At 53.1% G+C, this 57,671-nt stretch carries 52 protein-coding genes, 6 tRNA genes and 1 rRNA gene (1 of these 59 running past the window's edge); 15 read left to right on the top strand and 44 right to left on the bottom strand.

Features of this window, described 5'->3' with window-relative positions:
- Positions 1-572, top strand: partial view of a homoserine/homoserine lactone efflux protein gene (gene rhtB, locus KQJ19_RS03960; protein WP_003828938.1) — the 3' portion only. The gene continues 49 nt to the left of window position 1, outside the view; 572 of the gene's 621 nt are visible here — the last part of the coding sequence; its start codon lies beyond the left edge, outside the window; it ends in the stop codon at positions 570-572.
- A 44-nt stretch (positions 573-616) separates the two neighbouring features.
- Here the strand turns inward: rhtB and rhtC are convergent, their stop codons facing one another.
- From rhtC to pldA, 3 genes are all read right to left on the bottom strand, one after another.
- Positions 617-1,237, bottom strand: a complete 621-nt coding sequence (gene rhtC / locus KQJ19_RS03955; protein WP_016155134.1) for a threonine export protein RhtC — start codon at positions 1,235-1,237, stop codon at positions 617-619.
- A gap of 64 nt (positions 1,238-1,301) precedes the next feature.
- Complete coding sequence (gene recQ / locus KQJ19_RS03950) at positions 1,302-3,131, bottom strand: ATP-dependent DNA helicase RecQ (RefSeq protein ID WP_019078429.1); 1,830 nt, start codon at positions 3,129-3,131, stop codon at positions 1,302-1,304.
- A gap of 88 nt (positions 3,132-3,219) precedes the next feature.
- Positions 3,220-4,089: a phospholipase A gene (pldA, locus tag KQJ19_RS03945; protein WP_016157849.1), complete on the bottom strand. Its 870-nt coding sequence runs from the start codon at positions 4,087-4,089 to the stop codon at positions 3,220-3,222.
- A 165-nt stretch (positions 4,090-4,254) separates the two neighbouring features.
- On the opposite strand from pldA, the gene yigI reads away from it, so the two are divergent.
- Complete coding sequence (gene yigI / locus KQJ19_RS03940) at positions 4,255-4,722, top strand: acyl-CoA thioesterase YigI (RefSeq protein ID WP_003017917.1); 468 nt, start codon at positions 4,255-4,257, stop codon at positions 4,720-4,722.
- 51 nt (positions 4,723-4,773) lie between these two features.
- Positions 4,774-5,667, top strand: coding sequence for an EamA family transporter RarD (gene rarD / locus KQJ19_RS03935; protein WP_016155131.1), 894 nt, complete (start codon positions 4,774-4,776; stop codon positions 5,665-5,667).
- Between the two features lie 41 nt (positions 5,668-5,708).
- Here the strand turns inward: rarD and corA are convergent, their stop codons facing one another.
- The 8 genes from corA to KQJ19_RS03895 all read right to left on the bottom strand — a co-directional run bounded on the left by corA (position 5,709) and on the right by KQJ19_RS03895 (position 12,782).
- Positions 5,709-6,659, bottom strand: coding sequence for a magnesium/cobalt transporter CorA (gene corA, locus KQJ19_RS03930; RefSeq protein ID WP_003017920.1), 951 nt, complete (start codon positions 6,657-6,659; stop codon positions 5,709-5,711).
- A gap of 154 nt (positions 6,660-6,813) precedes the next feature.
- Positions 6,814-6,870, bottom strand: a complete 57-nt coding sequence (gene ysgD, locus KQJ19_RS03925) for a YsgD/CorL family protein (protein ID WP_212723238.1) — start codon at positions 6,868-6,870, stop codon at positions 6,814-6,816.
- A gap of 265 nt (positions 6,871-7,135) precedes the next feature.
- Positions 7,136-9,298 (bottom strand): DNA helicase II, encoded by a 2,163-nt coding sequence (gene uvrD / locus KQJ19_RS03920; protein WP_003828957.1) that lies wholly within the window; start codon positions 9,296-9,298, stop codon positions 7,136-7,138.
- Between the two features lie 88 nt (positions 9,299-9,386).
- Positions 9,387-10,103: a 5-amino-6-(5-phospho-D-ribitylamino)uracil phosphatase YigB gene (gene yigB / locus KQJ19_RS03915; protein ID WP_016155129.1), complete on the bottom strand. Its 717-nt coding sequence runs from the start codon at positions 10,101-10,103 to the stop codon at positions 9,387-9,389.
- A complete protein-coding gene (xerC, locus tag KQJ19_RS03910) occupies positions 10,103-11,005 on the bottom strand; it encodes a tyrosine recombinase XerC (RefSeq protein WP_049040600.1) in 903 nt (300 codons plus the stop codon). The genes yigB and xerC overlap by 1 nt, the downstream gene beginning before the upstream one ends.
- A complete protein-coding gene (locus tag KQJ19_RS03905; protein ID WP_103767363.1) occupies positions 11,002-11,709 on the bottom strand; it encodes a DUF484 domain-containing protein in 708 nt (235 codons plus the stop codon). The genes xerC and KQJ19_RS03905 overlap by 4 nt, the downstream gene beginning before the upstream one ends.
- Positions 11,706-12,530, bottom strand: a complete 825-nt coding sequence (dapF, locus tag KQJ19_RS03900) for a diaminopimelate epimerase (protein ID WP_016155126.1) — start codon at positions 12,528-12,530, stop codon at positions 11,706-11,708. The genes KQJ19_RS03905 and dapF overlap by 4 nt, the downstream gene beginning before the upstream one ends.
- 48 nt (positions 12,531-12,578) lie before the next feature.
- Positions 12,579-12,782: a lipoprotein gene (locus KQJ19_RS03895; RefSeq protein ID WP_003017937.1), complete on the bottom strand. Its 204-nt coding sequence runs from the start codon at positions 12,780-12,782 to the stop codon at positions 12,579-12,581.
- A 138-nt stretch (positions 12,783-12,920) separates the two neighbouring features.
- Here KQJ19_RS03895 and cyaY point away from each other — a divergent pair, with 138 nt between their 5' ends.
- Entirely contained in the window at positions 12,921-13,241 is a 321-nt protein-coding gene (cyaY, locus tag KQJ19_RS03890) for an iron donor protein CyaY (RefSeq protein ID WP_003828967.1), read from the top strand.
- Positions 13,242-13,281: 40 nt separating this feature from the next.
- On the opposite strand, the gene cyaA is transcribed toward cyaY, so the two are convergent.
- The gene (cyaA, locus tag KQJ19_RS03885) at positions 13,282-15,828 is read right to left on the bottom strand and encodes a class I adenylate cyclase (protein WP_047499563.1); all 2,547 of its coding nucleotides are present in this window, start codon (positions 15,826-15,828) and stop codon (positions 13,282-13,284) included.
- A gap of 395 nt (positions 15,829-16,223) precedes the next feature.
- Between cyaA and hemC the strand changes: the two genes are divergently transcribed.
- The 4 genes from hemC to hemY are packed head-to-tail and all read left to right on the top strand — an operon-like array spanning position 16,224 to position 20,301.
- The gene (gene hemC / locus KQJ19_RS03880; protein ID WP_016157846.1) at positions 16,224-17,165 is read left to right on the top strand and encodes a hydroxymethylbilane synthase; all 942 of its coding nucleotides are present in this window, start codon (positions 16,224-16,226) and stop codon (positions 17,163-17,165) included.
- Entirely contained in the window at positions 17,162-17,902 is a 741-nt protein-coding gene (gene hemD / locus KQJ19_RS03875; RefSeq protein WP_016155122.1) for a uroporphyrinogen-III synthase, read from the top strand. Before hemC ends, hemD begins: the two co-directional genes overlap by 4 nt.
- A gap of 21 nt (positions 17,903-17,923) precedes the next feature.
- A complete protein-coding gene (gene hemX, locus KQJ19_RS03870) occupies positions 17,924-19,099 on the top strand; it encodes a uroporphyrinogen-III C-methyltransferase (RefSeq protein WP_080860387.1) in 1,176 nt (391 codons plus the stop codon).
- A 2-nt stretch (positions 19,100-19,101) separates the two neighbouring features.
- A complete protein-coding gene (gene hemY, locus KQJ19_RS03865; protein ID WP_047499566.1) occupies positions 19,102-20,301 on the top strand; it encodes a protoheme IX biogenesis protein HemY in 1,200 nt (399 codons plus the stop codon).
- Between the two features lie 459 nt (positions 20,302-20,760).
- Here the strand turns inward: hemY and KQJ19_RS03860 are convergent.
- From KQJ19_RS03860 to trxA, 20 genes are all read right to left on the bottom strand, one after another.
- A tRNA-Pro gene (locus KQJ19_RS03860) sits at positions 20,761-20,837 on the bottom strand.
- 41 nt (positions 20,838-20,878) lie between these two features.
- A tRNA-Leu gene (locus KQJ19_RS03855) sits at positions 20,879-20,964 on the bottom strand.
- A gap of 20 nt (positions 20,965-20,984) precedes the next feature.
- Positions 20,985-21,060: transfer RNA gene (locus tag KQJ19_RS03850), tRNA-His, on the bottom strand.
- 56 nt (positions 21,061-21,116) lie between these two features.
- Positions 21,117-21,193: transfer RNA gene (locus tag KQJ19_RS03845), tRNA-Arg, on the bottom strand.
- A gap of 102 nt (positions 21,194-21,295) precedes the next feature.
- Positions 21,296-22,681 carry an amino acid permease gene (locus KQJ19_RS03840; RefSeq protein ID WP_016155119.1) on the bottom strand — a complete coding sequence of 462 codons (1,386 nt, stop codon included), beginning with the start codon at positions 22,679-22,681 and terminating at the stop codon, positions 21,296-21,298.
- A gap of 278 nt (positions 22,682-22,959) precedes the next feature.
- Positions 22,960-23,700: a lipopolysaccharide N-acetylmannosaminouronosyltransferase gene (gene wecG / locus KQJ19_RS03835; RefSeq protein WP_216403360.1), complete on the bottom strand. Its 741-nt coding sequence runs from the start codon at positions 23,698-23,700 to the stop codon at positions 22,960-22,962.
- Positions 23,700-25,055: an ECA oligosaccharide polymerase gene (wzyE, locus tag KQJ19_RS03830; protein ID WP_016155117.1), complete on the bottom strand. Its 1,356-nt coding sequence runs from the start codon at positions 25,053-25,055 to the stop codon at positions 23,700-23,702. Before wzyE ends, wecG begins: the two co-directional genes overlap by 1 nt.
- On the bottom strand, positions 25,052-26,131 hold the full coding sequence (locus tag KQJ19_RS03825) for a TDP-N-acetylfucosamine:lipid II N-acetylfucosaminyltransferase (protein WP_200047447.1): 1,080 nt from the start codon (positions 26,129-26,131) through the stop codon (positions 25,052-25,054). Before KQJ19_RS03825 ends, wzyE begins: the two co-directional genes overlap by 4 nt.
- Positions 26,128-27,378, bottom strand: a complete 1,251-nt coding sequence (wzxE, locus tag KQJ19_RS03820; protein ID WP_019078442.1) for a lipid III flippase WzxE — start codon at positions 27,376-27,378, stop codon at positions 26,128-26,130. The genes KQJ19_RS03825 and wzxE overlap by 4 nt, the downstream gene beginning before the upstream one ends.
- A gap of 1 nt (position 27,379) precedes the next feature.
- Positions 27,380-28,510 carry a dTDP-4-amino-4,6-dideoxygalactose transaminase gene (gene rffA / locus KQJ19_RS03815; RefSeq protein ID WP_016155114.1) on the bottom strand — a complete coding sequence of 377 codons (1,131 nt, stop codon included), beginning with the start codon at positions 28,508-28,510 and terminating at the stop codon, positions 27,380-27,382.
- Positions 28,511-28,514: 4 nt separating this feature from the next.
- Positions 28,515-29,192, bottom strand: coding sequence for a dTDP-4-amino-4,6-dideoxy-D-galactose acyltransferase (rffC, locus tag KQJ19_RS03810; RefSeq protein ID WP_131380393.1), 678 nt, complete (start codon positions 29,190-29,192; stop codon positions 28,515-28,517).
- Positions 29,170-30,051: a glucose-1-phosphate thymidylyltransferase RfbA gene (gene rfbA / locus KQJ19_RS03805; protein WP_016155112.1), complete on the bottom strand. Its 882-nt coding sequence runs from the start codon at positions 30,049-30,051 to the stop codon at positions 29,170-29,172. The genes rffC and rfbA overlap by 23 nt, the downstream gene beginning before the upstream one ends.
- Before the next feature lie 28 nt (positions 30,052-30,079).
- On the bottom strand, positions 30,080-31,147 hold the full coding sequence (gene rffG / locus KQJ19_RS03800; protein WP_216403359.1) for a dTDP-glucose 4,6-dehydratase: 1,068 nt from the start codon (positions 31,145-31,147) through the stop codon (positions 30,080-30,082).
- Complete coding sequence (gene wecC, locus KQJ19_RS03795; protein WP_047358756.1) at positions 31,147-32,409, bottom strand: UDP-N-acetyl-D-mannosamine dehydrogenase; 1,263 nt, start codon at positions 32,407-32,409, stop codon at positions 31,147-31,149. Before wecC ends, rffG begins: the two co-directional genes overlap by 1 nt.
- Entirely contained in the window at positions 32,406-33,536 is a 1,131-nt protein-coding gene (wecB, locus tag KQJ19_RS03790) for a UDP-N-acetylglucosamine 2-epimerase (non-hydrolyzing) (protein ID WP_216403358.1), read from the bottom strand. Before wecB ends, wecC begins: the two co-directional genes overlap by 4 nt.
- A 55-nt stretch (positions 33,537-33,591) precedes the next feature.
- A complete protein-coding gene (gene wzzE, locus KQJ19_RS03785) occupies positions 33,592-34,638 on the bottom strand; it encodes an ECA polysaccharide chain length modulation protein (RefSeq protein WP_016155108.1) in 1,047 nt (348 codons plus the stop codon).
- A 12-nt stretch (positions 34,639-34,650) separates the two neighbouring features.
- A complete protein-coding gene (wecA, locus tag KQJ19_RS03780; protein WP_016155107.1) occupies positions 34,651-35,754 on the bottom strand; it encodes a UDP-N-acetylglucosamine--undecaprenyl-phosphate N-acetylglucosaminephosphotransferase in 1,104 nt (367 codons plus the stop codon).
- A gap of 239 nt (positions 35,755-35,993) precedes the next feature.
- On the bottom strand, positions 35,994-37,253 hold the full coding sequence (gene rho / locus KQJ19_RS03775) for a transcription termination factor Rho (RefSeq protein WP_002437993.1): 1,260 nt from the start codon (positions 37,251-37,253) through the stop codon (positions 35,994-35,996).
- 87 nt (positions 37,254-37,340) lie between these two features.
- Entirely contained in the window at positions 37,341-37,460 is a 120-nt protein-coding gene (locus KQJ19_RS24230) for a rho operon leader peptide (protein ID WP_049259789.1), read from the bottom strand.
- Positions 37,461-37,590: 130 nt separating this feature from the next.
- Positions 37,591-37,920 (bottom strand): thioredoxin TrxA, encoded by a 330-nt coding sequence (gene trxA, locus KQJ19_RS03765; RefSeq protein ID WP_001280776.1) that lies wholly within the window; start codon positions 37,918-37,920, stop codon positions 37,591-37,593.
- A gap of 143 nt (positions 37,921-38,063) precedes the next feature.
- Between trxA and rhlB the strand changes: the two genes are divergently transcribed.
- Together rhlB and gppA are read left to right on the top strand one after the other, a co-directional pair.
- Positions 38,064-39,332, top strand: coding sequence for an ATP-dependent RNA helicase RhlB (gene rhlB, locus KQJ19_RS03760; RefSeq protein ID WP_003829013.1), 1,269 nt, complete (start codon positions 38,064-38,066; stop codon positions 39,330-39,332).
- Positions 39,333-39,340: 8 nt separating this feature from the next.
- Positions 39,341-40,825 carry a guanosine-5'-triphosphate,3'-diphosphate diphosphatase gene (gene gppA / locus KQJ19_RS03755; protein ID WP_216403357.1) on the top strand — a complete coding sequence of 495 codons (1,485 nt, stop codon included), beginning with the start codon at positions 39,341-39,343 and terminating at the stop codon, positions 40,823-40,825.
- 47 nt (positions 40,826-40,872) lie between these two features.
- Here the strand turns inward: gppA and rep are convergent, their stop codons facing one another.
- The gene (gene rep / locus KQJ19_RS03750) at positions 40,873-42,894 is read right to left on the bottom strand and encodes a DNA helicase Rep (protein WP_049282712.1); all 2,022 of its coding nucleotides are present in this window, start codon (positions 42,892-42,894) and stop codon (positions 40,873-40,875) included.
- Positions 42,895-43,039: 145 nt separating this feature from the next.
- On the opposite strand from rep, the gene ppiC reads away from it, so the two are divergent.
- Positions 43,040-43,321: a peptidylprolyl isomerase PpiC gene (gene ppiC / locus KQJ19_RS03745; RefSeq protein ID WP_016155104.1), complete on the top strand. Its 282-nt coding sequence runs from the start codon at positions 43,040-43,042 to the stop codon at positions 43,319-43,321.
- Positions 43,322-43,374: 53 nt separating this feature from the next.
- Here ppiC and ilvC read toward each other — a convergent pair whose 3' ends face one another.
- A complete protein-coding gene (gene ilvC, locus KQJ19_RS03740; RefSeq protein WP_016157835.1) occupies positions 43,375-44,850 on the bottom strand; it encodes a ketol-acid reductoisomerase in 1,476 nt (491 codons plus the stop codon).
- Between the two features lie 152 nt (positions 44,851-45,002).
- Here ilvC and ilvY point away from each other — a divergent pair, with 152 nt between their 5' ends.
- Positions 45,003-45,905: an HTH-type transcriptional activator IlvY gene (gene ilvY / locus KQJ19_RS03735; protein ID WP_016155102.1), complete on the top strand. Its 903-nt coding sequence runs from the start codon at positions 45,003-45,005 to the stop codon at positions 45,903-45,905.
- A gap of 175 nt (positions 45,906-46,080) precedes the next feature.
- Positions 46,081-47,274: an enoyl-ACP reductase FabV gene (gene fabV / locus KQJ19_RS03730; protein WP_016155101.1), complete on the top strand. Its 1,194-nt coding sequence runs from the start codon at positions 46,081-46,083 to the stop codon at positions 47,272-47,274.
- 63 nt (positions 47,275-47,337) lie between these two features.
- On the opposite strand, the gene ilvA is transcribed toward fabV, so the two are convergent.
- From ilvA to ilvL, 6 genes are all read right to left on the bottom strand, one after another.
- Positions 47,338-48,882, bottom strand: a complete 1,545-nt coding sequence (gene ilvA, locus KQJ19_RS03725; RefSeq protein ID WP_141876197.1) for a threonine ammonia-lyase, biosynthetic — start codon at positions 48,880-48,882, stop codon at positions 47,338-47,340.
- Positions 48,883-48,887: 5 nt separating this feature from the next.
- Complete coding sequence (gene ilvD, locus KQJ19_RS03720) at positions 48,888-50,738, bottom strand: dihydroxy-acid dehydratase (RefSeq protein WP_016157832.1); 1,851 nt, start codon at positions 50,736-50,738, stop codon at positions 48,888-48,890.
- A 156-nt stretch (positions 50,739-50,894) separates the two neighbouring features.
- Positions 50,895-51,824 carry a branched-chain amino acid transaminase gene (locus KQJ19_RS03715; protein ID WP_003829030.1) on the bottom strand — a complete coding sequence of 310 codons (930 nt, stop codon included), beginning with the start codon at positions 51,822-51,824 and terminating at the stop codon, positions 50,895-50,897.
- 17 nt (positions 51,825-51,841) lie between these two features.
- Positions 51,842-52,105 carry an acetolactate synthase 2 small subunit gene (ilvM, locus tag KQJ19_RS03710; protein WP_003018017.1) on the bottom strand — a complete coding sequence of 88 codons (264 nt, stop codon included), beginning with the start codon at positions 52,103-52,105 and terminating at the stop codon, positions 51,842-51,844.
- Positions 52,102-53,748 (bottom strand): acetolactate synthase 2 catalytic subunit, encoded by a 1,647-nt coding sequence (ilvG, locus tag KQJ19_RS03705; protein WP_216403356.1) that lies wholly within the window; start codon positions 53,746-53,748, stop codon positions 52,102-52,104. Before ilvG ends, ilvM begins: the two co-directional genes overlap by 4 nt.
- Before the next feature lie 139 nt (positions 53,749-53,887).
- Positions 53,888-53,986 carry an ilv operon leader peptide gene (ilvL, locus tag KQJ19_RS03700; protein WP_001311244.1) on the bottom strand — a complete coding sequence of 33 codons (99 nt, stop codon included), beginning with the start codon at positions 53,984-53,986 and terminating at the stop codon, positions 53,888-53,890.
- A gap of 353 nt (positions 53,987-54,339) precedes the next feature.
- Between ilvL and KQJ19_RS03695 the strand changes: the two genes are divergently transcribed.
- Positions 54,340-55,860 carry a YifB family Mg chelatase-like AAA ATPase gene (locus tag KQJ19_RS03695; RefSeq protein ID WP_046274875.1) on the top strand — a complete coding sequence of 507 codons (1,521 nt, stop codon included), beginning with the start codon at positions 54,340-54,342 and terminating at the stop codon, positions 55,858-55,860.
- A 24-nt stretch (positions 55,861-55,884) separates the two neighbouring features.
- Here KQJ19_RS03695 and maoP read toward each other — a convergent pair whose 3' ends face one another.
- Positions 55,885-56,223 (bottom strand): macrodomain Ori organization protein MaoP, encoded by a 339-nt coding sequence (maoP, locus tag KQJ19_RS03690; RefSeq protein WP_003018025.1) that lies wholly within the window; start codon positions 56,221-56,223, stop codon positions 55,885-55,887.
- A gap of 106 nt (positions 56,224-56,329) precedes the next feature.
- On the opposite strand from maoP, the gene hdfR reads away from it, so the two are divergent.
- Complete coding sequence (hdfR, locus tag KQJ19_RS03685; protein ID WP_094761725.1) at positions 56,330-57,175, top strand: HTH-type transcriptional regulator HdfR; 846 nt, start codon at positions 56,330-56,332, stop codon at positions 57,173-57,175.
- A gap of 100 nt (positions 57,176-57,275) precedes the next feature.
- Here hdfR and KQJ19_RS03680 read toward each other — a convergent pair.
- The 3 genes from KQJ19_RS03680 to rrf all read right to left on the bottom strand — a co-directional run bounded on the left by KQJ19_RS03680 (position 57,276) and on the right by rrf (position 57,651).
- Positions 57,276-57,351 (bottom strand) — tRNA-Trp (locus tag KQJ19_RS03680).
- A 52-nt stretch (positions 57,352-57,403) separates the two neighbouring features.
- Positions 57,404-57,480 (bottom strand) — tRNA-Asp (locus KQJ19_RS03675).
- Between the two features lie 55 nt (positions 57,481-57,535).
- Positions 57,536-57,651: ribosomal RNA gene (gene rrf, locus KQJ19_RS03670) — 5S ribosomal RNA — on the bottom strand.
- Positions 57,652-57,671: the final 20 nt, after the last annotated feature.

Genomic DNA, 57,671 nt, shown 5'->3' with positions numbered 1-57,671 from the left:
GCTTGTCTCCAGGCTCTGGCGCAATCAACACCATGACCACCGCCATCAGTCACGGTTATCGCGGCGCCAGCGCGTCGATTGCTGGTTTACAGACCGGACTTGGCATTCATATCGTTCTGGTTGGCGTAGGACTGGGAACGCTATTTTCACGTTCGGTGATCGCATTTGAGGTGCTGAAGTGGGCAGGGGCGGCCTATCTGATTTGGCTGGGTATTCAGCAATGGCGGGCGGCGGGTGCTATCGATCTGAACACCATGGCGAATACGCAATCGCGCAGCCGCCTGTTCAAACGCGCAGTCTTTGTTAATCTGACCAATCCCAAGAGCATCGTTTTCCTTGCCGCCCTGTTCCCGCAGTTTATCCTGCCACAGGAACCGCAGTTAATGCAGTACGTGGTGCTTGGCGTCACGACCATCGTGGTCGATATCATTGTGATGATCGGTTACGCGACGCTGGCCACGCGCATTGCTGGCTGGATTAAAGGGCCAAAGCAAATGAAAGCGTTAAACAAAGTGTTTGGCTCGCTGTTTATGCTGATAGGCGCCTTGTTAGCCTCGGCACGGCATGCCTGATGAAGGCGCCGGAGGCGCTAACGCTTATCCGGCCCGGAAGAAACTTAACGCGAGATAATCAGGTGGATACCGAAGCCCGCAAACAGCGCACCGGCAAAACCATCAATCCACTTCGCCAGACGCTGATAGCCACGACGCATTTTCGGCAGTGCAAACAGGCTGGCGACTACGGTAAACCACGCCAACGTTTCCACGATGATCAGGGCAAAGATCCCCCAGCGTGCGCCCGTTCCCACGTTATCGCCAACGAACAATGAGAACACGGAGCCAAAATAGATAATGGCTTTAGGGTTCGCCAGGTTGGTCAGCAGCCCCTTCAAAAAGCTGCGTCCGCTCTGCGCCAGCTCAACCTGCGGAGTGGGAGTCGCAACATCCTGTTTTTTAAACGCGCCGCGTAGCATCTGATAACCCATCCAGCACAGATACAGCCCCCCGCCCACCATAATAATGGTGTGCAGCCAGGCCATTTTTTCGATAATCAGATGTAGGCCGAGCAGCGCTACGCCAGCCCAGACCATGACGCCACAGGTAATACCCAGCACGCCCATCATGGCTTCTTTGCGCGAACGGCTAACCGCTGTTTGAGAAACAAAGAAAAAGTCGGGACCAGGGCTCATCAGCGCAACGATATGCACCAACGCAACGGTGAAAAATAGCGTTAACATAAAAATGACTCGCGGGGGAAATAGTTCAGTGAGTCACCATCCTGGCACTTTTTTGCCTGGCTGACTACTCTTCGTCGTCACCATCAACGTGCGCGCGAATAAGCGCCATAAACTCTTTGCCAAAACGCTCAAGTTTACGCATCCCCACGCCATTAACGCTCAGCATTTCGCTCGGTGAAACCGGCATCTGCTCAGCCATTTCAATCAGCGTGGCATCGTTGAACACTACATACGGCGGGATATTTTCTTCATCAGCAATGGCTTTACGCAGCTTCCGCAATTTGGCGAACAGTTTGCGATCGTAGTTGCCACCGAAGGATTTCTGCATCGCTCGCGGTTTCAGCGCCACAATACGCGGTACCGCAAGCTGTAGCGCAACATCACCACGCAGTACCGGACGCGCGGCTTCGGTTAGCTGTAACGCGGAGTGATGAGCAATATTCTGCGTCACCAGCCCAAGATGAATAAGCTGGCGGATAACGCTTACCCAATGTTCGTGGCTTTGCTCACGACCAATGCCATAGACAGGCAGCTTGTCATGGGCCAGCTCGCGAATTCGCTGGTTATTCGCTCCGCGCAGAACCTCCACGACATAACCCATACCAAAGCGTTGATTAACACGGTAGATAGTCGACAGCGCTTTGCGCGCATCCATGAGTCCGTCGTACTGTTTTGGCGGGTCGAGACAGATGTCGCAGTTACCACACGGCTCCTGACGCCCCTCGCCAAAATAGTTCAACAGCACCAGACGACGACAGGTTTGCGCCTCGGCAAACGCCCCCATCGCATTGAGCTTATGCCGTTCGATATCCAGCAGTTGCCCGGCGGGTTTCTCTTCCAGGCAACGGCGCAGCCATGCCATATCAGCCGGATCGTAAAACAGCATTGCTTCCGCAGGCAGGCCGTCACGCCCGGCGCGGCCGGTTTCCTGATAATAGGACTCGATGTTGCGCGGAATATCGAAATGCACCACGAAGCGTACGTTGGGTTTGTTGATTCCCATGCCAAACGCCACGGTCGCTACGACGATTTGCAGGTCATCACGCTGGAATTTCTCCTGCACTTCTGCACGTACAGCGTTTTCCAGCCCGGCATGATAAGCCCCGGCGCTAATGCCTCGGCTTTGCAGACGCGCGGCGGTGTCTTCTACTTTAGCGCGACTGTTACAGTAAATAATACCGGACTTACCGCGCTGCTCTTGCACGTAGCGCATCAGTTGATCGAGCGGCTTAAACTTCTCCATCAACATGTAGCGAATATTCGGGCGATCAAAGCTGCTGATCTGAATTAACGGGTCGTTGAGCCCCAGCAGACGCACAATATCCAGCCGGGTTGTCTCGTCCGCGGTCGCGGTCAGCGCGACAAACGGCAGAGTTGGGAAACGCTGACGCAACTGCCCCAGCGCGGCGTATTCCGGGCGGAAATCATGCCCCCACTGCGAAATACAGTGCGCTTCATCAACCGCCAGCAGCACCGGGTTCCAGTGCGCCAGATTTTCAAGGAAGTTATCCAGCATCAGGCGTTCGGGCGCAATGTACAGTAAGCGAATCTGCCCGCTACGACAGCCTGCCATCACCTCAAGCTGCTGCTCACGGCTTTGGGTGGAGTTCAGACACGCGGCCGCCACGCCGTTGGCAAGCAGTTGATCGACCTGATCTTTCATCAGAGAAATCAGCGGAGAAACAACAACGGTGAGGCCGTTAAGCAATAATGCGGGAATTTGATAGCACAGGGATTTTCCGCCACCAGTCGGCATAACGACCAGGCAGTCGCGACCAGCGATCACGGTATCAATGATTTCTTCCTGACCAGGGCGAAACTGTTGGTAGCCAAAGGTTTCCTGCAAAACCTGTTTAGCGCCCATTTCCAGATTCAACACTTCCGCCTGCGCCACATTAACCCCATTAGCCTGAAATAAAAACAGGCGCTATTTTCAGCGCCTGAGAGAGAAACTGCAATGATTAAAATACTCTCAATACCTGTCAGAAGATATCGTTAAGCATTACACCCACGCCAACACGGGTCTGATTGAAGTTGTAGTCAATCAGTGATTCGCCGTAGCCGCTGTAGACCTGGGTATAAAGACGCACATGCTTGGTAATGGGATAACTGGCCCCCAGCTCTGCGCCGCCGTAGCCGGTATTCCAGTTGTACTGGCCTTTCACACTGATCACCGCGTCACCCAGGTGATAACCCATTTTCAACTGATAGTAGCCCATATATTTGGTGATATCAGGGTTATCGTCAGTGCTGCCGATAACGTACCACGGCTTAACTTCCACCAGCCAGTTACCGTTTTCAGCCATCAGCCGGGTGTAAAGGCGGTTCCAGCTACGTGAGGTGGGGTCGGATCGACCATTGGAGTCATGGTTATAGCCCATTTCGACATCGCGGAGCGTCCAACCGGCAAAGCGATAGTCGGTGGCGAAACCGAGGAACAATTGCGGTTCATAGTTGGTTTCGCGAAACGGCGCAGACTCTTCACTGTTCGAAAGCTGCCACCAGGACTTCTGGGTATAGGAACCGCCGAGTACCGAGTTCGGGCCTAATATTCCGCGCCAGAGCGGAAACGCCAGGCTTAGCTGAAACTTAACCTCATCTTTGCGCGCATTTTCGGACCAGCTATAGCTGCTGATCGCCTCTTTGTTCATGTCGCTGGTATTGGTGTAGATGAGATAGTTGGTCTCATAAGGATAAAGCGTGAAAGGGTTGTCATGCTCCTGCAGCATGTTGGCGATGATACTGCCGCGAACCGCCGGTGCATCATGAATCTCTTTCACTGTCGCTTCCTGCGCATACGCGGTCAACGGCAGCATGACTGCTGGTAGTAACCATCCCAGAATCGCCCGCATCGGTAATGTTCTCCTGAACCAAAATATTGATGAATTGTATAATTATCTGGCAAGTATTCTACATACTTAGCGAGTTCCTCGTTAGTTATCCCGTCCTAAAGTAGAAAACAACAAATAATAAGCATAATATCAACATTTCATTAACCATTGAGATGTAGGGATCGTATGTCTGCCGTACTTACTGCTGAGGAAGCGCTGAAGTTAGTGGGTGAAATGTTTGTCTATCATATGCCGTTTAACCGGGCTCTGGGTCTGGAGCTTGAACGCTATGAGAAAGAATTTGCTCAATTAGCCTTTAATAATCAACCGATGATGGTCGGCAACTGGGCGCAAAGCATTCTGCATGGCGGCGTGATCGCGTCGGCGCTGGACGTTGCCGCCGGGCTGGTGTGCGTTGGCAGTACGCTGACCCGCCATGAGACGATCAGCGAGGATGAACTGCGTCAGCGAATGTCACGTATGGGGACAATCGATTTGCGCGTTGATTACCTGCGCCCAGGGAGAGGAAATCGCTTTACCGCCACCAGTAGCCTGCTGCGGGCGGGGAATAAAGTCGCCGTTGCGCGCGTGGAACTGCATAACGAAGAACAGCTTTATATTGCCAGCGCAACCGCCACTTATATGGTGGGGTAAGCGCTCAAAAAAAGGTAAACTGCTGTTACATTTCTGAAATGAGTTTTCCCGATGGATGCTAAACAAACGCGGCAGGGCGTGTTACTCGCTCTTGCTGCTTATTTTATTTGGGGTATCGCTCCTGCCTACTTCAAGCTGATTTACTATGTCCCGGCGGATGAGATCCTGACGCACCGCGTCATCTGGTCATTTTTCTTTATGGTGGTACTGATGAGTATCAGCCGCCAGTGGTCGGGCATCAAAACGCTGCTACAAACGCCAAAGAAGATCTTCCTGCTCGCGCTCTCTGCAGTGCTCATCGGTGGAAACTGGCTGCTGTTCATTTGGGCGGTCAATAATCATCATATGCTGGAAGCCAGCCTGGGCTATTTTATTAACCCACTGGTGAATATTGTGCTGGGAATGCTTTTCCTCGGCGAGCGCTTTCGTCGCATGCAGTGGCTGGCGGTACTGTTAGCCGCCTGCGGCGTACTGGTACAGCTATGGACCTTCGGATCGCTGCCAATCATCGCGTTGGGCCTGGCGTTCAGCTTTGCTTTCTATGGTCTGGTACGCAAGAAGATTGCCGTCGAAGCACAAACCGGCATGCTGATCGAAACCCTGTGGCTTTTACCCGTTGCGGCCATCTATCTGTTTGGCATTGCGGACAGCCCAACCAGCCATATGGGGCAAAACCCCATGTCGCTCAATCTGCTGCTGATTGCTGCAGGTGTCGTGACCACCATTCCGCTGCTGTGCTTTACCGGCGCGGCGACCCGTCTGCGTCTGTCCACGCTGGGTTTCTTCCAGTATATCGGACCCACGCTAATGTTCCTGCTGGCCGTCACTTTCTACGGTGAAGTTCCGGGAGCGGATAAAATGGTCACGTTTGCGTTTATCTGGGTGGCGCTGGCAGTTTTCGTGATGGATGCGATTTATACGCAACGACGGGTACGTCGGAGCTGAAGAAGTGCCGGATAAGGCGTAACCGCCATCCGGCACAGCCATTACAGCCAGTTCTTGCGCTTAAAGTACAGATACGGTGCCAGACCCGCGAGCATCATAAAGACAATCGCCCCTGGGTAACCGAAGCTCCAGTGCAGTTCCGGCATGAACTCAAAGTTCATCCCGTAGCTGGAAGCCACCAGCGTCGGCGGCAGGAACACCACAGAGACCACCGAGAAGATCTTGATGATGCGGTTCTGCTCGATATTGATAAAGCCCATCGCCGCCTGCATCAGGAAGTTAACCTTCTGGAACAGTGATTCGTTGTGCGGCAGCAGGGATTCGATATCGCGCAGAATCTCGCGCGCCTGTTCCAGCTGACTCCCCGGCAAACGCGCTTTACGCACCAGGAAGTTCAGTGCGCGCTGGGTATCCATCAGACACAGGCGGACCTTCCAGCCAATATCTTCCAGTTCCGCCAGCGTCGAAAGCGCTTCGTCATATTCATCGCCCTGACGCCCTTCCATGATCACACGGCTGAGTTTTTCCAGGTCGCTGTAGATATTTTCGATCTCATCCGCCAACTGTTCAATTTTAGTTTCGAACAGGTCGAGCAGCAGCTCGTAAGCGTTGCCATCCACCATCGCCTGATTACGCGCACGCATGCGGTACAGACGGAATGCCGGCAGCTCGCGCTCGCGCAGAGTAAACAGGCGACCTTCGCGAATGGTAAATGCGACGGTTGAGTTACCCGCGTGATCGTCGGCATCTTCATAGAAGAAGAAGGAGTGAATGTGCAGACCGTCTTCGTCTTCAAAAAAACGCGCAGATGCTTCGATGTCTTCCAGTTCAGGGCGCGTAGCCAGATTCTGGCCCAAGTCCTTTTGCACACGGTTTCGTTCTTCGTCATCCGGCTCGACTAAATCGACCCAAACCGAACTGGCCAGGTGCTCGATCTCGTCTGCCTCAAGGCGAGTTAAACGATTGTTTTCCAGTTGAAATGCGCTCAGCATGACCGGGACTCCCAATGCAAAAAATTATCGGACAGTTCGGAGGGCACACAGAAACAAATTGGGTTTCAGACCATTAAACAGCCTGACTCAGCGCGACGGGAAAAAACAGAAGGTCGCTGACAACCGCGAAGGCTATCAGCAAAAAGGGATAGCCTTAGGAGTTGATCCTGGATGACAGGATAATGAGCCAGTATCTACTGGGTGTGTCCAAGGCGAATGTCCTCTTAGCGTAATCGTGCGCGCATGTTACGCCAGCAAAATTTTGACGTCAACACGCAACGGATGGCGAAAAAGTAATAATTTCCCCTTATACAGAAAGGTTAGCAGAGGGGAATTATTTATCTATGATTTCAGAATATTAACCGACAGATAGCGGGATGGCGGCTTCGCCTTGTCCGGCCTGGAAATCAAAATGTTACCCGGTCTGTAGGCCGGATAAGACGCGCCAGCGTCGCCATCCGGCAAAGCCAAACCGATCAAACCGTTTCCAGTCTGGCGTAGGCTGCCACCAGCCATTTGATCCCTTGCCCCTGGAACGCGACCTGCAAACGACTATGCTCACCGCTTCCTTCCAGATTGACGATGGTGCCCTCACCAAACTTAGCGTGGCGCACGCGCTGGCCGAGCTTGTAGCCGGTATCATTTTCCGCCATTGGCGTGCCCATCCGCTGATGGCTCACCGGGCGGCTAACCGTGGCGCGCAGGCGAACCTCTTCAACGCACGCTTCCGGCAGTTCGCCGATAAAGCGCGACGGACGGTGGTAAACCTCTTTGCCGTACAGACGACGCGTTTCGGCGTAGGTCAGCGTCAGCTTTTGCATCGCGCGAGTCACGCCTACGTAAGCCAGGCGGCGCTCTTCTTCGAGGCGCCCACCTTCGTCCAGCGACATCTGGCTGGGGAACATGCCTTCTTCCATACCCACGATAAATACCTGGGGGAACTCCAGACCTTTCGCCGAGTGCAGCGTCATCAGTTGTACCGCATCCTGCCAGGTATCCGCCTGCCCTTCGCCTGCTTCCAGCGCGGCGTGTGACAGGAACGCCTGTAGCGGCATTAAGTCTTCGTCTTCTTCGTTGTAGCTGAACTGGCGCGTTGCCGTCACCAGTTCGTCTAAGTTTTCGATACGCGTCTGACCCTTCTCGCCTTTTTCCTGCTCGTACATCATGCGCAGGCCGGAGTCTTTAATCACCCGGTCAGTCTGCACGTGCAGCGGCATATCGGCGGTCTCCTGCGCCAGCGCATCGATCAGCTCCATAAAACGCTGTAAGGCGCTGGCGGCGCGACCCGCGAGGGCTTTTTCCTGCAACAGCTCACGACAGGCCTGCCACAACGTAAGCTGGCGGTCACGGGAGGTCTGACGCACGACATCTAATGTACGATCGCCAATCCCGCGGGTTGGCGTATTCACCACGCGTTCAAATGCGGCATCGTCATTGCGGTTAGCGATCAGGCGCAGGTAGGAGAGCGCATCTTTGATTTCCTGGCGTTCGAAGAAGCGCATCCCACCATAGATACGGTACGGCATGCTGGCTTGTAACAACGCCTCTTCCAGCACGCGCGACTGGGCGTTGCTGCGATACAAAATGGCGCACTGTTCCAGCGCACCGCCATTGTCCTGCCAGGTTTTGATACGATTGACCACAAAACGCGCTTCATCGAGTTCGTTGAACGCGCAGTACAGTGAAATTGGTTCGCCGTCGACGCCATCGGTCCACAGCTTTTTACCCAAACGCCCGTTGTTGTTTTCAATCAGGGCGTTGGCCGCGCTGAGGATGTTGTTGGTCGAGCGGTAGTTCTGCTCCAGGCGAATAGTTTCTGCGCCCGGGAAATCCGTGAGGAAGCGCTGGATGTTTTCCACCTGCGCCCCACGCCAGCCGTAGATCGACTGGTCATCATCGCCAACGATCATCACTTTGCCGGTATCGCCCGCCAGCAGGCGGATCCAGGCGTACTGAATGTTGTTGGTATCCTGGAATTCGTCCACCAGGATATTGGTAAAGCGTTCGCGGTAGTGCTGCAGGATATGCGGCTTGTTGAGCCACAGTTCATGGGCGCGCAGCAACAGCTCGGCGAAATCCACCAGCCCCGCGCGATCACACGCTTCCTGATAGGCCTGATACACCTTTTGCCAGGTTTGCTCAACCGGGTTGCCATAGCTCTGCAGGTGGTGCGGGCGCAGCCCTTCGTCTTTCTGGCTATTGATAAACCACATCGCCTGACGCGGCGGCCACTGCTTCTCATCAAGATTCATCGCCTTGATCAAACGCTTGAGCAAACGCAATTGGTCTTCGCTGTCGAGGATCTGGAAATCCTGCGGCAGGTTCGCATCCATATGGTGCGCGCGCAGCAGACGGTGCGCCAGACCGTGGAATGTACCCACCCACATACCGCCCTGGCTGGTTCCCATGATCTGGCCAATACGGTGGCGCATTTCCGCCGCTGCTTTGTTGGTAAAGGTCACCGCCATAATGGAGTATGGCGAGTTGTTCTCTACCGTCAGTAACCAGGCGATACGGTGCACCAGCACGCGAGTTTTACCACTCCCCGCGCCGGCCAAAACCAGCATGTTGCTGCGTGGCGCGGCCACCGCTTCACGCTGTTTATCATTAAGGCTGTCGAGCAGGTAAGAAACGTCCATTGGCACCGCCGCGTAAAAGTAGGTAAGGCGGATAAGCGTAGCGCCATCCGCCAAAAAGCTGGGTATATATACAGAGTTCTGCTGGTGATTATATCAGCGAGGTCAGAGATGCCAACTGTGAAATTTCGATATGCGGCAGCAAACGGCTGTCTGCGGTTTGCATCAGGTCGGCATTTTCCGGTTTGATCCAGCAGGCCTGCATACCGCAACGGATGGCCCCCGCCACGTCTGTCGTCAGGTCATCGCCCACATGCAGAATCTCAGCCACAGGCATTTTCAGTTTATCCGCCGCCAGCGCATACATGTCGCTGAACGGTTTTGATCGCCCGTCGGGACCGGCGCGCAGCACAAACTCAAAGTAATCGCCCAGGCCGAACAGTTCTGGCTGCGCGTTACCGTTGGTGATCGCCACCAGCGGCCATTTGCGGGCCAGCGCCTTCAGCGTGTCATGCGTCGCCTGCGGGACGTCAATGCGGCTACGCCATTTGGCGAAATTCATCATCGCCGCATTTGCCCCCATTCTGGCTTCTGCTTCTGACAATCCCGCCTCCAGCATAGCGCGCTCTACGGCGCGGTGACGCCATTGGGTAACGTCGTGGTAGATTTCCGGCTCAGCGTCGCGAACGGCCTGACGTAAGCGCTGTAGGTCGCTATTTTGCAGCGAATTCAACGCCGGATGGTAATTCTGTACAAACGCGAGCGCTTCCTGCTCGGTGCGTGTGATAACGGGACGGTTATCGTAAAGGGTGTCATCAAGGTCAAAGGTGAGCGCAGAAATGCGCCCCAAAGGCCGGTAAAAACGCATTATTTCCCCCGTTTGGCGCGCGGATGCGCCGCATCGTACACTGAAGCCAGGTGTTGAAAATCAAGATGGGTATAGATTTGGGTAGTGGAGAGATTAGCATGCCCCAATAACTCCTGTACCCCGCGTAGATCGCCGCTCGACTCCAGCATATGCGTCGCAAAAGAGTGGCGCAATTTGTGGGGATGTACGTGGCTGTTCAGCCCCTGTTTGATCCCCCATTCCGCAAAGCGTTTTTGTACATTACGCGCAGAAATGCGTTTGCCCAGTTTTGACAGGAATAACGCATCGTCATCGCAGCCAAATAGCCCCCGCAGGTCCAGCCAGTGCTCAATCCACGCCACTGCATTGCGGCCAATTGGCAGGCGACGTTCTTTACTGCCCTTCCCCATCACCCATACTTCGCCGGTGTCGAGATCGAGATGTTTAATATCCAGCCCAACCAGTTCAGACAAACGCAGCCCTGCGCCGTACATCACTTCTAACATTGCCCGGTCGCGCACGGCGAGGGGATCGTTGAGGTCGATATCCAGCAGACGATTAACGTCGTCGACATCGATATTTTTAGGTAGATGACGCGGTGCTTTCGGCGCGGAAACACTTTTTGCGGGATTGGCTTTCAGCTCGCCCTGATTAACCAGCCAGTCAAAGAAACTGCGCAATGCGGAGAGACGCAGCGCCAGGCTCGCCGGCCCCAGCCCTTTACGACGGCTGCGCACGGCAAAACTGCGTACCATCGAAGCGTCACATTGTTGCCAGCTTTGCAGACCGGTCTCTCCGGCTAACGCAATGATGGCATCAAGCTGACGCTGATAATTCAGCAATGTGATCGGGCTAAGCTGCCGCTCAACGCCCAGATAGCGTAAAAAGCGCGCCACATCCTGAGAAAGGGGTGAATCGGTCATACGCGTTCAATCCAGCGCTCCAGCAGCTCCGGCAACATCAGCGAGATTTCCTGTAGTAATTGCGTACCTTGCCCCTGCTGGTAATGATTAACGTCGCGACTGCTGAACAGCATCACGCCCAGGGATCCATCTTGCCCCAACATCGACATCGCCACCGAGCCTACCGCTTTCGCCTCGGGCATCATGACCAGAAGTTCCGGGCCATTGAGCGGCCCAAGATAGTGCTGTGACTGGCCCAGACGCTGAATACGCAGCGGTTCAAAAGCCTGACGGCTTAATGCCAGATGAGTGAATTTTGATGGCGCACCAAGTCGCCAGCGATCCGGGAACAGACGAACCGTCGCCCCAGCCAGCCCTAACTCACGCGCCCAGCGATGAAATCGCATCAGCATGTCGTCAAGACTGCTGGCCGATACCAGCCGGGCTTGCAGATTTAACAGACGATAGAACAGGCTTTCATTGGCGTTGGCTTGGTCCATCAACAACGCCATATTCTCTTCCAGCACGTTAATATGATTACGTGCCCGCGCCATATGCCATTCCACTAAAGAGACCGTGCCCCGCACCGGGTGTGGAACACGCATCGCTTCAACTGCCTGGGCATTACGGATAAAAAACTCAGGATTACGTTGCAGGTAATCGACGACCGCCCGGTCGTCCAGCTCCATGAGCGTTTCCTGTAGTTCTTCCCCTGGTTGCTTCATAAGTGAATAAATCCGTCGTAGACATGTGCCGCCGGGCCAGTCATATACAGCGGATGACCCGGACCTTTCCAGGCGATATCAAGTCGACCGCCCGGTAATTCCACCCTCACTTCTTCTGCCAGCAGGCCCTGCTGGATACCAACCGCAACAGCGGCGCACGCACCGCTGCCGCAGGCCTGCGTTTCACCCGCGCCGCGCTCATAGACGCGCAGCCGGATATGCTCGCGCTTTACCACCTGCATAAATCCGATATTGGCGCGTTCAGGAAAGCGTTCGTGACTTTCCAGAACCGGCCCCAACGTTTCTACCGTGGCCGTATCAACATCATCAACCTGAATTACGCAGTGCGGGTTCCCCATTGAAACCACGCCGCACAATACTGTCTGTTCAGCCACGCGCATAATATAGGTCTTCTCTGCTTTGTTGGCGCGAAACGGAACCTGCGCGGGTTCAAAATTGGGTTCACCCATATTCACCCGTACCAGCTCGTCGTCGGTTACGGTTAATACCATACGACCATTAGCGGTACTGACGCGAATATCACGCTTATTGGTCAGCCCTTTCAGGCGAACAAAGCGGGCAAAACAGCGGGCGCCATTGCCACACTGTGACACTTCACTACCGTCGGCATTAAAAATACGGTAGTGGAAATCCAGCTCCGGATCATACGGAGGTTCAACCACCAGCAGTTGATCAAATCCAACGCCGAGATGCCTGTCGGACAAGCGGCGGATCAGCTCTGGTGAGAAAAAGACATTCTGCGTTACCGCGTCGACGACCATAAAATCGTTGCCAAGGCCATGCATTTTAGAGAATTGCATCATTCACTCCGTTCACGCGGGTACAGAAATATACATCTATTCCTGCCGTCAGTAATTCACCTGAGAAGGCCCGTCACTAATCCCACGATCGTTTTTCTCTGGCGTGGTGGATTGTGATTGCGGCTGAACGCTCTTGGTCGGAGGCGGCGCGGTTTTATCTGCTGGCGGGAAATAGAGCGGGCCTTTTAGCCCACAGCCCGTCAGGCTGAACAGAGTAAAAATGACAGCGAGTGGCTTTAACACGTTTTTCATTATCGATTGCCTGTAAAGTTCATGCTTTCTGTTTTCTATCATCGCAGGAGAAGGCGTAAAAGCAAGAGTTAGCCTGTAATCTGCAACGCGTTTTGTTTCAGGTTATACTGCCGTCATCACGAAAAACAGGATAAGAAAATGAACGACAGTGAATTTCATCGCCTTGCTGACACCCTGTGGATGACCATTGAAGAGCGTCTGGATGACTGGGACGGCGACAGCGATATCGATTGTGAGATCAACGGCGGCGTGCTGACCATCAGCTTCGAAAACGGCAGCAAAATTATTATTAACCGTCAGGAGCCGCTGCATCAGGTGTGGCTGGCGACCAAACAGGGCGGCTACCACTTTGACCTGAAAGGCGACGAGTGGATCTGCGATCGTAGCGGCGAAACGTTCTGGGATCTGCTAGAACAGGCGGCGACACAGCAGGCGGGTGAAGAGGTGAGCTTCCGTTAAGTTTTATTGCCGGATACGCTTCGCTTATCCGGCATCATGCTCACGAGAAATACTGCTGTAACTGCGGAGTGTCGTTTTCCTGACTGACGGGCGGCACGGCGCTAATCGGCTGGGTACGGAACGGGATCACCTGCGCGCGCCCGTCGGTTTTCACAATCTGATAGAACTGCGGCAGGTTAAAGTTGATGAAGCTGGAGCCGTAGGTAAAGCGATCGTGCGACGACGAGTAGAAACGGCTGACATCGCGTACCAGCTCCTCTTTGCTGCCTTCGCAGTGGTGATACACCTCAGCCCGATTACTCTCATCCAGAATGTAGATATTAAAGCCCTGCTCATCACCCGTTTCTTCGAAAAAGAACTGAATGATCCCTTCGCTGGCAAAACCGTCAACCACTGACGGGAGTTTCACATGATTGGTCTCAACCTGAACGGAAAGCCCGTGCAGTTTGTTATGTGAAATCGCGCCATAAAATTCAATCGCGTTTTCCAGCTTCTGTACCGAAACGTTCAGGCGCTCGAAGAACAGACCCCACGTCTGACCAGAAACGCGCAGCGCTTTGAAGCGTCCGGTTTCCTGACGGGTGCTGGAGAGGCGCAACTCGATGCACTCAGACACCAGTTGCTGCACGCGGGTGCGAATTAAACCGCGCAGATGCTGGCTATAGCAGAAAACCTCGACGCTATCCGGCGGCGCGGCATCCTGGTGCATTTTGCCCAGAATCGTTTTTAACGCTTCAATCATCGCCTGCTCACCGTTGAAGTGCAGCGTACGCACTTCATTCCACGAGTTGCGGTACAGCAGGTCGACGCTACCCACCAGGCAATTTTGTTCTTCACCAAAGCTGAAGACGTCCAGCTTACGGAAATCAAAATGTACCACCTGATTGCGAAATGCTGCCGTCGGGTCATATTCAAGGTTAACGATAATCGCCAGGTGGCGAATCTCGCACGGGCTATAGAGCGCCTTCGGCGTTGGCGCTGGCAGTCGCAGCGGGAAGTGGTGCGACACGTCGGCGACCATTTCTTGCAGCTTCGGCAAATCAACAATGCCGTTGCCCTTAATAAATAAATGCGTACGCGAGGTCAGCAGGCCGTTGAACCAGGCCCACGCCACCAGTTTATTGAGGTAGCGGTTATATTCCAGCGGCTGATGGCTGATGATCGAGTCCATGTTAGGCGCGCGGTTATAGAGATACCAACCCGAACGGTTGGCACGGCCCGGCGGCACATGGATAAAGGTCAGATTCGGTTCCGAGAGATCCGGAGATATCTGCGGGTTCACCAGCGTTACTTTACCTGGTAATGCTTCAAACGCGGCATACAGCTTACGGGTCAGCACGCCGATATCCTGCGGGCTGGCGCTCACGCTGAGGTTATTTCGGCGGGCAAAACGGATCAGGTTACGATAGCTCTGCATCATCGCATCGAGCAGTTCGTTATGCGCTTCGCGTACCTGGTCAATCTTCCAGTTAGCGCGGTTATCAAGCATAGTCAGACGGGCGTCATCCCAGCCCCACTCTTTCACTAACTGACTTAATACTTCACGACGCCAGCCCACGCAGGCGCGCTCGCGGCTCAGTTTCTCACACACTTTTAAGTAGAAACATCGACGCACTAAATCCAGACGAGTCGGGTCTTCGATCGCCGTGAGGTACTCGGTAACGCGCTCCAGCATCATGCAGTAAGGGTCGAGACCAAAAGAGACGATCTCACCATCGTGCAGGCGCTGTTTAATATCTTTCGCCAACAGGCGTGGATTGGGGTATTCCCAGGAATAAGCTTCCAGCAGCAGCGTTTTCAATACCGCTTTGTACGGGGAGTCGATACTCTTGTACAGCTGCCAGAGGCTGGCGCCAAAGTACTCTTCGGCGGAGAGCGAACTGAGTCCGCCGAGATCCAGCCATTCGTTTGGCGTTAACACCCCCTGTGCGTAAAGCGTCATGACGTAATCGTCGTAATGCTCTTCTTCGTCGCCCGGCACCATATTCCACAGAATACGTTTACCCGCGAGACGCACAGCGGTGCGATAGAATTCATCAAGCAACAGGATATGCTGCGTCGAGCCACAGTCTTCACCACCCAAACTGCCGCTTTCATTGTGGCGGAAACGGTTTTCATCAATCAGGAAGAAGCTGACTTCCACGCCCAGCGAGGCGGCCCAGCTTTCCAGCAGGCTACATTTACGCTGCAGCAGCTGGCGCTCTTCGCTATCCAGCCAGGATTGATGGCAGACCCAAATATCAAGGTCAGAGGAACAGCTTTGCCCTACCGAAGAGGTGCTGCCCATTGAGTAAACGCCGGTGATAGGCAGTTCGCCCTTGGGAGGATCCTGCGGTGACATACCGCGGTACAGTTCCAGTTCGTTCAGGTAGTGGCGTTGGGTTTCATCAGGCGTGTAAAGGCATATGCCTTTGGGAACGTTACCATCAAGGTAACCCGGCATCAGCGGATGGTGGTAGTGCAATAATGTCGGCAGCAGACTGTATACCTGCTGGAAGGCAGGTCCCATGGCAGCAAGCGCGCGATCCACACGCAGTTGATTTATGGCATCCAGTCTCTGTTTCAGAGTCTCAATATAGAGGTACAAGACGTATCGCCTGATGTTGCTATCCGTCATGTTGTCGATTGCTGCGGCACAAGCGCTCACAATAATCGTCATCAATTCGGATAAACCGTATGTCAAAAATAACCGTTACCTGTTTTTTCGCCCATATTTTTTTATGCTGTACAGCCGAAAAAATGGTCTAAAACGTGATCAATTTAACACCTTGCTCATTGACCGTAAAGAAAGATGCGCTACATACAAGTGTAGCACCGTTCGTTACGTGTAAATTCCTTCATACGGTCGGGAGGTTTCTCGTCATTATTCACTGCCAGTGATGATGCAGCGCCTTTTCCTCTCACTCACGTTTGAGCGTAACGCTGACATCCCTTTGATAAGGATGTTAGGATGGTCAATGATTGATAATGACGGTAACAAGCATGTTAGACAATGTTTTGAGAATTGCCACACGCCAAAGCCCCCTTGCGCTCTGGCAGGCACATTATGTCAAAGACGCCTTAATGGCAAACCACCCCGGTCTGATCGTGGAACTGGTTCCGATGGTAACCCGTGGCGATGTGATCCTTGATACCCCGCTGGCGAAAGTTGGAGGGAAAGGGTTGTTTGTTAAAGAGCTGGAAGTCGCGCTGCTGGAAAAACGCGCCGATATCGCCGTGCATTCCATGAAGGATGTGCCGGTTGAGTTCCCTGACGGTCTTGGACTGGTCACCATTTGCGAGCGAGAGGATCCGCGTGATGCTTTCGTCTCAAATAAGTACAACACACTGGATGAACTCCCGGCAGGCAGCATCGTCGGGACATCCAGTTTGCGTCGCCAGTGCCAGTTGGCAAAGCGTCGCCCGGATCTCGTCATCCGTTCGCTGCGCGGTAACGTAGGTACGCGTCTGAGCAAACTGGATAACGGCGATTATGACGCCATTATTCTGGCGGTCGCCGGATTAAAACGTTTAGGTCTTGAATCGCGAGTCCGCACCGCTCTGCCGCCGGAAGTCTCCCTACCCGCTGTCGGGCAAGGCGCAGTTGGCATAGAATGTCGACTGGATGATATGCGCACTCAGGCGCTGTTAGCGCCGCTCAACCATGAAGAGACGGCGCTGCGCGTCAAAGCCGAACGCGCCATGAATACCCGCCTGGAAGGGGGATGTCAGGTCCCTATCGGCAGTTATGCAGAACTCATTAACGGTGAGATTTGGCTGCGGGCGCTGGTCGGCGCGCCTGACGGTTCGCAGATGGTATGCGGAGAACGTCGCGGCGCCGCGCAGGAAGCTGAACAGATGGGCATCTCTCTGGCTGAAGAGCTGCTGGAGAACGGCGCGCGCACCATTCTGGCTGAAGTTTACAACGGAGAAGCCCCCGCATGAGTATTCTGGTCACCCGCCCGTCTCCCGCAGGGGAAGAGTTAGTGAGCCGTCTGCGCACACTGGGGCAGGTGGCCTGGAGCTTTCCGCTCATCGAGTTTTCGCCCGGTCGGGAACTGGCAACGCTGGCTTCCCGACTGTCGGCGCTGACGGAAAACGATCTGGTCTTCGCCCTCTCGCAGCACGCCGTCACCTTTGCAGATGCCGAACTTCAGCAACAAGGGAAAAGCTGGCCCTCCCTTCCGCGTTATTTTGCCATTGGTCGCACAACGGCGCTGGCGCTGCATACCGTTAGCGGTTTCAATATTCACTACCCTCTGGATCGGGAAATTAGCGAAGTCTTGCTACAATTACCTGAATTACAAAATATTGCGGGAAAACGCGCGCTGATATTACGCGGCAATGGTGGCCGTGAGCTGATAGGTGAAACCCTGACAGCACGCGGAGCTGATGTCGATTTTTGTGAATGTTATCAACGCAGTGCAAAATATTACGATGGTGCAGAAGAAGCGATGCGCTGGCAATCTCGTGGTGTGACCACGGTGGTTGTCACCAGCGGAGAGATGCTACAACAGCTCTGGTCGCTCATTCCGCAGTGGTATCGTGAGCACTGGTTACTACGCTGTCGGCTGCTGGTCGTCAGTGAGCGTCTGGCGCACCTCGCCCGGGAACTGGGCTGGCAAGATATTAAGGTCGCTGATAACGCCGACAACGATGCGCTACTACGCGCATTACAATAACTCTCATAATGGGATGCCATAATGACGGAACAAGAAAAATCCTCCGCCGTGGTTGAAGAGACCAGGGAGGCCGTGGAAACCACGTCACAGCCAGTCAATACTGAAAAAAAGAGTAAGAACAGCACGGCGCTGATTCTGAGCGCTGTGGCGATTGCTATTGCGCTGGCTGCAGGCGTTGGGCTGTACGGTTGGGGGAAACAGCAGGCAACAACGCAGACAGCAACCAGCGATGCGCTGGCGAACCAGCTTACGGCGTTGCAAAAAGCGCAAGAAAGCCAAAAAGCTGAGCTGGAAGGCATTATTAAGCAGCAGGCAACGCAGTTGGATGAAGCCGCTCGCCAGCAGGCCGCGCTGGTCAAACAGCTTGACGAAGTCCAGCAAAAAGTCGCCACTATCTCCGGCAGCGATGCCGGGACATGGCTGCTGGCGCAGGCTGATTTTCTGGTGAAACTGGCCGGTCGCAAATTATGGAGCGATCAGGACGTTACTACCGCCGCGGCGCTGCTGAAAAGCGCTGACGCCAGCCTGGCGGATATGAATGACCCAAGCCTGATTACCGCCCGTCGCGCGATTACCGACGATATCGCGAGCCTCTCTGCGGTGACTCAGGTCGACTATGACGGCATTATCCTGAAAGTGAATCAGCTCTCTAACCAGATTGATAACCTGCGTCTGGCCGACAACGACACCGACGATTCGCCGATGGATTCCGACAGTAGCGAGCTTTCCAGCTCGATCAGCGAATGGCGCGTCAATCTGCAAAAAAGCTGGCAGAACTTTATGGACAGCTTTATCACCGTTCGCCGTCGTGATGAAACCGCCGTCCCGCTGCTGGCACCGAACCAGGACGTTTACTTACGTGAAAATATCCGTTCTCGCCTGTTAGTGGCCGCCCAAGCCGTGCCGCGTCATCAGGAGGAAACATATCGCCAGGCGCTGGAAAACGTCTCCACCTGGGTGCGCGCCTACTACGACACCGACGATGCAGCCACCAAAGCTTTCCTTGAAGAGGTAGACCAACTGAGCCAACAAAGCATCAGCATGGACGTACCGGAAACGCTGCAGAGCCAGGCGCTTCTCGACAAGCTCATGCAGACCCGCGTACGTAATTTACTGGCACAGCCTGCCACAGCGCCGGTTGCAGCAACTCCTGCGCCTTCAGCTGAAACTCCGGCAACTGCGCCGCAAGGAGAATAATGATGCTAAAAGTATTATTGCTCTTTGTGCTGTTGATCGCCGGGATCGTTGTCGGTCCAATGATTGCCGGTCATCAGGGCTACGTACTGATCCAGACGGATAATTACAATATCGAAACCAGCGTGACGGGTCTGGTGATCATTCTGATCGTCGCAATGGTCGTCCTGTTTGCGATTGAATGGCTGCTGCGCCGAATTTTCCGCACTGGCGCGCATACCCGCGGATGGTTTGTCGGTCGGAAGCGTCGTCGCGCCCGTAAGCAGACGGAGCAGGCGCTGCTCAAGCTGGCAGAAGGCGATTATCAGCAGGTTGAAAAGCTGATGTCGAAAAACGCCGATCATGCAGAACAGCCGGTAGTGAATTACCTGCTGGCGGCAGAAGCGGCTCAACAGCGCGGTGACGAAGCACGTGCCAACCAACACCTTGAGCGTGCTACCGAACTGGCCGGAAATGATACGATCCCGGTAGAAATCACTCGTGTTCGCCTGCAGCTGGCACGTAATGAAAATCACGCCGCACGCCACAGCGTAGATAAACTACTGGAAGTGACACCACGTCATCCGGAAGTGCTGCGTCTGGCTGAACAGGCCTACATTCGTACCGGTGCATGGAGTTCGTTACTGGATATCATTCCATCCATGGCAAAAGCGCACGTGGGTGATGACGAGCACCGCGCGATGCTGGAACAGCAGGCATGGGTTGGTCTGATGGATCAGGTTCGCGCCGATCAGGGCAGCGAGGGGCTACGTGCATGGTGGAAAAACCAGAACCGTAAAACCCGTCACCAGGTTGCCCTGCAGGTGGCAATGGCTGAACATCTGATTGAGTGTGACGATCACGATACGGCACAGCAGGTCATCATTGATGGTCTTAAACGCCAGTATGACGACCGCCTGGTGCTGCCGATCCCGCGTCTGAAAACCAACAACCCGGAACAGATAGAAAAAGTGTTGCGCCAGCAGATTAAAGCCGTCGGCGATCGCCCATTACTGTGGAGCACGCTGGGCCAGTCGCTAATGAAGCACGGCGAATGGCAGGAAGCCACGTTCGCCTTCCGTGCCGCTCTCAAACAGCGTCCAGATGCCTATGACTACGCCTGGCTTGCTGACGCGCTGGACAGACTGCATCAGCCGGAAGAAGCCGCCACCATGCGTCGTGATGGCCTGATGTTGACGCTGCAGAACAACAATCCCCCACAGTAATTCCTTCTTGCCCGGTGACGCTTCGCTTACCGGGCCTACCGTTATTTCATATACACCAAATCATTCGAGATGCTTCGAGGCGACTTGAAGGATGAGGTGTATATGCATAAAAAAACGCCCGCTCTTTTGGAGCAGGCGTTAAACAGGTCTGTATGACAACATAAATGGGTGCTTCACTCAACGTTATGTCCATGGTGTTTGATGAGGCCAGAGCGACATCTGTCTGTGGACGATAAGCACCGTAAACGGCTCTGCATCATTCCTGAGTTTATGAGGCCAGATGGCGAACATAAGAGATGGAATGAGCATCTACCCGTATATTATTGCACAAGGCATGCCACGATTGCACTGCAAAAACAATGGAACCGGACTTTTTAAGACATCAGGAAATTCGGGGAAATAAAGGCTGAGAAGGGAAAATCAGAAAACAAAAAACCCCGCCGAAGCGGGGTTCAAAATTGGTCGGCGAGAGAGGATTCGAACCTCCGACCCACTGGTCCCAAACCAGTTGCGCTACCAAGCTGCGCTACTCGCCGTTTTACTGCTTTTTGAATTTTTAGTTCAATTCTTTAAGTCGTGGTGCGAGGGGGGGGACTCGAACCCCCACATCCTAAGGACACTAACACCTGAAGCTAGCGCGTCTACCAATTCCGCCACCTTCGCATTTCACAACTTTAAATTAATGGGGTGGCTAATGGGATTCGAACCCACGACAACTGGAATCACAATCCAGGGCTCTACCAACTGAGCTATAGCCACCACTGCAAATCTTTTACGCGGTATTAAAACCACCGCAGCTCCGGCACCTTACTAAATGGTGCGCCCGACAGGATTCGAACCTGAGACCTCTGCCTCCGGAGGGCAGCGCTCTATCCAGCTGAGCTACGGGCGCTTAGCGCCGTTGCGGGGCTGGATATTACGGAGGTCTCGGTCTGCTGTCTAGTGCTTTTTTAAAATAAATTATCGTTTGGTCATGGTTTGTGCGTTTTGTCGCTTATTCCTGCAATTTTTGGGCTGTGCCATGACGATTCAAGCCAAAAACCTTATAAATGAGCGTCACGGCCAGTAAGAAGATAATGCCAACAAACAGCGACATTCGGGTATCTTCATTAAAGTACATGCCGATTAATACGCAAATCAGGAACGCCATCGTCAAATAGTTCGCCCACGGGAACAGAATCGAGCGGAAGGGATGACTGGCGATCGCCGCTTTATGCGCCTGACGGAAACGTATCTGGCTTATCAGGATCACAAACCACGGCACCATCCCCGGCAGCACGCTGGCGCTATAGACATAAACGAACACACGCTGCGGGTTGGGAATGATGTAGTTCAGGCACGAACCAACCAGCAGGATCGCGATAGAAATAGCCACGCCGGCAACCGGCACGCCCTGGCGCGAAACTTTTCCAACGGCGGCAGGTAGCTGGCGATTCTTTGCCAGCGCGTAAAGCATACGCCCACAGCTGTACATCCCACTGTTACAGCCCGACAGCGCCGCCGTCAGGACCACAAAGTTAATAATCCCTGCCGCGGCGGTAATACCAATCTTGGCAAAGGTGAGAACAAACGGGCTACCGTTACTGCCAATCTCATTCCACGGGAAAATAGTGACGATAACAAAAATCGCACCGACGTAGAAAATCAGAATACGCCACAGCACTTTCCCTACTGCACTCCGCAGCGTGACCTGCGGATTCTTCGCTTCACCCGCAGTAATGCCGATCAGCTCCACGCCCTGGTAAGAAGCCACGACAATACACAATGCCGTCAGGAAGCCTTTCCAACCACCAGCAAAGAAGCCGCCGTGCTCGGTCAGGTTGCCAAAGCCGATCGCCTGACCGCCATTGCCAAAACCGAAGAAAATCACCCCTAATCCAATGACGATCATCACAATGATGGTGGTCACTTTAATCATGGCAAACCAGAACTCAATTTCACCATACAGGCGAACCGCGGCGAGATTTGCCAACGCAACCAGCCCGACAGCAATCAGTGCGGGTATCCATTGTGCCATTTCCGGGAACCAGAACTGGACGTACACCCCGATGGCGGTAATCTCTGATATCCCCACCGCCATCCACATAAACCAGTATGACCAGGCAGTGAGATAACCAAAGAAGGGGCTCATATAACGATGGGCGTAAACAGCAAATGAACCGGCAACCGGCTCGAGGAATAACATCTCCCCCATAGAACGCATAATGAAAAAGACGAACAGCCCGGCGACGATGTATGCCAGCAGAACCGAAGGTCCCGCCCATTTCAGGGTACTGGCGGCCCCCATAAATAGCCCGACGCCAATAGTCCCCCCAAGGGCAATTAATTCGATGTGACGAGCCTCCAGCCCACGCTGTAGCTCAGGTTTGTTCTCGGCCATAAATCCTCTTGTTGTGTTTGCATACTGTCCGGTATTACCGGTTCTCGTTATGGGTACATCTTGTTATGCCATAACAGGCCATACGGCACCGACCGCTTAACGGTTGGCGTCAAAAACACCACGGCACTGCAATGATTGTTGCGAATGGTTTCCTAAAATCGCTTAAATGGCAATTAAAGCATTCAAAAAATAAATAGATTGTGCGAGAAAGCAGCGATTATGTTGTGAATAAGTAGCGTAATTAGCAGATCACGCTACTTATCAAAGGAGAGAGGGCGTCAGAGGTTGCCGGTATAGTGCCAGCTGAGATAGCGTAATAAGCGAATTTGACGAGTGATACGGCTTGGCTGCGACAATAAGCGATACAGCCACTCCAGCCCCAGACTCTGCCAGATTCGCGGCGCACGCTTAACGTGACCGGTAAAGACGTCGTAGGTACCACCGACGCCCATATACAGCGCTTCAGGGTGAATCTTCCGGCAGTCACGCATAAAGATCTCTTGTTTCGGCGAGCCCATCGCCACCGTCACAATCTGCGCACCGCTGGCGTGGATACGTTCAAACAATGCCTGACGCTGGTCCGGGGTAAAATAACCGTCCTGACTGCCTACAATGTTCACGCGCCACTGGGCACGCAGTTTGGCTTCCGTTTGCGCCAGAACTTCAGGCTTGCCACCAATCAGGAAGACAGGCGTTCCTTCCTGCCCGGCTCGCGCCATAAGCGCTTCCCAAAGATCAGCCCCTGCCACGCGTGAAACCTGCGCCTGCGGGAATTTTTTGCGCACTGAACGCACCACGCTAATCCCATCCGCATATTTGAACTCAGCGGCGTTGATCAGATCCCGCACTTCAGGGTTATCTTCTGCCGTTAGCATCTTCTCGGCGTTGATTGCCACCAGCGTTCCAGGCCTGAGATGCCCCTCGGCAAACAGGTAATTTAGCGCATGCTGCATATCGCGCCAGCCAATCAATTGTAGCCCGCGCAGCGAGTAGAGTGGCGCAGTTGTGTTATCTGTCATTACGATCCTTCAATCTGTGTCCGGGGCAGCGATTTGATTCGTTTATGGATGAGTCCCGCACTATCGAATAGCCAAAACAGCAGTTTTGCCACCAGCAGACACACGCCGAAAATCACGAGGAAAAAGACCACTCGCGAGACAAACGAATCCAGCCCTTCACGTGCCAACACGATCATATTGAAAATAGCGCCAAAACAGAAACTGTGCAGAATCGCCGCCTTGTAGCGATTGGTTTCGCGGTTGCCTAACTCATACAGCCAGTCAAACCACTTGATGATGAGTCCAACGACAATCGCGCCTAACGGGATAAACAGCGCCCCGCCCATCACCACCAGTGAACCAATTAACGTCGGCGAAATCGCCAGACCTGAGTGGTTGTTCAACACTTCCCAGGTAAAGTAGTTCGCTGAGTTGAGGACGATACTCGGCCGCCCAGGCCAAAGCCAGGAAGGGATAAAGACGTAGAAGTCACGGACAATCGGCGCCAGCCCTTGAAACTCAATATTGTGGTAATTTTGCAGCAACAGCGCCAGATTCTCCCACGGCGAGAAAGTGTCCCGCGTGAGGTACAGGAAAGTATAAAACGCCTCGTCGCCGCTAACGTTCATCCCATAGCGCTTCAGCGCCAGCCAGAACATCCCGACGATACCCAGCACGCCCGCGGCGGCCAGCATCCACAGCGAAATCCAGCCGCGAATGATGCCGATAAACAAGAAGATGGCAAACGCAATGATGATATTGGCGCGCGTCCCGCCAACAATCATATAGGTCAGCAAACCAAACGCGACGGTACTCACCAGGAAGAATAACCACGCTTTGCTGTCCTGACGCAGGAAATAGACCACCAACATTGCCGGAATGAAGAAGTAGAAGAAACGCTTCAGAGCGACCCCAGAGACTTCGCTGGAAAAAATTTGGCTGTAGGATTGCAGTCTGAACAGCAGGAATCCGTTGTGCATAAAGAAGACGCCCACGCTCACCAATGCAATCGCCATCAGGATAACCCAGGTCAAATGCGCTTCAACGCGATTGATGGTAAATAGCGGCCTGCGTGGCTTATCCTCGACTCGCTTGCGAAGGCGGGTTTTATACGTCACGTAGTAGACGGCATAGAAACAGGCGGCTGACAGCAAGGCCTGCAGTAGGATCTCCGGCGGAGCAACTGCCACATCAAAACGGAACACCAGTATGCTGGTCAACGGGAATCCGAAGAAGAACGTCAGCAAAAACAGCAGTGAGAAGAAAACATTGAAGTTAAAACGCACGCGGCGGAATTCAAACCAGGTCAGCGTGGCGATAAACAAGGTGGAGAGCAGCCATACCACCAGCAGACCGCTAAATTGCATCAGGCTCATACAGTTTCTCCTGAAGCAATGCGCAGCGCGTTGTGCCACGGCTGCAGATAATTCGGGCTAAAGAAGGTTATTGTATTTTTATCTACCGATGCCAACTGGCGCTGCGCTTCGCGTACTACGCCTTCATTGAGCTCATCAGTGGTAAATAACACCGGGAGATTCTGTTCCACCATATCCTGCCAGAAGGGATTTTCACGGTTGAGCACGCACGGGATACCGGCCTGAATCAGTAAACACAGGGTACCGATCCCCTGCTGACGGGCAAAAATAAAGTAACCCAAATCACACTGACGTAATAATGTCAGATAGGCATCAAATTCCAGCTTTTCACTTAAAATTTGCAGATTCTCAGCGCTAAACAATGCCAGGCCGGCCTGACGAACCTCGTCGATATAAGCCGCATTATTGGCGGGGTACCCCATCGGTACAATCACATTCACCGTGTCGCCGAACTGCTGATGGACGGCGCGTAGCGCGGCAATATGCTCATTGCTGCGATCGCCAGAGTTGCCAACCAGCACCGTCATCTTGCCGCTGCGCTGACACGCGTTGCTCATATTATTGAGCGAGGGATCCATCCGCGTTGGGAAATAGAGCAACTCGCCACGCACGCGCGGATGCTGTTCGGCGAAATAGCTCAAATCACCCCGCGTGGCAAATACGCAGCCCACACGGTTCTGCGCCATACGGCGAATGGGGTAAAACAGGCGAAATTTCAGTCCACTGGAGACTTCATATAAATCCGCGCCCCAGATATGCCAGTAAAACTGCTCTGGTTTAATTCCCCCGCTCAGCAGCGCTAACCACAGGCTGGTGTTGAACTGACCGTGGAAGAAAAATCGCTGTTGGCGATCCGCTTTTGCTTTCGCGATAACCGCTTCAGCCAGCGCCTTTTTCCCACCATAGAAGCTTAGCGATAACGCCGGGCAGTTCTCACTGAATCCGGCATCCTGACCTGCAACCATAAACGTGCGCGCGTGCTCGCTCGTCGCGGCCAGCGAGTCGTTGAAAAACCGCAGCACGGTTTGGTTATGGTGAGGGATATCCGATCCCAGAACGTGAATCAGTACAGTCATACCCGCCTACGCCAGAGTAAAAACACGCCACAACAAAGAGAGAAATAGACAATGTACGTTGCCATGTAAGCCTGTGCCGCGCCCAGCGCACCATGTGCAGGGATCAGCCAATGGGCAAACGCCGTCAATAACATGAACTGGCTAATTTCTGCCAAGATATAAAACCGCAGCGACGCTTTCGCGATCACCAGATAACCGAAAACATAGGCGCCGACTTTCAGCACATCACCGACCAGTTGCCAGGCGAACAGGTCGCGCATGGCGGTGAATTTAGCGGAGAAAAGCAGCCAGATAGCAAAATCGCGCAGTAGCCAGACGGTAAAGCTTGCGGCAGCAACCGCCGGCAGCACGAATTTCAACGACTTGATCACTTCGCGTGTAATGTCGCGCTTTTCAGTCAAACGCGACAACGTCGGCAGCAAGTAAACGCTGAATGAGGCGGTGATAAATTGCAGATAAGCATCGGAGATACTGCTCACCCCCTGCCAGATCCCCACATCATCCCAGCTGTACTGCGCCGCCAACAGGTTTCGCATCATCACATATGCCACTGGCAGCGTTACGGAGGTAATCAGCGCCATCAGCGTAAACTTGCTTAACTGCCCTGCCAGACCGTTATCCCACGAGGGTTTCAGGTAATGCAGGGGGATAGTCCCACGCTTAATCAGCATTATAGCGGCAGGGATTACGACCAGCGCAGGTACCAGCGCCAGGCCCAGCAAGGCGCCTTCATACCCTCCCAGGCGATAACAGCCATAATAAGCCGCTACACCCACCAGGCTCCCCACAATCAACGACAGCGCGTTACCCGCCGCATCGCGGAAGCCCTTCATCAGCGCCAGCAGCAGGTTCGCCCAGGCAATGCCCATCTGCACCAGCGCAACCAGTCGAACCAGCCCCTGATAATGAGTATGACCAAATAATCCCTGACTGATAGGTGCGGCCGCCAGCAAAAAAATCACCGCCATCAGCGTAGAGAATCCCAGCACCATCGCGGAAGATGTACCAACCACCTTACGGAGCCGGGCCGGATCGTCATGATGCTGCGCAACGTATTTCGTGACGCCATTGAAAATGCCGGCCCCCGCCAACACGCCAAGCACGGTGACCATCTGGCGGAAGTTACCCGCCTGCCCCACGCCTGCCGGGCCAAACGACACCGCCAGCAACTTCACAACCAGCAAACCTGCGCCAATTTTTACCAGCGTACTGGCCGCCGTCCATAAGGACGCTTTTGCAAGCGACATATCAGGCAAAGTAGTTGAGTAAGGTCGTAATGACTGTTCGCTGGTTCACCGGCGACAGATTGTAGAACAGCGGTAAACGCAGCAGGCGTTCGCTCTCTTTGGTGGTGTAACGATCAACACCGGCAAACACGCCGAATTTATCGCCAGCCGGGCAATCATGCAGCGGGATATAGTGGAACACCGCCATAATTTCAGCTTCTTTCAGGAAGTTAATCAACGCCGTGCGATCGTCGATATCGCGCAGCTTGATGTAAAACATATGGGCATTCTGTACGCAACCCTCCGGTATCGAAGGCAGCTCAATACGCCCGGCACGCGCCAGCGGTTCCAGGGCATCGTAATACTTTTGCCACAGCGCCAGACGCTGCTGGTTAATACGATCAGCCGCTTCCAACTGCGCCCACAGATAAGCCGCCTGCAGATCGGACATCAAATAGCTGGAACCGATATCACGCCAGGTATACTTGTCTACCTGGCCGCGGAAAAACTGACTACGGTTCGTCCCTTTTTCACGGATGATCTCTGCGCGCTCGACTAATTTTTTATCATTAATCAGCGTCGCTCCACCTTCCCCGCCTGCGGTATAGTTTTTGGTCTCATGGAAGCTAAAGCAGCCGATGTGACCAATCGTACCCAGCGCACGCCCCTTGTAGGTCGACATGACGCCCTGGGCGGCATCTTCCACCACATACAGGTTATGTTTAGTGGCCAGCCCCATGATGGTATCCATTTCGCAGGCCACGCCCGCGTAATGTACCGGCACAATAGCGCGGGTTTTATCGGTGATCGCCGCTTCAATCAGCGTTTCGTCAATGTTCATGGTATCCGGGCGAATATCAACAAAGACGATTTTCGCGCCGCGCAACACGAAGGCATTGGCCGTAGAGACAAACGTGTAGCTCGGCATAATGACTTCATCGCCAGGCTGGATATCCAGCAGCAATGCCGCCATCTCAAGCGATGCGGTGCAGGAGGGCGTCAGCAGCACTTTCTCACTGCCAAAATGCTGCTCCAGCCACTGCTGACAGCGACGGGTAAAGCCACCGTCACCACACAGTTTGCCGCTATTCATCGCAGACTGCATGTAATCGAGTTCAGTTCCCACCACCGGCGGTGCATTAAATGGAATCATCGTGTCACCTGTATAACCAATACGCGGTGCTTTCCACATTCGCACCACTGTGTATATAACGTTTAAGCGCGGCGGTGTTGCCCATTTGGGTCGCCACACGCAATGTTGTTTTACCGCGGGCCTGTGCCCAGTAAAGCGCGGCCTGCATCAGTTCTGCACCCGCACCACGCCCGGCCAGCAGGCCAATTCGCGCCTCGGTCGCATTCAGTTCACGCAGCGAGACATAGCCACGAATCTCACCAGTCGGTTTACGAAAAACGAGGCACTGATGATCAAACGTCCCCAGCACCGCGTTTTCAATCCACTGTGCGTAGAAACGCGCGCTGGCATCTTCGGCATACCACGGGGCGCGAAAACGACTTTGCGCAAATGCCTGTCCTGCCAGATGGCGTAATACCGGGATATCCGTAGGTTGCGCGACCTGCGCACCGGGGTCGCCGCTGGCACACGTCACCGGCAGTACAAAATCGACTTCACCTTCTACCAGTGAGAAACCCAAATGCTGCAGAGCATCTAATTCATGGCTATTTGCGGCAAGTATTTTTGCTTGTACACGCGACCAGGGCAGCAACGCATCCGCAGTTAGAACCGGTGCGCGTTGGTCAAAACGGACAATGGCGCTATTCACGCCAAAGAACGTATTTTCCCAGCTAAGCGGCTCAATACTGGCGCGGACGAGCACGGAGCAGCTCCAGCAGGTATTGGCCATAACCCGTTTTGGCCAGTGAACTGGCGGCACGCTTCACGCCTTCGTCATCCAGCCAGCCGTTACGCCAGGCGATTTCTTCCAGACAGGCTATTTTAAAGCCCTGGCGTTTCTCCACCGTCTGCACAAAAGTGCTCGCTTCGATCAAACTGTCATGCGTACCGGTATCCAGCCAGGCAAAGCCACGCCCAAGCAATTCAACCGTCAGATGTCCGTCATCAAGATACATCTGGTTGATAGACGTAATCTCCAGCTCCCCACGCTCAGAAGGTTTCACGCGTTTCGCGTATTCCACCACTTTGCTGTCATAAAAATAGAGCCCTGTCACCGCCCAATTAGATTTCGGCGCTTTCGGCTTCTCTTCCAGAGAGACTGCGCGAAAATTGTCATCAAACTCAACAACACCAAAACGTTCAGGGTCCATGACCTGATAGCCAAACACCGTCGCGCCTTGCGTTCTGGCGGCCACATGACGCAGTTTTGGACTGAATCCTTGACCAAAGAAGATGTTGTCCCCTAACACCAGGCACGATGGTTCACCGTTAAGAAACGTTTCACCGATAATAAAAGCCTGCGCTAATCCATCCGGGCTCGGTTGCTCAGCATAGTGCAGTTCAATGCCGAACTCAGATCCATCGCCCAGCAAACGCTGGAAATAGCCTTTATCTTCCGGAGTGGTGATAATCAGGATTTCGCGAATTCCCGCCAGCATCAGTACCGATAGCGGGTAGTAAATCATCGGCTTATCGTAAATGGGCAATAGTTGCTTCGATACGCCCCGCGTAATGGGATACAGGCGAGTACCTGAGCCACCCGCCAGAATGATACCTTTCATGCGTTGTCTCCTCCGCAAAACCAGGCTGTTAGCCCTTCAGACCTAAACGTTCGCCCTGGTAACTGCCGTCCTGCACGGGTTTCCACCATGCCTGATTATCCAGATACCACTGCACGGTTTTGCGCATTCCACTTTCAAACGTTTCCTGCGGCATCCACCCGAGTTCACGCGCAATTTTTGAAGCGTCAATGGCGTAACGCAAATCATGGCCTGGGCGATCGTCCACAAAAGCGATCAAGTCGCGGTACTGCGCGATGCCCTGCGGTTTATGCGGAGCCAGCTCTTCCAACAGGCTGCAAACCGTTTCGACAACATCCAGGTTTTTACGCTCGTTATGGCCACCAATATTATAGGTTTCCCCAACCGTGCCCGTCGTCGCCACGCAATAGAGCGCCCTGGCGTGATCTTCTACATACAACCAGTCACGGATCTGTTGACCATTGCCATATACCGGCAACGGTTTGCCCGCCAGTGCGTTGAGGATCATCAGTGGAATCAGTTTTTCCGGGAAATGGTACGGACCATAGTTATTGGAACAGTTGGTAATCAGCGTTGGCAGACCGTAGGTACGCAGCCAGGCGCGAACCAGATGATCGCTGCTGGCTTTCGACGCGGAATAAGGGCTGCTCGGCGCATACGGCGTGGTTTCGGTGAAGAAATCATCTGTGGAATGGAGATCGCCATACACCTCGTCAGTCGAGATATGGTGGAAACGAAACGCCAATTTTTCCTCGCTGGCTAATGTACTCCAGTAAGCGCGCGCCGCTTCCAACAGCGTGTAGGTTCCCACAATGTTGGTTTCGATAAAGGCGGCGGGACCATGAATTGAACGATCGACATGGCTTTCTGCAGCCAGATGCATCACGCAGTTCGGCTGATATTGTTGAAACACCCTGTCGAGCGATGCCCGATCGCAAATATCCACTTTCTCAAAGGCAAAACGGGAATTCTGCGCAACCGGCTCCAGCGACATCAGGTTTCCGGCGTAGGTCAGCTTATCGACCACAACCACCGCATCCTCGGTATCATGAATGATATGTCGCACAACCGCCGAGCCGATAAATCCCGCTCCACCGGTAACCAGGATTCGTTTCATTAGCGCCAGACCCCTTTGGTATCAACGATGTACTGCTGTTGAACCGCATCGCCTTTGATGCCTTTAAATTCATTATGGTCAACCAACATGACCAACACATCAGCACGTGCCAGAGCATCGTCCAGCGTCGCCAGTTGGCAAAGACCATCCAGTTTTTTCGGCAGTTGATGGATGTTCGGTTCCACCACCAGCATTTCGCCTTTGTGCCATTGCGCAATATTCTGCGCAATTCCCATCGCCGGGCTTTCACGCAAATCGTCAATATTGGGTTTGAATGCCAGACCAAAACAGGCAATTTTCACTTCGCTAGCCCGTTTGTTGGTATCCGCCAGACAGTCGGCTACGGCAGCCTTTACCCGATCGACCACCCAATGCGGTTTACCATCGTTTACCTCACGCGCGGTGCGGATCAATTTCGCCTGCTGCGGGTTCTGCGCCACGATAAACCACGGATCGACCGCGATACAGTGTCCACCTACGCCAGGGCCGGGCTGCAAAATATTCACGCGTGGATGCCGGTTTGCCAGGCGAATCAGTTCCCAGACGTTGATCCCCTGATCGGCGCAAATCAGCGACAGTTCATTGGCGAAGGCGATATTGACATCGCGAAAGCTATTTTCCGTCAGCTTACACATTTCTGCGGTGCGGGCGTTGGTCACCACACATTCGCCTTCGAGAAAGATGTTGTACAGCTCGCTGGCGCGCGCGGAACAGACGGAGGTCATTCCTCCAATCACCCGATCGTTTTTAATCAGTTCGACCATTACCTGACCAGGCAGTACGCGCTCTGGGCAATAAGCAATGTTAACGTCCGCCTGTTCACCGACCTGCTGCGGGAAAGTCAGGTCAGCCCGCATTTCTGCAAGCCATGCGGCCATCTGTTCAGTTGCCCCGACAGGTGAAGTGGATTCCAGAATCACCAATGCGCCTTTTTTCAAAACTGGCGCAATAGATTTCGCCGCGGCTTCTACGTAGACCATATCGGGTTCATGATCTCCCTTGAACGGGGTAGGCACCGCAATCAGATACGCATCAGCATCTACGGGTGTCGCGCTCGCACGTAAAAACCCATTTTCGACCGCCGTTTTCACCACTGCACCCAGATCGGGCTCAACGATGTGAATTTCACCGCGATTAATGGTATCCACCGCATGTTGATTTATATCTACGCCAATTACGTGTTTTTGACGGGAAGCAAAGGCAGCCGCCGTTGGCAGTCCGATATAACCCAGCCCAATGACAGAAATGGTCGTAAAACTCATAGCGATATCCGATTATTTTTTAATGCTTCTAAAATGCGGTCACATGCCAGCCCGTCTCCATACGGATTATGGGCGCGGCTCATGATCTGATATTCATTGTCGTCATGCAGCAAACGCGTGACTTCTTCAACAATCCGCTGTGGGTCTGTACCTACCAGGCGTACAGTCCCTGCGGTAATAGCTTCCGGGCGCTCCGTTGTTTCACGCATCACCAGCACAGGTTTCCCCAGAGACGGCGCTTCTTCCTGAATCCCGCCGGAATCAGTAAGGATCAGCCAGGCGTGATTCATCAGCCATACGAATGGCAGGTAGTCCTGCGGTTCAATCAACACCACATTTTCAACGTGACCCAGGATGCGATTGACCGGCTCACTGACGTTAGGGTTCAGGTGTACCGGATAGACAATCTGCACATTTTGGTTAGACGCGGCTATTTCCGCCAGGGCATGACAGATTTGCTCAAAACCGCGACCGAAGCTTTCCCGACGATGACCGGTCACCAGGATCATCTTTTTATCAGCATCCAGGAAAGGATAACGTTCGGCCAGATCCGCACGCAGCATCTCATTTCCCAGTACGCGATCCCGAACCCAGATCAACGCGTCAATAACCGTATTACCCGTGACGAAAATACGATCATCAGGGATAGCTTCTCGTAACAGATTTTGGCGCGAGTTTTCTGTTGGGGCAAAATGATACATTGCCAGACGCCCGGTCAGCGTACGATTAGCCTCTTCCGGCCATGGTGAATAGAGATCGCCTGTACGTAAACCAGCCTCTACATGCCCCACCGGGATGCGCTGATAGAACGCGGCCAGACTGGTAGCAATCGTGGTTGTGGTATCACCATGAACCAACACCACATCGGGTTTGAATTCAGCCAAAATAGGCTTTAACCCTTCCAGGATGCGGCAGGTTATTTCTGTTAGTCCCTGACCTGGCTGCATAATATTGAGATCGTAGTCAGGTACAATGGAAAAAAGATTCAACACCTGATCGAGCATCTCCCGATGCTGCGCCGTAACGCAAACTTTCGCCTCAAAATCAGGATCTTTTTCCAGCGCATGAACCAGAGGAGCCATCTTAATGGCCTCCGGTCGCGTACCAAATACAGTCAGTACTTTCACATCGATTCTCTTCGGATTGGCAGTGAGAGCCCAGCCCCTCACTGCAACGGCATTGCTAAATCGTACGGCGACGGGTTAACGCGACACCAGCACCGATCAGAGCCCCAACGATACCCCACATAATCATCAGGAAGGCGCGACGAGGGCTGTCACGTTTTACCGGCTCTTCCGGCGTTCTCAAATAACGATAGGTCTGAAAACGCGGATCTAAAGTTGGTCCAACGTTCAGGGTGTTCAGCATTGCCCTGTTCTGGAAATAGTCCAGATCGAAATCCGGACCAATTGACTGCAGATTCTCGAGTCGCGCCTGCAACATAGGACGTCCGAGTAAGAACAATTCTGAATCCGGCAATTCATCAGCTGGAACATCTGTGGAAGTACGCGAAATATTATGCTGCTCAGCAATTTTAAGCGCTTGTTCAATGCTGTGGACGCGGCGAGAGAAAATGGATTTTGCCACTTCTTCCTGACGTTTAACCTGCGCTTTCATCTGCACAGTGCGTGCAGCCCATGCGCCTTTTAACTCATCGTTCAGATGACGTGCCGCGCGTTGGCTGGCAAACGCGACGTACTGGCGCAGCAAATTGTTGGCATCAGGAGCCGTCTCGGCAATCAGCTTCACGCTGTCATTGGTATTACGCAGCGCATCGCCAGGCAAAAACTGAATGTTATTGATCAGTTCATCCAGCATCGCCGCATCGGCTTTGCTATTACCGACCATACGCTGCTTATAGTAATCAGTCTGCTGCCAGAATTCTCGGCGTGTATCCCAGGAGGCAAGCTGCATAATGAATTCTTTATAGGCCTCATCCATTACTGACGGTTGGTCCGTGGACGCAAGACTGGCCTTAATATCCAGGTTGCGTAAAAACTGTTGTTGAGAGTAAAAGCCACCCAACATATTGACCGTTGGCCTGTCCGTAATCGCCGTGGCGCTCCACTCCTGACGCGCAAAAAACGTATAGGCGAGGGCCGCTATCGCGAAGGCGAGAGCCATACCGACGATCCACACCTTCCCTGACCACAAGGTACGAAACAACCCACGGATATCCAGTTCATTTTCAGCGCTCACGGCGTCTTCCCCCGGTAATGGTTGTCTCATCTCATCCTCAATTTACTTGGTTAAGTTTGGTTTGCCTTCACGAATTCTTCGCAATCTGCGCTTCACTCGCTTGATAAATCTCGCTACCTTCCAGGCACGCTTGATACAGTAACCGTAGAGGCCAAAAGCCAGTAAAAAAAGCAACAACATGGCCCATTCAGGGACTAAGCGAAAATATTCAGCCAACACGCCGATAGACGCCAGTACCGCCGCAGCCAGCGTAATCAGAACAAATGCTTGTCGGGAAGTAAACCCTGCCCGCATCACCAAATGATGTATGTGTTGACGATCCGCGGAGAAAGGGCTCATGCCTTTTCGCAAACGTCGGTACATGATTGCCACCATATCCATCAATGGAATGGCAATAATCCACAGTGCAGTTACCGGGCTAATGGGGTGAGTTTTGCCCTGCGTAGTCTCCAGCAGGATCCAAATAATGGTGAAGCCAATCAGTGTACTGCCCGCGTCACCCATAAAAACTTTATAGCGACGTCCAAGGATGCCCAGATTTAGCAGGATATAAGGCAGAATGGCGGCGATCATGGCAAAACACCAGATAGCCAGACTCGTCTGACCATCAAACCACAAAATGAATCCCATCGCCGCAAATGAAACGCTGGACAACCCACCTAGCAGACCATCAATCCCATCCACCATATTGAAGGCGTTTATTGCCGCCCAGACGGCAAACAGCGTGAGTAAATAGCCGAACGGACCGAGCACCATCTCCCAGGGGCCAAAAATATACCCAAGGCTAAGAAGATAGAGTTTGCCAACCGACATCATAATAATGCCGATCGCGGCCTGGATAATCGCACGGATTTTTACACTGATATCAAAGCGATCGTCTAACGCGCCGACCAAAACTAATACACCAGCACAGGCCAGAAAGAGAGAAGCATGCGGGATGTAGTAGTCAGCAATGGCAAACGTAAAACATACACCTGCGTAAGCCGAAATCCCTCCAACCAACGGAATCAATCCCTGATGCCGTTTACGGAAGTTGGGTTTATCCACTAAACCAATCTTTTTTGCGACCTTGCGGGCAAAGAAAAGAAACAGTGTTGTGAATAAGAAAATACTGATGAGATCAGTGCTTACTGTCAGTAAATTCACAATGCATGCTCTCAGAGAATATTAATAGCAGAAGTATAACCACGAAGACCTATATTCAGAAGGGAAACCCGACTTCATACCCAATGGTTTTGTATAATTATCAACCACAAGAAACAGATTACGAATCTTTTTCTACTTGTTGGTACTTCATACCGTATTATCGTTATTGTGTCGTTAAGATTACAGCCACAAAAGCAAAACGCCACGTAAAAACGTGGCGTTTTCGGATGAGACCTGAATTACGAACGTTTCATCATGTCGAAGAAGTCGTCATTAGTCTTGGTCATCGCCAGCTTGTTAATGAGGAATTCCATGGCATCAATTTCACCCATCGGATGGATGATTTTGCGCAGGATCCACATTTTCTGCAGCTCTTCCTGGGTGGTGAGCAGCTCTTCTTTACGGGTACCGGAACGGTTGTAGTCGATAGCCGGGAAGACGCGTTTTTCAGCAATCTTACGAGAGAGATGCAGTTCCATGTTGCCGGTACCTTTAAACTCTTCGTAGATAACTTCATCCATTTTAGAGCCGGTATCGATCAGCGCAGTCGCGATGATGGTCAGGCTACCGCCCTCTTCCACGTTACGCGCCGCACCGAAGAAACGCTTCGGACGATGCAAGGCGTTGGCATCAACACCACCGGTCAAAACTTTACCGGAAGCCGGAACCACGGTGTTGTAAGCACGCGCCAGACGGGTGATGGAATCGAGCAGAATGATAACGTCTTTCTTGTGTTCAACCAGACGTTTCGCCTTCTCGATAACCATTTCCGCAACCTGAACGTGGCGGGAGGCTGGTTCGTCAAAGGTAGACGCAACCACTTCACCTTTCACCAGACGCTGCATCTCGGTAACTTCTTCCGGACGTTCGTCAATCAGCAGCACCATCAGCACGCAGTCCGGATGGTTGTAAGCAATGCTCTGCGCGATGTTCTGCAGCAGCATGGTTTTACCTGCTTTCGGCGGAGCAACAATCAGACCACGTTGGCCACGACCGATCGGTGATGCCAGATCCAGTACACGCGCCGTTAAGTCTTCAGTAGAACCGTTACCACGTTCCATACGCAGACGAGAGTTTGCGTGCAGCGGTGTTAAGTTCTCAAAGAGGATTTTGTTACGGGCGTTTTCTGGTTTGTCGTAGTTAACTTCGTTAACTTTCAACAGCGCAAAGTAGCGTTCACCTTCTTTCGGCGGGCGAATCTTACCAGAGATGGTATCACCAGTGCGGAGGTTGAAACGGCGGATTTGGCTGGGAGAAACGTAGATGTCATCAGGACCGGCGAGGTAGGAGCTGTCTGCAGAGCGGAGGAAACCAAATCCATCCTGCAATATCTCCAGCACACCGTCACCAAAGATATCTTCGCCACTCTTTGCGTGCTGCTTCAGGATGGCAAAAATAATGTCCTGCTTGCGCATACGAGCCAGGTTTTCAAGGCCCATATTTTCGCCGAGAGTGATCAGCTCAGAAACCGGCGTATTCTTTAATTCGGTAAGATTCATAATGGTGTGAGTTCTTAAACTTGGGGTAAATCTCGAACTTAATGTTGTGAATGGTATGGCAGGGTCATCCATGCCTGTTTACGGCCATCAACTCATGTCTGTTCGCTGTCTGGTCACAGGAAAGTACGCAGAACTGAAACGACAAGACGGATTGAGTGACAAGCCAGGAATCTGTCCACTTCTCGCGCGAGAAACAACGGGAAGTATTGGATATAACTAGATTCAAACTTAATAAGGTATGTTTAATACGAAGTCAACACTAACTTAGCACGACTCAAGTCGGGCGTCCAGTCATCCGAATCATTTCGAAGTATGGTCGCCCGATCATGAGACTTCCTTACGCTAAATTAGCGTCGAGGAATTCTTTCAACTGACCTTTGGATAGTGCGCCGACTTTAGTCGCCGCAACTTCGCCGTTTTTAAACAGCAGCAGGGTCGGGATGCCACGGATACCATACTTCGGCGCGGTGCCTGGGTTTTGGTCAATGTTCAGTTTAGCAACCGTCAATTTGCCCTGATATTCGTCAGCGATTTCATCCAGAATTGGAGCGATCATTTTGCACGGACCGCACCACTCTGCCCAGAAATCAACGAGGATAGCTCCGTCCGCTTTGAGTACATCCGTGTCAAAACTGTCGTCAGTCAGGTGAATAATTTTATCGCTCATATTAACTCCACAGGAATAAGCCTGGTGCGTTGGTGTACTCTTAATCAACGACGTGTTGATGTAGCATTAACCAACTAAAGGTTGACTTTATTTCACCGGATACGCTTTCGTAAAGCAATAGTAAGCTGATATTCTACCACACTATGAGCAAAACACATTTAACAGAACAGAAGTTTTCCGACTTCGCCCTGCACCCAAAGGTGATAGAAGCCCTTGAAAATAAAGGCTTTCATAACTGCACGCCCATTCAGGCCCTCGCGCTGCCGCTAACGCTGGCAGGTCGTGATGTTGCAGGGCAGGCGCAAACCGGTACCGGAAAAACGATGGCGTTCCTGACGTCAACGTTTCATTATCTTCTCTCTCATCCCGCGATTGCCGATCGCAAGGTGAACCAACCGCGTGCGTTAATTATGGCGCCAACGCGTGAGTTAGCCGTGCAGATCCACGCTGACGCCGAGCCGCTGGCACAGACCACCGGTTTGAAATTAGGCCTGGCTTATGGCGGCGACGGTTATGACAAACAGCTGAAAGTGCTGGAAAGCGGCGTCGATATTCTTATCGGCACGACCGGTCGTCTCATCGACTATGCAAAACAGAACCACATTAACCTGGGCGCGATTCAGGTCGTGGTGCTGGATGAAGCCGATCGTATGTACGATCTGGGCTTTATCAAAGATATCCGTTGGCTGTTCCGTCGTATGCCGCCAACCACCCAACGTCTGAACATGCTGTTTTCTGCAACCCTCTCTTACCGCGTTCGCGAACTGGCGTTCGAACAGATGAATAACGCCGAGTACGTTGAAGTCGAACCGGAACAGAAGACAGGTCACCGTATTAAAGAAGAGCTCTTCTATCCTTCCAACGAAGAGAAAATGCGTTTGCTGCAAACGCTGATTGAAGAAGAGTGGCCAGATCGCGCCATCGTCTTTGCTAACACCAAGCATCGTTGTGAAGATATCTGGGGCAGCCTTGCCGCAGACGGTCATCGCGTCGGTCTGTTGACCGGTGACGTGGCGCAGAAAAAACGTCTGCGTATCCTTGATGAGTTCACCCGTGGCGATCTCGACATTCTCGTTGCGACGGATGTCGCCGCGCGTGGTCTGCATATCCCAGCCGTAACGCACGTATTTAACTATGACCTGCCGGATGACTGTGAAGATTACGTTCATCGTATCGGTCGTACCGGTCGCGCCGGTGCAAGCGGTCACTCTATCAGCCTGGCCTGTGAAGAATACGCGCTGAATTTACCAGCAATCGAGACCTATATCGGTCACTCGATCCCGGTCAGCAAGTACAACCCGGATGCGCTGATGACCGATCTGCCGAAGCCGTTACGCTTAACGCGTCCGCGCACAGGCAATGGCCCACGCCGTACCGGTGGTGCTCCGCGTAATCGTCGTCGTTCAGGTTAACGTTAGATATGCTCACAACCACTTCGCTGTACGCCGCAATTGATTTAGGCTCGAATAGTTTTCATATGCTGGTTGTACGCGAGGTGGCGGGAAGCATTCAGACACTCACGCGTATTAAACGCAAGGTGCGTCTGGCCGCTGGCCTCAACAGCGACAACGTTCTTTCCGCTGAAGCTATGGAGCGCGGCTGGCAATGCCTGCGCCTGTTTGCTGAACGTCTGCAGGATATCCCTCAGCCGCAAATCCGTGTGGTCGCCACGGCAACATTACGCATCGCGGTAAACGCCGATGAGTTTATCTCCAAAGCGCAAGAGATCCTCGGCTGCCCTGTCCAGGTCATCAGCGGCGAAGAAGAAGCGCGGCTGATTTATCAAGGTGTTGCCCACACCACCGGCGGTGCCGATCAGCGTCTTGTCGTTGATATTGGCGGTGCCAGTACTGAACTGGTTACCGGCTCCGGCGCGCAAACCACCTCTCTGTTCAGCCTGTCAATGGGCTGCGTCACCTGGCTCGAAAGGTATTTCACCAATCGTAATCTGGCACAGGAAAACTTTGACGAAGCAGAGAAAGCGGCTCGCGAAGTTCTGCGCCCGGTCGCCGACAAACTGCGTTTTCATGGCTGGAAAGTTTGCGTTGGTGCCTCTGGCACCGTCCAGGCGTTACAGGAAATCATGATGGCGCAAGGCATGGATGAGCGCATTACGTTGGCCAAGCTTCAGCAGCTTAAACAACGCGCCATTCATTGTGGTCGTCTGGAAGAGCTGGAAATAGAAGGGTTAACGCTGGAACGCGCACTGGTTTTTCCCAGCGGACTGGCCATTCTGATCGCCATTTTCACCGAACTGAATATTCAATGCATGACTCTGGCCGGCGGCGCACTACGCGAAGGTCTGGTCTACGGCATGCTGCACTTGCCGGTTGATCAGGACATTCGCAGCCGTACGCTGCGTAATATTCAGCGTCGATTTATGGTCGACACCGATCAGGCGAATCGCGTCACGCAATTGGCTGTACATTTACTCGAACAGGTGAAAGATGAGTGGCATCTTGAAGCCATTAGTCGTGAACTGCTGCAAAGTGCCTGTCAGTTGCATGAAATAGGACTGAGCGTAGAGTATAAGCAGGCGCCGCTGCATGCCGCCTGGCTGGTACGTAATCTCGATCTCCCGGGCTTTACTCCCGCGCAGAAAAAACTGTTAGCCACGCTGTTGCTCAACCAAACTAATCCGGTCGATCTCTCTTCACTCCACCAGCAAAACGCTGTGCCACCACGCATCGCGGAGCACCTTTGCCGTTTGCTACGCCTGGCGATCATCTTCGCCGCTCGCCGTCGCGACGATTTAGTGCCACATATCACCCTGCAAGCTCAGGATGAGAATCTGACGTTAACGCTACCGGAAGGCTGGCTGGAACATCATCCATTAGGTACAGAGTTAATCGATCAGGAAATACAGTGGCAAAGCTATGTCCACTGGCCGCTGGAAGTGCATTAGATGCTGGCTGCCGGATAGCGCTTACGCTTATCCGGCCTACAAAATACCTATTTCTCTTTGGCTTTCGCCATCATTGCCCGAATATTAGCAATGCTGGCCTGCCCTTTTTGCATCCGCTCCTCGGCACTCACCACTTTACGCTCCTGTTCCCAGATAACGTCATCTTGTGGTAGTTCCAACAGGAACCGGCTCGGTTCCGGTCGTACCAGTTCACCGTACTGGCGGCGCTCTTTACACAGCGTGAAGATAAGTTCTTTCTGCGCGCGCGTAATCCCGACGTAAGCCAGACGACGCTCTTCGTCGATGTTATCTTCATCAATGCTGCTCTGGTGCGGCAAAAATCCTTCTTCCATTCCCACCATAAATACGTACGGGAACTCCAGTCCTTTTGAAGCATGCAGCGTCATTAACTGCACCTGATCCAACTCTTCTTCGCTCTCTCCGCGCTCCATCATGTCGCGCAGGGTAAAGCGGGTAACGACCTGAGTCAGGGTCATTGGCTCTTCCAGCTCACTACCTTCCAGCATCTCCGTCATCCAACTGAACAGCGTATTGACGTTTTTCATACGCATTTCGGCCGCTTTCGGGCTCGGCGAGGTTTCATACAGCCAGGATTCGTAATCAATGCCGTGGATCAGATCGCGTACGGCGGCAACCGGCTCGCGCTCCGCCAGACGTTGAATGTCACCCAGCCAGTGCGTAAAACGGGTCAGAGAATCATATCCACGCCCGGTTAGCGTCTGGCTAAGTCCCATATCAAAGCTGGCGGTAAACAGGCTTTTATTACGCGTCATCGCCCATTCCCCCAACTTTTGCAGCGTGGCCGGACCGATTTCACGCTTAGGGGTGTTTACGATGCGCAAAAATGCACTGTCATCATCCGGGTTGCTGAGCACGCGCAGATAGGCCAGCAAATCTTTAATCTCCGGACGCGAGAAGAACGACGTCCCGCCGGAAATTTTGTATGGGATGCGGTTCTGCATCAGAAACTTTTCGAACACTCGCGACTGATGATTACCGCGATACAGGATGGCGTAGTCTTTATACTGCGTCTTGTTTACAAAGTGATGGGCAATCAGTTCCCCGGTCACGCGTTCCGCTTCGTGCTCTTCATTATTCGCACTCAACACCTTCAGCTCAGCGCCGTAGCCCAGCTCAGAAAAGAGCCGTTTTTCAAAGACGTGTGGGTTGTTAGCAATAAGGATGTTCGCCGCCTTCAGGATACGCCCTGATGAACGATAGTTTTGCTCCAGCTTCACCACCTGCAGCGCCGGAAAATCTTTGCTTAACAGTACCAGGTTCTGCGGACGTGCCCCGCGCCAGGAGTAGATCGACTGATCGTCATCACCCACGACGGTAAAGCGCGCGCGTTTCCCCACCAGCAACTTCACCAACTCGTACTGGCTGGTGTTGGTATCCTGATATTCATCCACCAGCAGGTAGCGGATTCGGTTTTGCCAACGCTCACGTACTTCTTCATTGCGCTGCAACAGCAGCGTGGGGAGCAGGATCAGATCGTCAAAATCGAGGACGTTACACGCCTTCATATGCGCGTCATACAGACCATAGCAGTGGGCAAAAATACGATCGCGTTCACCCTTTGCACTGGCTGCCGCCTGCGCTGGGGTCATCAGATCGTTTTTCCAGTTGGAGATCGTTGAAATCAATTGTTGAAGGATAAGCTTATCGTCTTCAATTAGCCCTTCGGTCAATTCCTTAAGCAGGGCCACCTGGTCAGTATCATCAAACAACGAGAAGTTCGACTTCATCCCTAGCGCGGCGTATTCACGCTTAATGACATCCAGTCCCAGAGTGTGGAAAGTAGAGATCATCAACCCGCGCGCTTCTTTACGACCCAACGTTTGCGCCACACGCTCTTTCATCTCACGCGCAGCCTTATTGGTAAAGGTTACTGCCGCAATATGTCGTGCCTGATAGCCACATTCACGGATCAGATGTGCGATTTTGTTTGTGATAACACGCGTCTTACCGGAACCCGCTCCCGCCAGCACCAGGCAAGGTCCGGTGACGAATTCGACGGCTTGTTGTTGTCCGGGGTTCAAACGCATAGAGGATTGCTCAATCTGTAAACACGGGGATGTGGATTGTAGCAGAAAGTGACGCCAGGGGGATCGGTCATAGCCCATCGCCGAAGACCATGGATTACATGCTACTATTGCGCCCTGATTTATCACTCAACTCAGAGCACAAACCATGGCAAAAACAGCATCAGCAGTGCATATCCTTGTTAAAGAAGAGAAACTGGCTCTCGATCTTCTGGAACAAATCAAAAATGGCGCCGATTTTGGTAAACTGGCGAAGAAACACTCTATCTGCCCGTCGGGCAAACGCGGCGGCGATTTAGGCGAATTCCGTCAGGGCCAGATGGTTCCGGCGTTTGATAAAGTGGTGTTCTCCTGCCCGGTGCTGGAGCCAACCGGCCCACTGCACACTCAGTTCGGTTATCACATCATTAAAGTGCTGTACCGTAACTAATAAAAAGCCCGGTGTGTTCAACCACCGGGCTTTTTTTGCCGAATGGCAGCCTCTTAGCCAGCTACAGCAATGCGTTTCATATCAGTCATATAGCCACGCAGTTTCTGGCCCACTTTCTCGATAGCATGGCCGCGAATAGCATCGTTTACGTCGCGCAGCTGCGCGTTGTCTACCGCACCTTCGGCAATCGCTTTGCCCAGATCTCCGGTTTGCAGGGTGGTCATGAACTCTTTCAGCAGCGGTACGCACGCGTAAGAGAACAGGTAGTTACCGTATTCTGCGGTATCGGAAATGACAACATTCATTTCGTACAGGCGCTTACGGGCGATGGTGTTCGCGATCAGCGGCAGTTCGTGCAGTGATTCGTAGTAAGCAGACTCTTCGATGATGCCGGAATCCACCATGGTTTCAAACGCCAGCTCAACGCCAGCCTTCACCATCGCGATCATCAGCACGCCTTTATCGAAGTACTCCTGCTCGCCAATTTTACCTTCAAACTGCGGCGCGGTTTCGAACGCGGTTTTGCCGGTCTCTTCACGCCAGGTCAGCAGTTTCTTATCGTCGTTGGCCCAGTCAGCCATCATGCCTGAAGAGAATTCGCCGGAGATGATGTCATCCATGTGTTTCTGGAACAGCGGCGCCATGATCTCTTTCAGCTGTTCGGACAGCGCATAAGCACGCAGTTTCGCTGGGTTAGACAGACGATCCATCATCAGGGTGATACCGCCCTGCTTCAGCGCTTCGGTGATGGTTTCCCAGCCGAACTGAATCAGTTTTTCGGCGTAAGCCGGGTCAGTACCCTCTTCCACCAGCTTGTCGAAGCACAGCAGAGAGCCAGCCTGCAGCATACCGCACAGGATTGTCTGCTCGCCCATCAGGTCAGATTTCACTTCCGCAACGAAGGACGATTCCAGCACGCCTGCACGGTGACCGCCAGTGGCCGCAGCCCATGCTTTGGCAATCGCCATGCCTTCGCCTTTCGGATCGTTTTCCGGGTGAACGGCGATCAGGGTTGGAACACCAAAACCACGTTTGTACTCTTCACGCACTTCGGTACCCGGACACTTCGGCGCAACCATCACCACAGTGATATCTTTACGGATCTGCTCGCCCACTTCGACGATGTTGAAACCGTGGGAGTAGCCCAGCGCCGCGCCGTCTTTCATCAGCGGCTGTACGGAACGTACAACGTCGGAGTGCTGTTTGTCCGGGGTCAGGTTAACCACCAGATCTGCCTGCGGGATCAGCTCTTCATAGGTACCTACTTTGAAGCCATTTTCGGTCGCTTTGCGCCACGAAGCGCGCTTCTCAGCAATCGCTTCTTTACGCAGAGCGTAGGAGATATCCAGACCGGAGTCGCGCATGTTCAGGCCTTGGTTCAGCCCCTGAGCACCGCACCCGACGATGACCACTTTTTTACCCTGAAGGTAGCTTGCGCCATCGGCGAATTCGTCGCGCCCCATAAAGCGACATTTGCCCAGCTGCGCCAGCTGCTGGCGCAGGTTCAGTGTATTAAAGTAGTTAGCCATGGTGATACCTCGTGATGTTGTACTGTCTTATTGTTCGGTTCGCGTTTCAGCGAGAATGAACCCACATTACAACAGGAAATTTATTGCGGAAATTGATATATTCACAACATCACATTGCAATATCTGCAACGTAGAAAATCGGAGGCTCGTCCGTGGATTTACGCGATCTGAAAATGTTCCTGCATCTGGCGGAAAGCCGCCACTTTGGCCGCAGTGCGCGGGCAATGCACGTCAGCCCCTCCACACTCTCACGCCAGATCCAACGGCTGGAAGAAGATCTCGGCCAGGCGCTGTTTGTGCGCGATAACCGTACGGTCACGCTGACCGAAGCAGGCGAAGAGCTGCGAGTGTTTGCCCAGCAGACGCTGTTGCAGTATCAACAATTGCGCCACACCCTCGATCAACAGGGACCGTCGCTGTCGGGCGAGCTGCATATCTTCTGCTCGGTTACCGCCGCCTACAGCCACCTGCCGCCAATTCTCGACCGCTTTCGCGCCGAGCACCCCTCGGTTGAAATTAAGCTCACCACCGGTGATGCCGCTGATGCGATGGACAAAGTGGTCACCGGAGAGGCCGATCTGGCAATAGCGGGTAAGCCGGAGACGCTGCCCGGCGCAGTAGCATTCTCGATGCTGGAAAATTTAACGGTAGTGTTGATCGCACCAGCATTGCCTTGCCCGGTACGGAATCAGGTTTCGGTCGATAAGCCGGACTGGTCGACGGTGCCGTTTATCATGGCCGACCAGGGGCCGGTACGCCGCCGCATCGAGCTGTGGTTCCGCCGTCACAAAATCAGCAACCCATCGATTTACGCCACCGTAGGGGGGCACGAAGCGATGGTCTCGATGGTGGCGCTGGGCTGCGGTGTGGCGCTGCTGCCGGAAGTGGTACTGGAAAACAGCCCGGAGCCGGTACGGAATCGCGTGATGATTTTAGAACGCAGCGACGAAAAAACACCGTTCGAGCTGGGCGTCTGCGCGCCGAAAAAACGGCTGCATGAGCCGCTCATAGACGCGTTCTGGAAGATTGTTCTGGAGCGCAAATCCGCCGAGTAGTACCAGCGTCAGGCCTAAAATCAGTGGTAGATTCAGTATTGGCACTCCTTTTCTGTATAATGTCCCGTGCCATAATAGATGTGGGGGGCTTGTTAACCATCACGTTTAGCAAGCCAGAACAGACGGTGTCATTGCGCACTTGACAGCGAAAATACAAACTTAATTAGCCATCATTATGATAATCAAACCAAAAATTCGTGGATTCATCTGTACAACGACCCATCCGACTGGCTGCAAAGTCAATGTGGAAAAACAGATCGATTATGTGAAGAAAAACGGGAAAATCGCTAACGGCCCTTCCCGCGTGCTGGTCATCGGTGCTTCCACCGGTTACGGCCTTGCTTCCAGAATTTCCGCCGCGTTTGGCAGCGGAGCCGCCACTATCGGCGTATTTTTCGAAAAACCAGGCACGGAAACCAAGCCAGGTTCCGCGGGCTGGTATAACTCTGCAGCCTTCGATGAGGCCGCAAAACGTGAAGGTCTGTATTCCAAAAGTATCAACGGCGACGCGTTCTCCGACGAGTGTCGCGACGAAGTTATCAAACTGATCAAAGAAGACCTGGGTCAGATTGACCTGGTGGTTTACTCACTGGCATCTCCGGTACGTAAAATGCCGAAAACCGGTGAAATCGTCCGTTCTGCGCTGAAGCCAATCGGTGAGGTTTATACCTCTAAAGCGATCGATACCAACAAAGATCAGATCATAACCGCCAGCATTGAGCCGGCAACCGAAGAAGAAGTTCAGAACACCGTCACCGTTATGGGCGGCGAAGACTGGGAACTGTGGATGGGCGCGCTGAGTGAAGCAGGCGTGCTGGCTGACGGCGTGAAAACTGTTGCCTACTCCTACATCGGTACTGACCTTACCTGGCCAATCTACTGGCACGGCGCGCTGGGCAAAGCAAAAGAAGATCTCGACCGCGCGGCAGGCGCGCTGCGTAATCAACTGGCTCCGCTGAACGGTTCCGCTAACGTTGCTGTACTGAAATCCGTTATCACGCAGGCCTCTTCTGCGATTCCGGTGATGCCGCTGTACATCTCCATGGTCTTCAAGCTGATGAAAGAACAGGGCATTCATGAAGGCTGCATCGAGCAGATCAACCGTCTGATGACCACCAGCCTGTACGGCGATAAAGTGGCGCTTGATGACAACCAGCGTATCCGTATGGATGACTGGGAACTGCGTGAAGACATTCAGCAGGCATGCCGCGATCTGTGGCCGCTGATCACCACCGAAAACCTGGCGCAAAAAACGGACTATGCAGGATACAAGCAGGAATTCCTGAATCTGTTCGGTTTTGGTCTCGACGAAGTGGATTACGATGCGGATGTAAACACCGAAGTCGAATTCGAAGTCATCACGCTGTAATCTGCTGATACAGTTGCAAAAAGGGTTCATGTTTTTACATGAACCCTTTTTTAATGGCTACCGCTAACCCGCCAGGAAGAACCTGAACGCCGGGTTATGCGTTTCATCATGACAGTCATAACCTAGTTCGTTCAGTCGCGTTTCGAAATCAGGCTCGTGCTCACCCAACTCAAACGCCGCCAGTACGCGACCATAATCGGTTCCGTGACTACGATAGTGGAACAACGAAATATTCCAGTGCGTCCCCAGGGTATGCAGGAATTTGAGCAACGCCCCCGGAGATTCCGGGAATTCGAAGCTGTACAGCCGCTCCTGCAAGGGTTTCGACGGGCGCCCACCGACCATGTAGCGCACGTGCAGCTTCGCCATTTCGTCGTCGGACAAATCCACTACGCTGTAGCCGCCCTCGTTAAGCAACTGGAGGATTTCCTTACGCTCTTCCAGCCCACGGCTCAGACGGACGCCAACAAAAATACAGGCGTCTTTCGCATCAGCAAATCGGTAGTTAAACTCGGTAACCGAGCGTCCTCCCAACAGCTGGCAAAACTTCAGGAAGCTGCCCTTTTCTTCCGGAATAGTTACTGCCAGCAACGCTTCGCGCTGTTCGCCCAGCTCGCAACGTTCGGAAACATAGCGCAGGCCATGGAAGTTAACGTTAGCGCCGGAAAGGATATGCGCCAGACGTTCGCCGCGAATGTTGTGCTGGGCAATGTACTTTTTCATCCCCGCCAGCGCCAGCGCACCGGATGGTTCCGCCACCGCGCGCACATCCTCGAACAGATCTTTCATTGCCGCACAGATAGCGTCGCTATCGACAGTGATGATGTCGTCGAGATACTCCTGGCACAAACGGAAGGTTTCGTCGCCGATACGTTTAACCGCCACGCCTTCAGCAAAGAGGCCAACACGCGGAAGATCGACCGGTTGACCGGCATCCAGCGCCGCTTTCAGGCAGGCTGAGTCTTCAGCTTCAACGGCAATCACTTTGATCTGCGGCATCAACTGTTTGATCAGCACCGCCACACCTGCCGCTAATCCGCCACCACCCACTGGCACGAATACACGATCAAGGTGGGCATCCTGCTGCAATAACTCCAGTGCCAGCGTGCCCTGCCCGGCAATCACCATCGGATGGTCGAACGGAGGAACCCAGGTAAAACCCTGCTGCTGCGACAGCTCAATCGCTTTGGCTTTGGCTTCATCAAAATTCGCGCCGTGTAACAGTACTTCACCACCGAAACCGCGAACGGCATCGACTTTGATATCAGCGGTAGCCGTAGGCATGACAATCAGCGCCTTCACGCCTAATCGCGCAGAAGAGAAAGCTACGCCCTGAGCATGATTACCTGCCGATGCGGTGATTACGCCATGCGCTTTTTGCTCTTCGGTCAGACCGGCCATCATGGCATAGGCACCGCGCAGCTTGAAGCTGTGAACGGGTTGACGGTCTTCGCGCTTCACCAGAATCACGTTATCGAGGCGCGAAGAGAGTTTTTCCATTTTTTGTAGCGGTGTGACCTGCGCCGCTTCGTATACCGGCGCACGCAGCACTGCTCTGAGATACTCGGCGCCTTCTGGAGTGCCGGAGAGGGGTTGAGAATCCGCCATGGTCATTATCCCCCTAGTTTCGACTTATCGCGCACCGCACCTTTGTCGGCGCTGGTTGCCAGGCTGGCGTAAGCGCGCAGCGCAAAGGAGACCTGACGCTGACGATCTTTTGGCGTCCAGGCTTTGTCACCACGAGCTTCTTGCGCTTCACGGCGCGCAGCGATTTCCGCATCGCTCAGTTGCAGTTGAATGCCACGATTCGGGATATCGATAGCAATCATGTCGCCATCTTCGATAATTGCGATATTACCGCCGCTGGCCGCTTCAGGAGAAACGTGACCAATGGAAAGCCCCGAAGTACCGCCAGAGAAACGACCGTCGGTAATCAGCGCGCAGGCCTTACCGAGACCCATCGATTTCAGGAAGGTGGTTGGGTAGAGCATTTCCTGCATGCCTGGCCCGCCCTTCGGCCCTTCGTAGCGAATCACCACCACGTCGCCGGCAACCACTTTACCGCCGAGGATAGCTTCAACCGCATCGTCCTGGCTTTCATACACTTTTGCCGGGCCGGTGAATTTCAGGATGCTGTCATCCACACCAGCGGTTTTTACGATACAGCCGTTTTCCGCGAAGTTACCGTACAGGACTGCCAGGCCGCCGTCTTTGCTGTAAGCATGTTCCAACGAGCGAATGCAACCTTCTGCGCGGTCATCATCCAGGGTGTCCCAACGACAATCCTGCGAGAACGCCTGGGTGGTACGGATGCCAGCCGGACCTGCGCGGAACATTTTTTTCACCGCATCGTCTTTGGTCAGCATAACGTCATAACTATCGAGCGTTTGCGGCAGAGTCAGTCCCAGCACGTTTTTCACGTCGCGGTTCAGTAGACCGGCGCGATCCAGCTCGCCTAAAATGCCCAGTACGCCGCCCGCGCGGTGCACGTCTTCCATATGGTATTTCTGCGTACTCGGCGCAACTTTACACAGCTGCGGGACTTTGCGGGACAACTTATCAATATCACTCATGGTGAAGTCGATTTCCGCTTCCTGCGCGGCCGCCAGCAGGTGCAGAACGGTGTTGGTGGAGCCGCCCATCGCGATATCCAGCGTCATGGCGTTCTCAAACGCCGCCTTGCTGGCAATGTTGCGCGGCAGGGCTGAAGCGTCATCCTGCTCGTAGTAGCGTTTGGTCAGCTCAACGATGCGTTTACCTGCGTTGAGGAACAGCTCTTTACGGTCGGCATGAGTCGCCAACAGCGAACCGTTACCCGGCTGCGACAGACCCAGCGCTTCGGTCAGACAGTTCATCGAGTTGGCAGTGAACATTCCGGAGCACGAGCCGCAGGTCGGACAGGCCGAACGTTCAACCTGCTCGCTCTGCGAGTCGGAGACTTTCGGGTCTGCGCCCTGAATCATCGCATCAACCAGATCAAGCTTGATGATTTGGTCAGAGAGCTTGGTTTTCCCGGCTTCCATTGGGCCGCCGGAAACAAAGATCACCGGAATGTTTAGCCGCAGAGAGGCCATTAACATCCCGGGGGTGATTTTATCGCAGTTAGAGATGCAGACCATCGCATCGGCGCAGTGGGCGTTAACCATATATTCCACTGAATCGGCGATCAGCTCACGCGACGGCAGTGAATAAAGCATGCCGCCATGACCCATGGCGATACCATCATCTACGGCGATGGTGTTGAACTCTTTCGCCACGCCGCCTGAGGCTTCGATTTGTTCGGCAACCAGCTTACCGAGATCGCGCAGGTGGACGTGGCCCGGCACAAACTGGGTAAAGGAGTTCACCACAGCGATAATCGGTTTACCGAAGTCATCATCGGTCATCCCGGTGGCGCGCCACAGTGCGCGGGCACCCGCCATATTGCGGCCGTGGGTGGTGGTAGCAGAACGATACTTAGGCATGCTTGATTAACTCCCGTCTGTCTTTCCCCTGCATATTTCACGCCGCAGCTGAGGGCTGCCTCGCTCCCCCCAGTCACCTACTAAAGTAAGCTCCTGGGGCTCGCTGCGTTGCCGTCTTCCTGCAACGTGAACTATTTTGGGGAAATATTAATTTTGTTATTGGTTTACTGAATCCAACCAGCCGTATTTATCTTCCGTTTCACCGGTGAAGAGGCCAAAGAAGGCCTGCTGGATGCGTTTGGTGACCGGACCGCAGCGGCCTTCGCCCACCTGAATACCATCGACGCTGCGTACTGGGGTGATTTCGGCCGCGGTACCGGACATGAACACTTCGTCGGCCAGGTACAGCGATTCACGAGACAACACCTGCTCACGCACTTCGATATCGAGATCTTTCGCCAGCTTAATGATCGCGTCACGGGTGATACCCGGCAGCGCGGAAGAGGTAAACGGCGGGGTAAACAGAATGCCGTCTTTTACTTCAAACAGGTTTTCGCCCGCGCCTTCGGAGATGTAGCCATTCACATCCAGCGCAATGCCTTCCTGGTAGCCATGACGACGCGCTTCACTACCCACCAGCAGCGAAGACAGATAGTTACCACCTGCTTTAGCAGCGGTAGGAATCGTGTTCGGCGCAACGCGGTTCCAGGAAGAAACCATCGCGTCGATCCCCTGCTCCAGCGCTTCAGCACCGAGGTAAGCCCCCCATGGGAACGCGGCGATTATCACATCAGTGGTGTATCCCGCAGGCGGGTTAACGCCCATCCCTACGTCGCCAACAAACACCAGCGGACGGATATAGGCGCTGGTCAGGTTGTTTTTACGAATCACCTCACGGCAAGCTTCCATCAGCTCATCAACGCTCTGAGAAACGGGAAAACGATAGATCTTGGCTGAATCACGCAGACGCTGCATATGTTCGCGATGACGGAACACTACCGGCCCTTTGTGAGAATCGTAGCAACGGATCCCTTCAAATACAGAAGTACCGTAGTGCAGCGCGTGGGACATCACGTGGACCTTCGCGTCTTCCCAACGAATCATCTCGCCATTAGACCAAATGTAATCAGCTTTTTTCGTCGTCATTTTTCTTCCTTTTGCGCTCAGGCGCGGATTTGTTGTGATGTGGTTGTGCTCTGGCAGATAGCAACATGTGCAACATCTACCAGTTTACTTAACTGACTAAACAGTAAGTCGACCGACCGGGGGCTGGCAACGGTCAATTCGATATTTATATTCTGCGCATCGCTGGCGGCTTCCATATTCATGGAGCACACCTGAAAACCACGATGGCGTACCACGCGTAAAACACGTTCTAACGTTTCCGGATTGAAACGAGCCTCAACGGCGACCTGATGTTGCATCATGATAATTTCTCCAGCATTTCTGAGTTACTGGCGCCAGGTGGCACCAGAGGCCAGACATTCTCAAGTTCGTCGATTGAGACATGAAGCAAGTATGGCCCCTCGCTGTTCAGCATGGTGTCGAGTGCCGCTTCAACCTGGTCTTTACGGGTGATGTGTTGACCAGGAATGCCGAAGGCTCTGGCCAACATGAGGAAATCGGGGTTATCGGTAAGGGTGGTTTCGCTATAACGTTCCTGGAAAAACAGCTGCTGCCATTGTCGCACCATGCCTAACCGCTGGTTGTCGAGTAAAACTATCTTCAGCGGCAACTGCTTGCGTTTTACGGTGCCCAATTCCTGTACATTCATCATGAAGGAACCGTCACCGGAGATACAGATTACCGTATCATTCGGACGAGCAACCTGCGCGCCAACCGCTGCTGGCAGGCCAAAGCCCATCGTCCCCAGACCGCTCGACGTGATGAAGTTTTCAGGGCGAGTGTAGGTCATATGCTGTGCCGACCACATCTGATGCTGGCCAACATCCGTTGTCACTACGCTATCCGCAGGTTTGCGATCGGATAACTGCTTTAACAACAGTGGCGCATAGATAGCTTCCCCCGGATGGTCGTAGCGCCAGGTATGTTCTGCGAGCAGTTCAGCGCTGTGCTGACGCCATTCGTCAATCTTCATCAATTGCTGTAATGCTGGCAGAAGAGAATTTAAATCCCCCTGCAGCGCCACGTGTGCCTGGCGCAGTTTGTTCATTTCCGCTGGGTCGATATCCATGTGGATTACGCTGGCGTTCGGTGCGAAGGTATTCAGCTTGCCAGTCACCCGGTCATCAAAACGTGCGCCAACCGCAATCAGTAAATCGCACTCTTGCACCGCGAAATTCGCGGCTTTAGTACCGTGCATTCCCAACATGCCCAAATAGTACGGGTAGTCAGCATCTACTGCGCCCAGACCTTTCAGCGTGCAGGCGACCGGCATTTGGGTTACCGCGATAAATTCACGCAGGGCCGGGACCGCCTGCGCCATACCTACGCCACCACCTACGTACAGGATGGGTTTTTGTGCCTGCGCCAGCATATTACGTGCCTGCTCAACGTCAGCGTGCGGAAACGTCTCTACGTTTTCGACGGTCGTAAAATATGGCTCCAGCGAACCGCTGGCTAATTGGATGTCTTTCGGGATATCAACCAGAACCGGACCCGGACGACCGGAATTCGCCACGGCGAAAGCCTCAGCCATGATACGCGGCAGTTCTTCGAGTGACTGTACCAGGAAGCTGTGTTTGGAGCAGGACAGAGACATCCCCAGCACGTCCACTTCCTGGAACGCATCCGTTCCGATGAAAGGTGATGCCACCTGACCGGTGATCGCCACCACTGGAACAGAATCTAACAGCGCATCGGCAAGGCCCGTGATCAGGTTGGTTGCGCCAGGGCCGGAGGTAGCGATACAAACGCCGGTTTTACCGGTCGCACGGGCATAGCCAATCGCCGCCATTGCCGCACCCTGCTCGTGTCGGCACAACAGGTGCTCTACGCCGCCGTCATACAACGCATCGTAAACCGGCATAATTGCGCCACCAGGATAACCAAAGACGGTTTGAACCCCTTGTGCACGCAACGCATGTACCACCCACTGTGCCCCATTCATAGTTACATCCCCGCCGTAAATCTAGAGAAACAGAATTTTATGCTACCGTTCACTTTCTGCTCCTCGTGTATGTTTTTAAGGTCAAAAAAAACCCCCGGACCTTTCGGTGCGGGGGTCTTAGTTCGTTAAGGCTTGTTTTCTAAGCCTTTCCTCGTCCAAGTGCAGCCCCGCACGGTGGGATAATAATCACCACCACGCTAATCACGACCAGGCTAATCACTCGTAGAAGGGCTGTCATTTTTGTATTTTCTTGCATCTTGTTCGAAGGAATACCTAAAGAGTTACCATAGAATTTGCAAATGACACAAGATATTTTTTTATTCGTTTTTCTGACGTCGTTAACGGTTTAGATAAATACCGTTGTTTTTTATACAAAAAAATCAAAAATGAAAATATTTCACGCTTCAGGCGATCCTCGGTAACCCGATCCCCAATACAAACACCATTCAAAAGCATTTGCGGGCGTCATTCCAGGCTTAATGCAAGCAGTTATACGTTGCGCAAAAATACGGGAATCAGCATCTAAAAACCGCAATTATATGAAATCTTGCCGCGATGTATTACGACATAATACTTTTATCAGGAGGAATTATGTCACTATCGATTGTTCACACACGCGCCGCGCTAGGCGTGAATGCGCCAGCCATTACCATCGAGGTACATATCAGCAACGGCCTGCCTGGTTTAACCATGGTGGGGCTGCCCGAAACGACGGTGAAAGAGGCTCGCGATCGGGTACGCAGTGCGATTATTAATAGCGGTTATGAATTCCCGGCAAAGAAGATAACTATAAACCTCGCTCCGGCCGATCTCCCGAAAGAAGGGGGGCGATATGATTTACCTATCGCTGTTGCGCTTCTGGCCGCTTCTGAGCAGCTTACACCCCACAATCTCGACACCTACGAGCTGGTAGGTGAATTAGCGCTTACAGGCGCGCTACGCGGCGTTCCCGGCGCGATATCAAGCGCAACCGAGGCCATTCGTGCAGGCAGGCGAATTATTGTCGCAAAAGAGAATGCCGCTGAAGTTGGACTGATACACGGCGAAGGGTGCCTGATCGCCGATCACCTGCAGACCGTATGCGCATTTCTCGAAGGTAAGCATGATTTAGACAGGCCATCATCCGCAGATTTTACGCCTAACGCATTAGCCGATGATCTGAGCGATGTTATCGGCCAGGAACAGGGTAAACGCGGGCTGGAGCTTACCGCAGCAGGCGGCCACAACCTCTTGCTCATCGGCCCGCCGGGTACGGGAAAGACTATGCTAGCCAGTCGACTCAGAGGGCTGCTCCCTCCACTTAGCAACGATGAAGCGCTGGAAAGTGCCGCGATACTCAGTCTGATCCATTCCGACACGATACAAAAACAGTGGAAGCAACGCCCTTTTCGCTCGCCACATCACAGTGCTTCATTAACCGCCATGGTCGGTGGAGGCTCTATTCCTGCGCCAGGAGAGATCTCTTTAGCGCACAACGGCATACTGTTTCTGGATGAACTACCCGAGTTTGAGCGGCGCACGCTGGATGCACTGCGCGAACCCATCGAGTCCGGGCAGATCCATCTATCTCGCACCAGAGCAAAAATAACCTATCCCGCACGCTTTCAACTCATAGCTGCGATGAATCCAAGCCCGACGGGCCATTATCAGGGGAACCATAACCGCTGTACCCCAGAACAGACGCTGCGCTACCTAAATCGATTGTCAGGTCCATTTCTTGACCGCTTCGACCTCTCCCTCGAAATTCCCTTACCGCCGCCCGGTATACTCAGCCAGAGCGCGATGAAAGGGGAAAATAGCGCAACAGTGAAGCAACGTGTTATGGCAGCGCGAGAGCGTCAGTATCAGCGGCAAAATAAGTTAAACGCACATCTGGACAGTCAGGATATCCATAAATACTGCCTACTGCGTAGCGACGATGCACAGTGGCTTGAAGAAACGCTCGCTCATCTCGGATTGTCTATCCGCGCCTGGCTGCGCCTGATTAAGGTCGCTCGAACGATTGCGGATATCGAACAATGTGATCACATCTCTCGCCAACATTTACAGGAGGCCGTTGGGTACCGAGCGATAGACAGGTTACTCATTCATCTGCAGAAACTACTGACATAAAAAAAGGGCTTTCGCCCTTTTTTATTAATCATCAGATTCGGTGTAGTCTTCTGCGCCTTCCACCTGAGGTTTCCCACCCGATAAGGTGTGGAAGCGTTTTGGACGCTTAATACGCGTCATGTATTTAGACCACACACGTTCAGCTTCGGTAACCGGCTCACGTTCACCACGGCATACCGCAACAAACAGTTTTTCTTCTTCAGTTACCGGCTCACGCTTGCCCAGATCCAGCTCGTTGAAAGCATAACCGTGACGCTCAAGCAGTTGTGCTTCTTTAATGGTGAAATCACCATGACGGGAGAATCCACGGGGATAATATTTATTATCGAAATATCGATTAGTCGTCGTAAAGCTTTCCGCCATCCTGCACGCTCCTAATTCTTTGGCCGAGCTATTTATGGCGCGGAGTATTAGTTACGCTTGACAGAGCGTCAAACAAAAGATTTAAATCATAACGACAAATAATTTTATGGAGCGAGTTGTGGATACGGAATTGTTAAAAACTTTCCTGGAAGTTAGCCGGACACGCCACTTTGGCAGGGCTGCTGAAGCACTCTACCTGACCCAATCAGCGGTTAGTTTCCGGATCAGACAACTGGAAAATCAATTGGGTGTAAACCTGTTCACCCGACACAGAAACAATATCCGTTTAACCGCTGCAGGTGAAAAATTATTGCCTTACGCCGAAACGTTGATGAATACGTGGCAGGCAGCACGTAAGGAAGTCGCGAATACCTCGCGGCATAACGAGTTTTCTATCGGTGCCAGCGCATCTCTCTGGGAGTGCATGCTTAATGACTGGTTGAAGCGTTTGTATCAATCTCAGGAGCCACAATCCAGCCTGCAGTTTGAAGCGAGGATCGCTCAACGCCAATCGTTAGTAAAACAGCTTCATGAACGACAGCTTGATCTACTGATTACTACCGAAACACCCAAAATGGACGAATTTAGCAGCCAACTGTTGGGATATTTCACGCTGGCGCTCTATTGCAGTTCTCCTTCGCAAACCAAAGATGAGCTGAATTATTTACGCCTGGAATGGGGACCCGATTTTCAACAACACGAAGCGGGACTAATAGCGGGAGATGAAGTGCCGGTACTCACCACCAGTTCGGCAGAATTGGCCAGGCAGCAACTTTCAGTGATTAAGGGCTTTAGCTGGCTTCCCGTCAACTGGGCCAAAACCAAAAGCGATCTCCATACGGTTACCGACAGTACAACGCTTTCACGTCCTTTATATGCAGTTTGGCTGCAAAACAGCGATAAAAATGGACTAATTTGCGATCTGCTAAGAACGAATATTCTGGAAAATTAAAGAAAATATAGGCAAGGATGCCGGGAGTAAAACAGCAGGAAGGCACAATTCAAATTGCAGATAAAAAAAAATCCTTAGCAAAAATGCTAAGGATTATTTCTGGCAGGGGCGGAGAGACTCGAACTCGCGACACCCGGTTTTGGAGACCGGTGCTCTACCAACTGAGCTACGCCCCTAAATTTTCTTATCATTAAGCCTGCTTGGTAGCAGGCTTAATTTTCTAATAAGTGGCGGAACGGACGGGACTCGAACCCGCGACCCCCTGCGTGACAGGCAGGTATTCTAACCAACTGAACTACCGCTCCACCGAATTTCTTTGTCACTACCCGGATTATTCATCCCGGTTTACTGCAATTTGATGCCTGGCAGTTCCCTACTCTCGCATGGGGAGACCCCACACTACCATCGGCGCTACGGCGTTTCACTTCTGAGTTCGGCATGGGGTCAGGTGGGACCACCGCGCTACAGCCGCCAGGCAAATTCTGTTTATCAACAC

It is taken from the genome of Citrobacter sp. S46_ASV_140 (genome assembly GCF_018919545.1).
In the GTDB taxonomy this organism is placed as follows: domain Bacteria; phylum Pseudomonadota; class Gammaproteobacteria; order Enterobacterales; family Enterobacteriaceae; genus Citrobacter; species Citrobacter braakii.
This window is presented reverse-complemented; position numbering and strand designations above follow the sequence as displayed.

Bases quoted from the DNA above. Each gene is read 5' to 3' on its own strand.
- pldA (WP_016157849.1), bottom strand. From the start codon at position 4,089: ATGCGGGCGATTCTGGGATGGTTACTACCAGCAGTCATGCTGCCGTTG.
- ilvL (WP_001311244.1), bottom strand. From the start codon at position 53,986: ATGACAGCCCTTCTACGAGTGATTAGCCTGGTCGTGATTAGCGTGGTG.
- KQJ19_RS03695 (WP_046274875.1), top strand. From the start codon at position 54,340: ATGTCACTATCGATTGTTCACACACGCGCCGCGCTAGGCGTGAATGCG.
- xerC (WP_049040600.1), bottom strand. From the start codon at position 11,005: ATGACCGATTCACCCCTTTCTCAGGATGTGGCGCGCTTTTTACGCTAT.
- yigI (WP_003017917.1), top strand. From the start codon at position 4,255: ATGTCTGCCGTACTTACTGCTGAGGAAGCGCTGAAGTTAGTGGGTGAA.
- cyaY (WP_003828967.1), top strand. From the start codon at position 12,921: ATGAACGACAGTGAATTTCATCGCCTTGCTGACACCCTGTGGATGACC.
- wecG (WP_216403360.1), bottom strand. From the start codon at position 23,700: ATGACAGATAACACAACTGCGCCACTCTACTCGCTGCGCGGGCTACAA.
- dapF (WP_016155126.1), bottom strand. From the start codon at position 12,530: ATGCAATTCTCTAAAATGCATGGCCTTGGCAACGATTTTATGGTCGTC.
- rep (WP_049282712.1), bottom strand. From the start codon at position 42,894: ATGCGTTTGAACCCCGGACAACAACAAGCCGTCGAATTCGTCACCGGA.
- KQJ19_RS03895 (WP_003017937.1), bottom strand. From the start codon at position 12,782: ATGAAAAACGTGTTAAAGCCACTCGCTGTCATTTTTACTCTGTTCAGC.
- rarD (WP_016155131.1), top strand. From the start codon at position 4,774: ATGGATGCTAAACAAACGCGGCAGGGCGTGTTACTCGCTCTTGCTGCT.
- hemD (WP_016155122.1), top strand. From the start codon at position 17,162: ATGAGTATTCTGGTCACCCGCCCGTCTCCCGCAGGGGAAGAGTTAGTG.
- KQJ19_RS03825 (WP_200047447.1), bottom strand. From the start codon at position 26,131: ATGACTGTACTGATTCACGTTCTGGGATCGGATATCCCTCACCATAAC.
- trxA (WP_001280776.1), bottom strand. From the start codon at position 37,920: ATGAGCGATAAAATTATTCACCTGACTGACGACAGTTTTGACACGGAT.
- fabV (WP_016155101.1), top strand. From the start codon at position 46,081: ATGATAATCAAACCAAAAATTCGTGGATTCATCTGTACAACGACCCAT.
- KQJ19_RS03840 (WP_016155119.1), bottom strand. From the start codon at position 22,681: ATGGCCGAGAACAAACCTGAGCTACAGCGTGGGCTGGAGGCTCGTCAC.
- ilvD (WP_016157832.1), bottom strand. From the start codon at position 50,738: ATGCCTAAGTATCGTTCTGCTACCACCACCCACGGCCGCAATATGGCG.
- rffA (WP_016155114.1), bottom strand. From the start codon at position 28,510: ATGATTCCATTTAATGCACCGCCGGTGGTGGGAACTGAACTCGATTAC.
- hemX (WP_080860387.1), top strand. From the start codon at position 17,924: ATGACGGAACAAGAAAAATCCTCCGCCGTGGTTGAAGAGACCAGGGAG.
- corA (WP_003017920.1), bottom strand. From the start codon at position 6,659: ATGCTGAGCGCATTTCAACTGGAAAACAATCGTTTAACTCGCCTTGAG.
- uvrD (WP_003828957.1), bottom strand. From the start codon at position 9,298: ATGGACGTTTCTTACCTGCTCGACAGCCTTAATGATAAACAGCGTGAA.
- wzxE (WP_019078442.1), bottom strand. From the start codon at position 27,378: ATGTCGCTTGCAAAAGCGTCCTTATGGACGGCGGCCAGTACGCTGGTA.
- ilvG (WP_216403356.1), bottom strand. From the start codon at position 53,748: ATGAATGGGGCACAGTGGGTGGTACATGCGTTGCGTGCACAAGGGGTT.
- wecC (WP_047358756.1), bottom strand. From the start codon at position 32,409: ATGAGTTTTACGACCATTTCTGTCATTGGGCTGGGTTATATCGGACTG.
- wzyE (WP_016155117.1), bottom strand. From the start codon at position 25,055: ATGAGCCTGATGCAATTTAGCGGTCTGCTGGTGGTATGGCTGCTCTCC.
- ppiC (WP_016155104.1), top strand. From the start codon at position 43,040: ATGGCAAAAACAGCATCAGCAGTGCATATCCTTGTTAAAGAAGAGAAA.
- hemC (WP_016157846.1), top strand. From the start codon at position 16,224: ATGTTAGACAATGTTTTGAGAATTGCCACACGCCAAAGCCCCCTTGCG.
- rffG (WP_216403359.1), bottom strand. From the start codon at position 31,147: ATGAAACGAATCCTGGTTACCGGTGGAGCGGGATTTATCGGCTCGGCG.
- maoP (WP_003018025.1), bottom strand. From the start codon at position 56,223: ATGGCGGAAAGCTTTACGACGACTAATCGATATTTCGATAATAAATAT.
- ilvA (WP_141876197.1), bottom strand. From the start codon at position 48,882: ATGGCGGATTCTCAACCCCTCTCCGGCACTCCAGAAGGCGCCGAGTAT.
- KQJ19_RS03715 (WP_003829030.1), bottom strand. From the start codon at position 51,824: ATGACGACGAAAAAAGCTGATTACATTTGGTCTAATGGCGAGATGATT.
- hemY (WP_047499566.1), top strand. From the start codon at position 19,102: ATGCTAAAAGTATTATTGCTCTTTGTGCTGTTGATCGCCGGGATCGTT.
- ilvC (WP_016157835.1), bottom strand. From the start codon at position 44,850: ATGGCTAACTACTTTAATACACTGAACCTGCGCCAGCAGCTGGCGCAG.
- ilvM (WP_003018017.1), bottom strand. From the start codon at position 52,105: ATGATGCAACATCAGGTCGCCGTTGAGGCTCGTTTCAATCCGGAAACG.
- rhtC (WP_016155134.1), bottom strand. From the start codon at position 1,237: ATGTTAACGCTATTTTTCACCGTTGCGTTGGTGCATATCGTTGCGCTG.
- wzzE (WP_016155108.1), bottom strand. From the start codon at position 34,638: ATGAGACAACCATTACCGGGGGAAGACGCCGTGAGCGCTGAAAATGAA.
- rfbA (WP_016155112.1), bottom strand. From the start codon at position 30,051: ATGAAAGGTATCATTCTGGCGGGTGGCTCAGGTACTCGCCTGTATCCC.
- rhlB (WP_003829013.1), top strand. From the start codon at position 38,064: ATGAGCAAAACACATTTAACAGAACAGAAGTTTTCCGACTTCGCCCTG.
- rho (WP_002437993.1), bottom strand. From the start codon at position 37,253: ATGAATCTTACCGAATTAAAGAATACGCCGGTTTCTGAGCTGATCACT.
- KQJ19_RS03905 (WP_103767363.1), bottom strand. From the start codon at position 11,709: ATGAAGCAACCAGGGGAAGAACTACAGGAAACGCTCATGGAGCTGGAC.
- hdfR (WP_094761725.1), top strand. From the start codon at position 56,330: ATGGAGCGAGTTGTGGATACGGAATTGTTAAAAACTTTCCTGGAAGTT.
- yigB (WP_016155129.1), bottom strand. From the start codon at position 10,103: ATGCGTTTTTACCGGCCTTTGGGGCGCATTTCTGCGCTCACCTTTGAC.
- gppA (WP_216403357.1), top strand. From the start codon at position 39,341: ATGCTCACAACCACTTCGCTGTACGCCGCAATTGATTTAGGCTCGAAT.